Origin of the sequence: Duncaniella dubosii (assembly GCF_004803915.1) — a bacterium.
In the GTDB taxonomy this organism is placed as follows: domain Bacteria; phylum Bacteroidota; class Bacteroidia; order Bacteroidales; family Muribaculaceae; genus Duncaniella; species Duncaniella dubosii.
The window spans coordinates 1,844,269-1,901,939 of the sequence record NZ_CP039396.1; the positions used below are offsets into that span (position 1 = coordinate 1,844,269).

Sequence of the window (57,671 nt, forward strand, 5' to 3'; positions counted from 1 at the left end):
CTGTCGTGATGTTTGGCCGCAGACTTAGCTTGCCGGTGTAAACAGCCGAGGAAAATCTCCTTGAAATTGAGAATAAATGTGTAACTTTGCACTCAGATTCAATCATTATCACCTTAATATCCCTCTTCCCACATTATGCAGGAAAAGATTATTATTCTCGATTTCGGGTCGCAGACCACTCAGCTTATAGGGCGTAGAGTCCGCGAGCTCGGAGAGTATTGCGAGATTCTTCCTTACAACAAGTTCCCTTATGATGATCCGTCGGTTATCGGCGTGATTTTGTCGGGTTCGCCTTTCTCTGTCTATGACGACAAGGCGTTCAGAACCGAGCTTGACCGTCTGCGCGGTCATCTCCCTGTGCTCGGCATCTGCTATGGCGCTCAGTTCATCGCCTACACTTCGGGTGGCAGCGTCGAGCCTGCACCATCGCGTGAATACGGACGTGCGCATCTGACAAAGATTGACACGACAAGTCCGCTGTTCAAAAACATTCCGGTCGGGAGTCAGGTGTGGATGAGCCACGGCGACACCATCACTTCGATTCCTGAGGGATTCAAGACCATAGCTTCAACCGACAAGGTTGCTATCGCAGCCTATCAGGTGGAAGGCGAACAGACTTGGGGCGTGCAGTTCCATCCAGAGGTCTATCATTCGGAACATGGCACTCAGCTGCTCCGCAATTTTGTCGTGGACATCTGTGGCGGCAAGCAGGACTGGACAGCCGAATCGTTTATCGAAAGCACCGTTGCCCAGCTTAAAGAGCAGCTTGGCGACGATAAAGTTGTGCTTGGCCTTAGCGGCGGTGTCGACTCATCGGTGGCTGCCGTGCTTCTCAACCGTGCTATCGGCAAGAATCTCACCTGTATTTTCGTTGACCACGGAATGCTGCGTAAGAATGAATTCCGCAACGTGCTCCATGACTATGAGTGCCTTGGGCTGAACGTGGTCGGTGTTGATGCCTCAGAGAAGTTCTTCAGCGAGCTTGAAGGAGTGACAGAGCCTGAACGCAAGCGCAAGATTATCGGAAAGGGATTCATAGATGTGTTTGATGCCGAAGCTCATAAAATCAAGGATGTGAAATGGCTGGCGCAGGGAACAATCTATCCTGACTGTATCGAAAGCCTTTCGATCACCGGCACTACCATCAAGAGCCATCACAATGTGGGCGGACTTCCGGAAAAGATGAATCTGAAGCTTTGCGAGCCTTTGCGTCTGCTTTTCAAAGACGAGGTACGTGCAGTGGGTCGTCAGCTTGGAATGCCTGAGCATCTGATTAAGCGCCATCCATTCCCCGGGCCGGGACTTGCAGTGCGTATTCTCGGTGACATCACGCCGGAAAAGGTACGTATACTTCAGGATGCCGACGATATTTTTATTCAGGGTCTCCGCGACTGGGATCTTTACGATAAAGTATGGCAGGCGGGCGCAATCCTGCTTCCTGTTCAGAGTGTCGGTGTGATGGGCGACGAACGTACCTACGAGCGTGCAATCGCTCTGCGTGCGGTTACATCAACTGACGCGATGACAGCCGACTGGGCTCATCTCCCTTACGATTTCATGGCAAAGGTGAGCAACGATATCATCAATAAGGTGAAGGGAGTAAACCGTGTGTGCTACGACATCTCCTCAAAACCACCGGCCACAATCGAATGGGAGTGATAATTAGTTAATTTTCCAATATAATAGTTTTATGGCCATGATTTTGCTAAAGGAATCATGGCCATTGTTTTGTAAGGATGTCGGGATAGTCGCAAACAGGGCATGTTTGTAATGCAAAGTCGTATATCGGAAGTCAGAGAAAAAAGGTGCGATTATATGGATGAAGATTGTAAAATGTTGCAATAATTATAATTTGTAACATTTTTGTAATTATTGTTATGGTGTTTAACGTATTGATTAATAGAGGTGTATCTATTTTGTAACAGAAATGACATTGAATTAATATATTTTTACATAAAGAATCTTGACAGCGTCGATTTTCGTTGTAATTTTGAAGTGTCAAACAAAAACAGACATCACAAAAGACCTATTAAATATATTCTTCTTCAAGAAATACAAGCAAGTTTAACACATTTAAACACAACGATTATGGGAACTCAGGAATTTCAGAACAAGCTGATGAGCCTTCAAGGCAATCTTCTTAATTTTGCCTATATGCTCACCTCTAACCGAGACAATGCTTATGATCTGCTACAGGACACCACCCTGAAAGCCCTTGACAATGAAAGCAAATATGTTGATAACACCAACTTCAAAGGCTGGGTTTTCACCATCATGCGCAACATTTTCATCAACAACTACCGTCGCGTGGCCCGTTCGGCTACCGTGATTGACCAGACTGAAGATCTCTATCATCTGAATCTTTCTCAGGATTCCGGTCTTGAGACTCCCGAAGGTGCTTTCGGGGCAAACGAGATTTCAGATGCTATCAACGAATTTCCCGACGAATACCGTATTCCGTTCTCAATGCACATAGCCGGCTATAAGTACAATGAAATCGCTGAGAAAATGAATCTCCCCCTCGGCACTGTCAAGAGCCGCATTTTCTTCGCGCGCAAAAAACTTCAGACGCGTTTCGCCGACTATCGTTGAGCTTATACAAAGAATATATGGGTTTCCCGTAGAGATACGGTTTCAAATAAGATGTAAAAAAGACTGTTTTAGACTTGAATGTATTAAGGTATTGATTCTAAATAATTTGAATGATAAATAAGATAATAATAAATAAGATTGTTTCATGTTAAGGTATTGGTAATCTATACACTATTAAAACCACACGACTTATACATTGCAGCCTCGGAGATGTGACTTCTCCGAGGCTGTATGCTTTTTTAGCCCCGGGTTTTATTCGGGGCTTGTGTTAAGTGTCTATGCGTTTTTTATGAAGTCGACAATCCATTGGCCGACAGTGTCTGTGCCGTATGTCGCGCCGCCTTCAACCTGTATTTCAGGAGTGCGGACGTTGGCGTCGAGCGATGCGTTGACAGCTTTGCGGATCAGTTCGCCTTCTTCTTTAAGATTAAAATATTCAAAGAGCATTGCGACCGAAAGAATCTGGGCAAGGGGGTTGGCGATGTTCTTGCCTTTTGCCTGTGGCCAAGAACCGTGGATCGGCTCGAATACAGGTGTCTTTTCGCCGGTCGAAGCAGATGGGAGAAGACCCATCGAACCTGAGATTACAGAGCCTTCGTCAGTGAGGATATCGCCGAAGGTGTTTTCAGTCACCATAACGTCAAAGAATCGCGGTTCCTGAATCATGCGCATGGCGGCATTGTCGACATACATGAAATCGGTCGTTACGTCGGGGTATTGCAGAGCGATTTCCTGTGCGATTTTACGCCATAGGCGCGAAGATGCGAGGACGTTCGCCTTGTCGACTACAGTCAGATGCTTACGGCGGCGGCGTGCATAATTGTAGGCCACATGAAGAATGCGTTCGATTTCCGGGCGGCTGTAGGCATTGGTGTCATATGCACGGTCGTTGTCCTCGTATTTCTCCCCGAAATACATACCGCCTGTCAGTTCGCGGATGCAGATGAAATCAGCTCCTTCAACGAGTTTCGGACGCAGAGGCGATTTGTGGATGAGGCACTTGAAAGTCTCTACCGGACGGATATTGGCGAAAAGACCGAGCTTCTTGCGCATGGCGAGCAGACCTTGCTCGGGACGGACCTTTGCGTTGGGATTGTTGTCAAATTTCGGGTCGCCGATAGCCGAGAAAAGCACTGCGTCAGCCCAGAGACAGGTCTCGAATGTGTCTTCTGGAAATGGATTGCCTACCTTGTCAATGGCATCTGCGCCACAGACTGCATAGCGATATTCGACATTGTGGCCGAATTTTTCGCATACGGCTGTCATTACATCAACTCCCTGACGGGATATTTCCGGACCTATACCGTCGCCCGGAAGGACTGCTATTTTCAGATTCATAATATCGTTGGATTATTTTATTTCATGATTGTTTTACAGATGCCTGTTCCTGTGGGTTCAGGGTCTCGATCAGGTTGAGCATCTTGACTGTTGCCTGAATCGCGGCTTCGGTCTGGTCGGGATCAAGGCCTCTCGTCTTGAACACGTTTCCATCGAAATCCCATGTGATGGTTGTATGGACAAGGGCATCGGTCTTTCCACCGGGCGGGATATTGACGGAGTAGTTGACCAATGTCGGGAATGAACGTTGCAGTTTGCCGGTGTAGATGCTGCGTACCGCGCGCATGAACGCGTCAAACTGACCGTCGCCGACGGCCGATTCCTGAAACTCGGCTTCTCCGACCACGAGTTTGACAGTAGCGGTCGGGCGCAGCCCTTGTGAAAGAGTCAGTGCATAGTTGTCAACACGGACATTCGACGGGAGGGTTTCATGTTTCAGAACGTCGGCAATGATGAAAGGCAGATCGCCTTGTGTGACAATCTCTTTCTTGTCGCCGAGGCTTATGATGCGGTCGGTCACCTTGCGGATGTCGTCGTCAGACAGCTCTATGCCGAGCGCTTCGAGATTCTTTTTTATGTTGGCCTTTCCAGACGTCTTTCCGAGGGCATATTCGCGCTCGCGCCCGAAACGTTCGGGGAGGAGTTCGTTGAAATAGAGCTGGCTTTTGTTGTCGCCGTCGGCGTGGACTCCTGCGCATTGCGTGAACACGCTGTCACCGATAATCGGTTTGTTTGGGGGCACGAGTATTCCTGAGAAGGATTCGACGATGTGGCTCACCTTATTGATTTTACTTTCGTCGATATCGGTCGTGTCGCCAAGCTGATCGTGGATGACTGCTACTGTGCTTGACAGCGTTGCGTTACCCGCACGTTCACCAAGCCCGTTGATGGTGCAGTGAACACCTTTTGCACCTCCTTTTATGGCCGCGAACACGTTGGCTGTCGCCAGATCGTAGTCGTTATGGGCATGGAAGTCGAAGTGGAGGCGGGGATAATATTTTACGATAGTATGTATGTACGACAGTGTGTCATACGGATTAAGTATGCCTAAAGTGTCGGGCAGCATGAAGCGTTTTATCGGTAGGTCTTTGATGGCTTCCATCAGAGCGAAAACATAGTCGCGCGAGTGTTTCATGCCGTTTGACCAGTCTTCAAGATATATGTTTACGTCAAGTCCGGCTTCACGGACTCTTGCGACCTCTGCCGCGATGGTGGTGAAATGCTCTTCAGGGTTTTGCTTGAGTTGAAGGCGGCAATGCTTTTCAGAGCCTTTTGCGAGAAGGTTGATCACACGTCCGCCGACCTCCTGAATCCAGCTGACTGATTTTCCACCGTCAAGGAAGCCAAGCACTTCGATGCGGTCGAGATAGCCCGTGCGTGCGGCCCATGCACAGACCTTGCGCACCGTATCGCGCTCGCCGTCCGAAACACGTGCGGAGGCAATCTCGATACGGGGCACATGAAGTTCCTGTAGCAGCAGGCGGGTGATGGCAAGTTTTTCGGAGGTCGAGAACGACACTCCTGATGTTTGTTCTCCGTCACGGAGAGTTGTATCCATTATTTCAACATACATGCCGGTTTCGTGTGGTGCTTATATATAATGAGGACTATGTGTGGTTTAAAGGTGTTGAGGGGATGAGGGTGTTCAGCGTGCTGCTTCCCATGCTTCGATGTCTGCTTTTTTTGAAAGGAGATATTCGATATCGTCAAGACCTTCTGAAAGGCATTGTTTCTTGTAGGCGTTGATATCGAATTTTTCGCTTTTACCTGTCGCAAGGTTCGTGATTGTCTGTGAAGGGAGGTCGACTTTGACTTCTGTGCGCGGATCAGAAGCGATTGATTCGAAGAGCTCAGCAAGGAACGGTTCGCTGACGACGACAGGAAGCACAAAGTTGTTCAGTTCGTTGTTTTTGTGAATGTCGGCAAAGAAGCTTGAGACAACTACGCGGAAGCCGTAGTCGTGGATGGCCCAAGCGGCGTGTTCGCGGCTCGAACCTGATCCGAAATTCTTGCCTGCGACGAGTATGCAACCAGAATATGTGGGGTCGTTGAGCACGAAATCCTTTATGGGATTGCCTTCCTTGTCATAGCGCCAGTCGCGGAAGAGATTGTCGCCGAAACCTTCGCGCGAGGTGGCTTTAAGGAAGCGTGCAGGTATGATCTGGTCGGTGTCCACGTTTTCCATCGGGAGTGGGACACATGTTGAAACTATGGTGGTGAATTTTTCTTTCATGATTCGTTGGCTTGATGGACGTGGTTTAGACAGTGCGGGGATCGGTGAGCACTCCTGTGACGGCTGAGGCTGCGGCTACGAGCGGACCGGCAAGTATTGTGCGTGCTCCGGGGCCTTGACGGCCTTCGAAATTGCGGTTTGATGTCGATACGGCCAGTTTGCCGGCAGGAACCTTGTCTTCATTCATGGCGAGGCATGCCGAGCATCCGGGCTGACGGATTTCAAATCCGGCTTCTTCAAGAATTTTGTCCAAGCCTTCTTCGCGTATTTGTGCGTCGACTTTCCAAGAGCCGGGTACGAGCCACGCTGTAATTCCGGGGGCTTTCTTTTTACCTTTGACAAAGTTGGCGAATGCGCGGAAATCCTCGATTCGTCCGTTGGTGCAGCTTCCGAGGAAAACATAGTCTACGGGAGTGCCTGCAAGAACCTGTCCGACCTTGAATCCCATGTAGTCAAGTGACTTTTCATACGAAATCTTTCCAGCCTCGTCTTCCGGGTCGGGAGCCGGGATCGGGTCATTGATGCCGATACCCATGCCGGGGTTTGTTCCGAAAGTTATGCGTGGCTCGATATCGGCCGCGTCAAAGTTGATTTCGCGGTCAAATTCAGCATCGGGATCTGAAGGCAACGTGCGCCAATAGGCTACGGCTTTTTCCCAATCCTCGCCTTTGGGGGCGAATTCGCGGCCCTTGACGTAGGCAAATGTCGTTTCGTCGGGGGCTATCATGCCTCCGCGCGCTCCCATTTCGATAGAGAGATTGCAGACGGTCATGCGTTCTTCCATAGAGAGATTGCGGATTGTATCGCCGGCATATTCTACGAAGTAGCCGGTAGCACCGCCGGTAGTCATTTTCGCGATGATGTAGAGCGCGATGTCTTTGGCTGTTACTCCTGGACGGAGTGTGCCATTGACATTTATACGCATTGTCTTAGGTTTGGGCTGGAGTATGCACTGGGATGCGAGCACCATTTCAACTTCGCTTGTGCCGATGCCGAATGCCACTGCTCCGAATGCTCCGTGGGTCGAGGTGTGGCTGTCGCCGCATACGATTGTGTAGCCCGGAAGGGTCAGACCGTTTTCAGGTCCGATTACATGTATGATACCGTTTTTCGGATGACCGAGACCAAAGAGGGTGACACCGAACTCATTCGCATTGCGGGTCAGAGTCTCGACCTGATTGCGCGACACAGGGTCGGCTATCGGTTTGTCCTGATTGAGTGTGGGGATATTATGGTCGGGAGAGCAGAATGTCTTTTCCGGGCGGAACACCTTGAGGCCGCGTGTGCGCAGTCCTTCAAAAGCCTGAGGACTGGTGACCTCGTGGCAATAGTGGCGGTCGATATAGAGTTGAGAGGGGCCGCCTTCGATGTTGTTGACAACGTGTGCGTCCCAGATTTTGTCAAAAAGAGTTTTACCCATGATGAGCGTATGGTAGTCGTGTGTAAATGATTGTTGACTGATGGTTGTTTAGCGTACAAACTTGTTGATAGCGTCGATAAATGCCTCGGCACTGGCTGCGACGATGTCGGTATTGGCCGAGAACCCGTAGTAGGGCGTTCCTTCGTGCTCGACGGTCATGTGGACCTTGCCCACATCATTGCTTCCCTTGTTGATGGCTTGGATGAGGAATTCCTTGACGAGCATCTTGCGGTGGATGATGAGCTTGATGGCGCTGATTGCGGCATCGACAGGGCCGTTGCCTGAAGCGCATGCTTCGAATTTCTCGCCTGCGATGTCAAGCCCCACGCTTGCAACCGAATGTACGCCAATGCCGCTTGTCACCTGCAGGAAGTCAAGTTTGATGCGGTTGAGAGCCTTGCGGTGTGCGCCGGCAATCATGAGCACGTCGTCATCGTTGATTTCTTTCTTGCGGTCGGCGAGTTTCAGGAACGCTTCGTATGCTTTGTCGAGATCGGCGGGTGAAAGTTCGATGCCAAGTACATGGAGACGGTGTTTTAGAGCCGCACGTCCGCTGCGGGCTGTGAGAACGATAGAGTTTTCATCGATGCCGACATCCTTAGGATCGATGATTTCATAGCTTTCACGGTTCTTGAGCACGCCGTCCTGATGTATGCCCGACGAGTGGGCGAATGCATTCCGGCCGACAATCGCCTTGTTGGGCTGTACCGGCATGTTCATGAGGCTCGACACCATGCGGCTGATACCTGTGATTTTGGTCGCGTTGATGTTGGTGTCGATTCCGAGGTCTTTGTGAGAGCGGAATGTCATTACCACTTCTTCGAGCGACGTGTTGCCTGCGCGTTCGCCGATGCCGTTGATGGTTACTTCTGCCTGACGCGCACCGTTGACGATTCCTGTGACGGTGTTGGCCGTGGCCATTCCGAGGTCGTTGTGGCAGTGTGTGGCTATGACAACCTTATCAATTCCCTCCACATTATCGATGAGATATTTGATTTTTGCACCGAATTCTGATGGCAGGCAATAGCCGGTGGTGTCGGGAATATTGATGACAGTCGCTCCTGCACGGATTACCGCTTCGACAACCCGGGCGAGATATTCGTTTTCGGTTCGTCCGGCATCCTCTGCATAGAACTGCACGTCTTCGACAAATTTCTTTGCGAATGACACCGCTCCCACCGCGCGTTCGAGAATGTCGTCGCGAGTTGAGTTGAATTTATACTTTATATGGTAGTCCGATGTGCCGATACCGGTGTGGATTCGCGGATGTTTTGCATATTTTAGTGCCTCCGCAGCTACTCGAATGTCGTTTTCGACGGCGCGTGTGAGCGCGCAGATGGTCGGCCATGTAACTGCCTTGGAAATTTCGACGACTGAATTGAAGTCACCGGGGCTCGACACTGGGAATCCGGCTTCAATGACGTCGACTCCGAGAGCCTCAAGCGCCTTGGCAACTTCAATTTTTTCTACTGTATTGAGCTGACAACCGGGCACTTGCTCTCCATCGCGAAGTGTCGTGTCAAAGATAAAAAGCCTGTCACTCATATATTCGGATATATATTATTGTATTTTTGTGTGGATGTTTTATTGGAAACTTGACCTAAAACGAAGTTCTTGCATGAGGAGAATGGAGGCGATTGGCTACAAAGTTACAAATTATTTATAAACCATGCAATAAAATTATAATTTTAACTGATTTGGGCTTTAAATAGTGGCGAATCGAAAGGCGGGGCTTGCGTGCGAAGGTAAGATGCGGTCGGCCTGTGGCGTTTTGAGCTATGTCGTTTTAATAATTGTTAATTATAGAATGTAATTTTGTATTTATAGGATTTAGTCGTACTTTCGTCGAAATTAGTCAGCTTTAGCAATGGATTTTCTACGAAATATTCTATTTGTGTTATCGCTTCTGTTCCTGTCAGTTCCGGCTGTGGCCGGAAGTATAGGGTCGAGCTTCCATTCATTGACAGGCAAGATACAGGATGCAGTGTCTGACAGTGTGGCCGTTGATGAGAATGTTTTGATTGATGCTGCCATTGCTTATGCCGATTCGATTGCCGATGCCATATCGCTTGACGAAGTGGTGGTAACGGCGCGAGTGAAGCCCATAGTGTTCAAAGGCGACACTACAATTGTCAACACCAATGCTTTCAAGACTCGTGACGGTGCTTATCTTGAGGAACTTGTTAGATTAGTCCCCGGTATGGCATACGATAAGGAATCAGGAGTGTTGAGCTATAACGGTACTCCAATTTCTGAAATCAATATTAACGGAAAGGCGTTTCTGAAAGGCGACAAGTCAATGGCGCTTGAAAATCTGCGAGCCGAAATATTCAAGCAGATTAAAATTTATGATAAGTCAAGCGATGAGGATATGTTTCTTGGTATAAAACGTAAGTCCGGCAATAATTTCGTGCTTGACCTTCAGACGGAAGATGAGTTTAATGGTTCGCTGATGACGGCTGCCGGGGTTGGCGTGGGTAATCGCGACAGGAAGAACGCCGAGCTTAGGTCGCACTATTTCAGACCCGGTGGCGACTCATTCTCCTTGTCGCTCAGGAGCGGCAACCGCGATATGACGACCCTCTATAAAAAGAACCGTCGCGATGCCCTGTCGCTGCATCTTTCGAAGGATATTTCCGATAAATTTTTCGTTGGTGCAGATCTGATGTATGGCCACGACCGGTCGGGTTCGGTCTTTTCGTCGGCCGACGAGAGTTATCTCCCGACCGGTGATACTTTCAGCCATTCGACCGGTATGAACAGCAATAAGAATCGGCGGCTCTCAGCTAATCTCAACATGCGGTGGACCATCGGCCGTCATACTCGCATAAGTCTTACCGGCGACATACAGAACGCGCGCAGCACAATTATCAGCGAAGGCCGCCGGGCATCATTTGATGCTGACCCTCAACTCCCGACGGTCGACCCTTTTGCCGGGAATGCCTATGGCCAGATTCCCGATTCCATAAAGGTCAACGATATCTCTCAAAGCAGCACCGGAGTGAACGATAACAAGAACTATTCGCTCAATGCCACCCTTACCCGTAAGCTTAACAAACATGGAACGGCAATCGTGATTTCTGGCGGACTGAACAACGGAGACCGTACCGGGCGGTCATTTTCGGAATCTGATACACGCTATTTCAGGCTGCGCGGCCATTCGGGTCTTGACTCTGTGCTCTATCGTCACCAGTATAATATCACACCTTCCGAAAGCCGTTCACGCACGGTCGGGCTGCGTTTTACCCAACCGCTTTCGGCGGAGATGCGCTTTGAGTTGAGCTACAGGTTTAAAAGGACGCGTGAGGACTACACGCGCAACACTTATGATCTCTCTCCCTTCTTTGACCCTGAGGCCGCTTTATCACCGGCGACACTTCCTCCGGGATATGAATCGGCCTATGTCGACAGTCTGAGCAACTATAGCTTCAGCCGTATCTATGCCCACGAGGTGCAGGCTGTGTTTATGTATAATTCCGAGCGCTGGAATGCCGATGCGACATTCACGGCAGAGCCTGAACGGCGGACACTTGACCAAAAGACCGGTATAATGCAGGCCGACACGGTGAGGTCGTCGGTCAGCCTCATACCTCGCCTGAGTGTCCAATACATGGACAAGGACTGGTCGTTCGGCATGACCTACGACGGCTCTACAAGTCAGCCCGACATATCTTCGCTCCTGTCATTGACCGACAACAGCAATCCGCTCTACATCACCCGTGGCAATCCCCGTCTCAAGGCTGCCTACCGCCAGTCGCTGAGTTTCGACGGAAGAAATTCGCCTCTCGGGCTTTCGGTCAACATAAGACTGTCGAACACCATCAACGAACAGACTCTGGCAGTTTACTACAATCCGCAGACCGGTGGACGCATCAGCTCGCCGGTCAACATCAATGGTAACCGCGACGCAAATCTCTATGTCAGCTATTTCAAATTCCTAAAGTCGAAGTTCCTGATTTCAGGAAGCTTCAGCGGAGCGCTACGGAGGAGTGTCGGGCTTATAAACGAGGATATGGACGAGCAGCCGAAACGCAGCGTCACGCGCTACAGGAATACGGGTGGTTCAGGGACGTTTCAATATATGTCCGGGATATTTAATATAAGAACCAATGTTTCGTGGTTATACTCGCATTCAGTTAATCAGTTGCAGGGGATATCCGAACATCAGTCGGAGTATGCGTTCGGTCTCGCCCCCGACATAAACCTGCCGTTCGGTCTTTGCGTCTCGACTGATGCTTCATATTCGCTGCGGACCGGCAAGAATATCAGCACCCGCGATTTCAACCAGCTGCAGTGGAATGCCGAAGTGTCGTGGCGTTTCCTTAAGAAGCGGACAGCTACTGTGTCGGTGAGATGGGTCGACATTCTTAACGACAGGAACAACCTTGTGCGCCATAGTTCGTCGACAGGAATCACTGAGTATTACGACATGCAGGTGGGCAGTTACTTCCTTGTTTCGTTTGAATATCGCTTCAATAAGGAGTTTATGGGAAAAAAAGAAGAAGCGCAAAGAGCGCAAGAACGACAGTTTTGACGATGCAGAAGGCAACAGAACCAGATATTTTATATTCTGACTGGAGAAAAGCCGTAAGGAATCAAAATAAAGGCGATATCAGTCTGACTATAGTGAATTCATTTGGTCAATAGAGTTTGCAATATCATAACTTAAAGCTTATAAAAGGCTAAATCCGTAATCCTTTTCCCGGATTACGGATTTGGTACTTTTACTTGTTTTCGAGCAGGCGGGTGGCAGTGTCCCAGTCGCGGTAGAAGATGAGCAGCCGTATGCCGGTGCGGATCTGTGGCGAGTAGACTTCGGCCTCGTTGGAGACCATCGCAGGAATGCCGTTGGCGGCGAGGAGTGACTTGGCGACGTAGGCTTCGCCGGCGGTGTCATAGGTTCTTATCTTCACGAGGTCGTCCGGTTCGGGCGGCCTCATGTCGGTAAGGAGTTTTTTGAGTCGTTGGATTATAGACATTTTCAGATTAATCGGAGAGTTGAGAGTGGAGAAAGATAACGAAGAGTGTAGGCCGGGTCACGAAAGAGCCTGCTCGATGTCGGCGATGATGTCGGCCACGTCTTCGATGCCAACGGAAAGACGGATGAGGTCAGGGGCTACACCGGCTTCCATTAGCTGCTTGTCGGAGAGCTGACGGTGGGTGTGGCTTGCGGGATGGAGCACACAGGTGCGCGCATCGGCCACGTGGGTGACGATGGCTATGAATTTCAACCGGTCCATGAATCTGATTGCGTCCTCCCGTGTGCCTTCAATGCCGAAGGCAATGACTCCGCATGAGCCTTTAGGGAGATATTTTTCGGCGAGGTGATGATATTTGTTTGATGGCAGACTGCAATAGTTGACCCATTTGACTTTTGGATTTGCCTCAAGCCATCTGGCTACAGTCATGGCGTTATCGCAATGGCGTGGCACTCGCAGATGGAGAGTTTCAAGGCCGAGATTGAGCAGGAAGGCATTCTGTGGCGACATCATTGAACCAAGGTCGCGCATGAGCTGTGCCACGGCTTTGGTGATGTAAGCGCCTTTGCCGAATGATTTAGTGTATGTCAGTCCGTGATATGATTCGTCGGGAGTGGTGAGTCCGGGGAATTTGTCGGCGTGAGCGTCCCAGTCGAAGTTTCCGCTGTCGACAATCGCTCCTCCGATGCTGACAGCATGCCCGTCCATATATTTTGTGGTGGAGTGGGTGACTATGTCTGCTCCCCATTCAAACGGACGGCAGTTGATGGGTGTTGGAAAAGTGTTGTCGACAATTAGGGGCACTCCGTTTGCGTGAGCCACGCGGGCGAATTTCTCTATGTCGAGCACCTCTCCTCCGGGATTGGATATTGTCTCTCCGAAAAGGACTTTTGTGTTAGGACGGAAAGCGGCGTTGATTTCTTCTTCCGATGAGTTCGGATCGATGAATGTACATTCGATTCCGAGCTTTTTGAGTGTCACACCGAAGAGATTGTAAGTGCCGCCGTAGATGTTTGATGACGATACGATGTGGTCGCCCGCTTCGCAGATGTTGAATACCGCATAGAAGTTTGCAGCCTGCCCCGATGAGGTGAGCATTGCCGCTACACCGCCTTCGAGTGCGGCGATTTTAGCCGCTACGGCATCGACTGTCGGGTTTTGGAGACGCGAATAGAAATAGCCTGAGTCTTCAAGATCGAACAGCCGGGCCATCTGTTCGCTTGTGTCATATTTGAAAGTAGTACTCTGGATTATTGGAAGCACACGTGGCTGTCCTTTGGTCGGAGTCCATCCGGCTTGTACGCAGAGAGTGGACAGGGAGTAGTTTTTGTCGTTGTTCATATCACTGACGGTTATTGGTCGGTATATATAATATAAGGTGGAAGTTGAGGCTGTGATAAAAGAACCAAGGGCTTCCACAGTGGTTGGTCTGACGGAAGCCCTTGGTTTTGGTATGGCTAAATTTTTTTGCGCGGGGGATACACGCGGGTGTTCTTCACACCTCTGATGAATCCTTATGCGTTCTTTACCTTGTCAACGATAGCCTTGAAAGCAGCGGGATTGTTGAGCGCGAGGTCGGCGAGGACTTTGCGGTTGATCTCGATGCCTGCTTTGTGGATAAGGCCCATGAGCTTTGAGTAAGAAAGGTCTTCAAGACGGGCTGCTGCGTTGATACGCTGAATCCAGAGGGCACGGAAGTTACGCTTTTTGTCCTTGCGGTCGCGGTAAGCGTAGGTGAGACCCTTTTCCCAAGTGTTCTTGGCTACAGTCCAAACGTTGCGACGGCATCCGAAGTAACCACGGGTAAGTTTGAGGATTTTCTTGCGGCGAGCTCTTGAAGCTACATGATTTACTGATCTTGGCATTTTGAAAAATGAGTTGTGAACGTCAGCGGCACGTCAATGCACTTAATTTCATTTTTTAGGTGGCTGACCGTTCGGTTTAAAGAATTGAATTAGAAATCACGATTTGTTTAAGATCGGAGGGGGAAAAGCCTAACCTTACTTAAGGGCGAGGAGTTCCTTAACGTTTGAAGCGTCGGCACGAGACACAACAGAGAAGTGTGTGAGGTTGCGTTTCTGCTTCTTGGTCTTTTTAGTCAAGATGTGGCTCTTGAAGGCATGTTTTCTCTTGATCTTTCCTGATCCGGTAAGGGCGAACCTCTTTTTGGCACCGGAGTTAGTCTTAATCTTTGGCATTGGTTGTGATTGTTAAATAATGATTTTAATTCTATAGAGTGCGCCGGCCCGGAGGCCGACGCGCTTTTTAGCGTATTGCTGGTTTATTTTTTCTTCGGGCTGAGCATGATGATCATGCGCTTGCCTTCGAGGACCGGCATCTGGTCTACTTTGCCATATTCCTCAAGGTCGTTGGCGAAACGGAGCAGAAGCACCTCGCCTTGTTCCTTAAAGAGAATCGAACGGCCTTTGAAGAAGACGTATGCTTTCACCTTCGCGCCTTCCTGAAGGAAGCCGATGGCATGTTTAAGCTTGAAGTTGTAGTCGTGGTCATCGGTCTGAGGTCCGAAACGGATTTCCTTGACCACTACCTTTGTAGCTTTTGCCTTCTGTTCCTTCTGGCGTTTTTTCTGCTGATAGAGGAACTTCTGGTAGTCGAGCACACGACAGACAGGCGGTTCGGCGGTCGGTGAGATCTCGATGAGGTCAAGACCGAGGCCGTCGGCGATTTTCAATGCCTCCTGAATGGAATAGATGCCGTTTTCAACATTATCGCCTACCAGTCGCACTTCGCGTGCGCGGATATGCTCGTTGATGGCGTATGGTTCCTCTTTTCGGTTATTGAGGGGACGGCGTGGACCGTTGTTTGGGCGCGGCGGGCGCGGAGTGAAAGGTTTTTTCTCCATTCAGGGGGTTATTGATTAATCATTTCGTTGACTTCGCGGGTCAAATCGTCTGCAAAGGTAGCAATTTTCATCGAACCTTTATCACCTTCACCCTGTTTTCTTACAGAAATTTCACCATTTTCAGCTTCTTTTTCACCGACAATGAGCATGTAGGGTATTCTCTTAAGTTCGTTGTCGCGAATTTTTTTGCCGATTTTTTCATTTCTGTCGTCAACTTGGGTACGGATGTCAAGGGCGTTGAGACGGGCTGCGACCTCATGGGCGTAGTCGTTGAACTTCTCCGAGATGGGGAGCACGACAGCCTGTTCAGGTGCGAGCCAGAGGGGGAAGCGTCCGGCTGTGTGTTCAAGAAGCACGGCGACGAAGCGTTCCATCGAGCCGAAGGGAGCGCGGTGGATCATTACAGGGCGGTGTTTCTGGTTGTCAGAGCCGGTGTATTCGAGCTGGAATCGTTCAGGCAGGTTGTAGTCTACCTGAATTGTACCGAGCTGCCATTTGCGGCCGAGTGCGTCCTTGACCATGAAGTCGAGTTTCGGTCCGTAGAAGGCGGCTTCTCCATATTCCTTGCGGGCTTTGAGTCCCTTTTCCTCACATGCGTCGATGATGGCCTGCTCGGCGAGATGCCAGTTTTCGTCAGAGCCGATATATTTCTCCTTGTTGTTGGGGTCGCGCAGTGAAATCTGAGCCTCGAAGTTTTCAAATTTGAGAGCCTTGAAGATGTAGAATATGATATCCATCACCTTTAGGAACTCTCCCTTTATCTGGTCGGGGGCGCAATAGATGTGTGCGTCGTCCTGTGTGAAACCTCTCACGCGGGTCAGTCCGTGGAGCTCGCCGCTCTGCTCGTAGCGGTAGACTGTGCCGAACTCAGCGAGACGCAGTGGCAGGTCTCGGTAGCTTCGGGGAGTGCGCGGAAGATTTCGCAGTGGTGGGGGCAGTTCATCGGTTTGAGCAGGTATTCCTCGCCCTCCTCGGGAGTGTGGATAGGCTGGAAAGAGTCCTTGCCATACTTGGCGTAGTGGCCTGAGGTCACATAGAGGTTCTTGTTGCCGATATGGGGTGTGATTACCTGCTGGTAGCCGTATTGCTTCTGGATTTTGCGGAGGAACTGTTCGAGACGGTCGCGGAGCGCTGTGCCTTTTGGGAGCCAGAGGGGCAGACCTGCGCCGACGTTCTGGGAGAATGCGAAAAGTTCCATTTCTTTGCCGAGCTTGCGGTGGTCGCGCTTCTTGGCTTCTTCGAGGAGCACGAGATATTCGTCGAGCATCTTTTTCTTGGGGAAAGTGATGCCATAGACTCTGACGAGCTGGTTGCGCTTTTCGTCGCCGCGCCAGTATGCGCCGGCGAGCGAGGTAACCTTCACAGCCTTGATGGGTGCTGTATTGGCAATGTGCGGACCACGACAGAGGTCTGTGAACGATCCTTGGGTGTAGGTGGTGATGTGTCCGTCCTCAAGTTCGCTGATAAGCTCGCACTTGTATTCTTCGCCACGGTCGCCGAAGAGCTTCAGTGCGTCGTCTTTCGAGATGTCGGCGCGGACTATAGGCTGCTTCTGCTGGGCGAGTTCGAGCATTTTTTTCTCGATGCGGGGGAAGTCGGCAGATGTGATGGTGTGTTCGCCCGGGTCGATGTCGTAGTAGAATCCGTTTTCAATGGCCGGGCCGATGCCGAACTTGACTCCGGGGAAAAGCTCCTGAAGCGCTTCGGCGAGAAGGTGGGCCGACGAGTGCCAGAAAGCGTGCTTGCCTTCGGGGTCATCCCATTTGAAAAGTTTGATTGTGGCATCTTCGGTGATGGGGCGGGTGATGTCCCACTCCTTGTCGTTGACTGATGCCGCGAGAATGTCGCGAGCGAGCTGCGACGACAGAGATTCGGCAATCTGCAGGGGGGTGATTCCGCTCTCAAACTGCTTCACGCTCTGGTCGGGGAAGGTGATATTGATTGTTGCCATTATTAATAATGTGTGGTTTAGGGAGTCATACGAGCGACTCCTGTTGTTTTCAGCGTGCAAAGATAGAAAATAATTCTTTAAATCCACCTTATAATATGGTGAAAATTCGACCGATATGCCAAAGCTTGCGCCTCCGGGGCGTAGCCGCCACCGATTTTGGCCAATCTGGCCCGTAAAGATGGCTGATGTGTGACGGATGAAAACAGCTATTAATCTTCAGTCCAAAGTATAAATGTTTTTTACATCAGAGCGATAATTGCATAATGCGTTCTTGTCTGGATTACTGACTATGGGAGGTCTTTATTGTCGGGCTTTGTGGTTTTGGGAAATTGGGCTAACTTTGTGGTCGCTATGAAAAAGATTGACAATGCCACAGTCCAGCGAATACTCGATGCCGCCGATATCGTAGAGGTGGTGAGTGACTTCGTGGCTCTGAAAAAGCGCGGGGCCAACTATGTCGGGCTGTGTCCGTTTCACAACGACCGCTCGCCGTCGTTTTATGTGTCGAAGTCGAAAGGCATGTGCAAGTGTTTCAGTTGCGGTGAGGGCGGCAGCCCTGTCAGCTTTATCATGAAACTCGAACAGCTGTCGTTTACGGAAGCGTTGCGTTATCTCGCCAAGAAATACAACATCGAAATCGAGGAGCGCGAGATGACCGACGACGAGCGCCGTGCCGAGAATGACCGCGAGAACATGTTTGCGCTCAACGACTTTGCCATGCGCTATTTTGAGAAGACTCTCAAGGAGACGGCCGACGGGCGTGACATCGGACTATCATATTTCCGCTACCGAGGCATAAGTGACGCGATGATCGAGAAGTTTCATCTCGGATATGCCCTCGAAGGACGCGACGCGCTCTACAAGACGGCAATCGAGCGTGGATACAGCGAGCAATATCTGATTTCCACAGGTGTCTGCAACCGGACTGACGACGGGCGTGTCTATGACCGCTTCCGTGGCCGAGTGATATATCCGATATTCACCTTGGCCGGAAAGGTGGTGGCATTCGGCGGACGCACGCTGAGTTCGGAAAAGAAGATTGCCAAATATGTCAATTCGCCTGAATCGGACATATATCTGAAACGACGCGAGCTTTACGGGCTGTTTCAGGCGAAACAGGCGATAGCAAAGGCGCAGAAGTGCATACTTGTGGAGGGCTACATGGATGTCATCTCGATGCATCAGGCCGGAGTGTGCAATGTCGTCGCCTCGTCGGGCACGGCTCTGACCGTGGAGCAGGTGAGGCTTATCAAGCGCTTCACGTCGAATGTCACCCTGATCTACGACAGTGACGCCGCCGGTATCAAGGCTTCCCTGCGAGGCATCGAACTGCTTTTGCAGGACGATATGGACATCAAAGTGCTGCTCCTACCCGAAGGTGAAGACCCTGACTCGTTTGCCCAGAGCCATTCGTCGAGTGAGGTTGAGGCATATATCAGCGAACATGAGACCGATTTCATAAGTTTCATGGCCTCGATTCTCATGGACGGGGCTGCGAGCAATCCGACCAAGCGCGCCGAGGTCATCACGCGAGTGGTGAAGACCATCGCGCTGATTCCCGACGAAATCAAGCGTAGCGTCTATGCGCAGGAGTGCTCGCGGATTCTGTTTATGGATGAGGATGTATTGCGCCGTGAAATCGGGAAGTATTATAATGAATTCCGGCTGAAATCGCGCGAGGAGCAGCAACGCGCTGAGGTGTTCACGGGAGGCAGTCCTGTCGCTCAGGCCGACGGTGTGGCGGCCGGTAGCGGTTCGGACGGAGAGTCCGGCCCGACGCAGCAGATGCAGCCGGCAGCGCAGCAACCGTCCGGAGTCTCGCGCCATGACCGTTTTCTCCGCACATACGAGATGAACATTGCGCGTCTCATAGCCAAATATGGCAACTATGCCTTTGCCGACGGTATTGATGACGATGGAAACGCCGTCCCGATGACTGTGCTCGAATATATAGAGGCTGATCTGGCGGCTGATGAAATCTCGTTTGTTAATCCCGATCTTGCCCATTTCTTTGCCGAGGCACGTCGCCTGAGCCGTTACAGCTGGGACGCAGACCTTGCCCGTCGGCGCGAGGAGCTTGAAGGACGACGTAATCAGGAATTCTCAGCCGGAGTCGAGGCCATCAGACAGAAGGCTACTGACGTCGGGAGTATTTCGGCGATGGAGCGGACGTTGCGGGAGACAGTGGACACTAATTTCAACCGGGGTCTTGAGGAGTTTTCAAGTTCATATCTCGCGCGCCAGATGTGTTCGTCGCCCGATGATATTGTCAGGAATCTCGCCTCGGATCTCGTTGTCGAGCGCCACATACTTAGCAAGGTTCACACTAAGTATGCAAAGGTCGACACCGAGCAGGATCTTCTTGGCGAGCTTGTGCCACGTGCTCTGCATGAACTGAAGGATGCCATTCTCTGGACCCGACTCGATGACACGCGTAAAGAACTGGCAGCATGTGCCTCGGACTACGAAAGTGCGCTTGCGCTAATGCGCAGGCTTCAGGAAATCGAAAACGCACGTTCGGAACTTGCAAAGCTCATCGGCGACCGTGTCATTGCCCCGCGTAAATAGGCGCGGGTAGATGTCGGGAAAACGTTTTTATATTTTTTTGACTGCCGTTGCCGCACAATCATGCGGTGGCGGCAATTGTTCTATTGACAGGGATTGAAAAAAGACAAGGAGGACGAACCTCACGGCCAGTCCCCCTCTTCTAATCTACAATCTTGTAAAAACACATATATTGAAAAAACGATTCCGTCTTTAGTGGTTGCATTATGGAATCAGGGGCTTTTTCAAATGTGGCTCCGATGATTGTAAATAGCTTGTATAAAGTTAGTATGTTAGATATCCTGTCAGGTTTGTAGTTCGGTTGATTGAAAATGGGTTGTTTTTATGCGGTTTTATTATCATCTGGCCTATGGACCTGTTGCGGCCGGAAAAGCCATTGTTGTTTTAAAGATAGGGGAATGGTTTGATAATGCAAATGTATGGATTAGGATTAATAAATCCAAAAAAACGGATCGATTTCTTGAAAATATATGCTTTGTAGCTGCTTGGTATACAGATTTGTAGCTTGTTTGGGGACAGGTTGGGGGCAAGGCTGTTCTGACTGTCTACAGTTAGGCAACAATCGGGTTGGTCGGCCGGGCAAATGACAAGGCGATTTAAAATATTTTTAGGAATCGATGGCCGGAGCATCCAACGTCATGTAAAATAAGTGGATGGTCGATTTAACGAATGTGTAGTGTTCTAATTAGCTTTTTTTTACGTACTCGGAATGGTAGTTAACAAAAATCTTGTTAACTTTGCATCTTGAAATATTGTTTAGATTACCTAAACGACCCTGATACAACGAATTGCAAATACTCCCGCCGCCCAAGGCGGATTTTTAATCGCATTATGACAAAAAGATACCCGCTATACACTTTGGTGGCTCTCTTCCTGACAGCTATGATCAGTAGCTGCAACAAGGACTCTGACTCATTTGTGGCAGAAGGCGATTTCGGCAACTGTTCGGTGACATCTTTCAGTCTCGGGAAGAACGACAGTGTGCTTAAGGGCCTTGATTCGGTCTATTTTTCGATAGACCTTGTCAATGCCGTTATCTTTAACGCTGACTCGCTGCCAAAAGGCACACGTATTGACAAGATGATTGTAAATATAGGAACATCGTCGGCCAGCGCGTGTGATCTCACATTCCGTCTACCCGAGACATCAAGTGACACGACTATCAGTTATATAGACAGCCCCAACGACAGCATAAATTTCGCCGATGGCCCTGTCAAGCTGCTCGTGAAGTCATATGACGGTCTTTCAAGCCGTGAATACAGCATCAAGCTCAACGTGCATGAGGTGGTTCCCGACACGCTATTCTGGGATAAGACCGCACGCCGCACGCTTCCCGGAACGCTTTCCGCTCCGCAGGCTCAGAAGACAGTTGAATTCAACGGCCGTATATACTGTCTTACGGTTGCCGGTGACAAGGCTTCGGTTGCCTCGGTTGAAAATCCGTATGACAACAACTGGACAGCCGGTGAGGCCCATCTGCCCGACGATGCTGTGGTTGGATCATTCGCAGCAAGTAACGATGCTTTCTATATCATCGATGGCCAAGGCCGTCTCTACACATCGCCTGACGCATTGACATGGAGCGCGACAGGCGCTCACATGGATCATGTGTATGGCGGTTATGTCAACCGCATACTTGGCGCAAGAAAGGATTCGGACGGCTGGAAGCATGTCACCTATCCGGCTACGACCGAACAGCCCATACCGGCAGGATGCCCTGTCGGCGGAACAGGCCAGATGGTCACTTATGTGACCTCATGGAGTGCCTCCCCCTTATCTATGTTTGTCGGAGGACATGATGCCTCGGGAAATGTGGTCGGTTCTACATGGGGTTATGACGGTGAAGTGTGGGCTAAGATCAGTTCACGCGATATTGATGAACGTGAGGACGTAGCATTGTTCCCTTACTTCACTCCACGCGAAGTGACCGGCTTCTGGCGAGTGACAGAGCGTTCGGCGCTCATTGCCCTCGGTGGCCGCTATGAGTCGACAGAAGGTCAGGTCGTGTCAAACAATGTATATATTTCATATGACCAAGGCATAACATGGGATGAGGCGTCAAGCTATCTTCAGCTTCCGGATTATATCCCTGACTTTGCAGCCGCGCAGGCTATGGTGGTCGACGCACGTCTCGACGACTCGATGTCACGTTCGGCATCAACTGCTGATGGCTGGACTGTTTTCACCGGCAACCGTATGCCTGTGTGGGCGACTCCGGTTCCCTTTGCACATGCGAGCCGTGTCAGCGCGCCGATTACAGAGTGGGAATGTCCTTACATCTATCTGTTCGGAGGCGAGAATGCTGCCGGTGACCTCTACAACACGCTGTGGAAAGGTGTGATTCGCCGCTTCACTTTCGCACCACTTTATTAAATATGGTGTCGCCATTATATAATTAAGGTTATAGGCGTATGAAATCTCTCTTTCTCTCTCTGATTGTTGCTTCATGCGGGTCGGTGATTCCGGCCACTGCATACGCTCAGACGCAAGAGAGCGTCGAGACTTACAAGTTTGATGCCGGGGTGGGGCTCGGGATGTCGGGCTATCTCGGCGATGCCAATGAAAGCTCGCTGTTCGCTCACCCAGGTGTCGCGCTTAACGGCTCGTTTCGTTATCTAATCAATACACGCTGGGCCATACGCGGACTGTTTACGGCTGCTTCATTGAGCGGCACTACGGCAGACATGGACAATGTGCTTCCCGAAGGAAAAGTCTACGACTTCAAGTCGTGGGTCTATGACCTCGGAGGCCGGGTTGAGTTCAACTTTTTCAACTATGGAATAGGTGAAAAGTATAAGAATCTCAGCCGTATCTCGCCCTATCTGTCGCTCGGGCTTGGTGTCACAATGTCGAGTACGTCAGGTGACAGTTATGTGGCGATGAGCCTTCCGATGGCTTTCGGTGTCAAATACAAGGTGAAGCCGCGTGTCAATCTCAGTCTTGAGTTCTGCATGACAAAAGTGTTCGGTGATAATGTCGACAGCGGAGAACTGTCGGACCTCTACCAGATCAAAAGCTCTTTTCTCAAGAACACCGACTGGTATTCGACTATCATGCTTGGCATCAGCTACGAGTTTGGAAAACGTTGCGTCACGTGTCACCGCATCGACTGAAAAAGTGACAGAAACATGAATTTCATTAATAAATAACATAATCAAATCAGCCGGAGAGCTTTCTCTCTTCCATAGACTGTATGAAGCCCGGCGACATAAAAGATATGACAGAAGAAATAGACAAAAGTAGCCTTCCACGCCACGTGGCCATCATTATGGATGGAAATGGCCGTTGGGCCAAGGCGCGCGGTCTTGACCGTAGCGAGGGACATGTCGAAGGAGTGAATACGGTGCGAAGAATCACTGAAATAGCTTCTGAACTCGGCATAGGCTATCTTACACTCTATACGTTCTCCACAGAAAACTGGAATCGTCCTCAGGCCGAGGTCGACGCTCTGATGCACCTGATTGTGATCGCAATCGAGCGTGAGACCCCCGATCTGATTAAAAACAATGTCCGTCTTGAAATGATAGGCGATACGTCGCGTATGCCGCGTGAGGCATATGAACGCCTGCAGCAATGTATAGCCGATACATCTCACGGGACTGGGCTGACTCTTATTCTTGCAATCAGCTACTCAGCCCGTTGGGAAATAGTCAGGGCCTCACGCCTTTTTGCCGAAGATGTCAAGGCCGGTAAGGCTGATCCTGAGGATATGAATTCGGATGAGGCGTTCAGCCGTTATCTGACGACTGCCTCCTATCCCGACCCGGATCTGCTCATACGCACTGGCGGTGACCACCGCGTCAGCAATTTCCTGCTCTGGCAGATCGCATATTCGGAAATTTATGTCACAGACACATTCTGGCCTGACTTCTCACGCGAAGATTTTGTCAGGGCGCTTAAAGATTTCCGAGGCCGTGAACGCCGTTTCGGCCTTACCTCCGAACAACTAAAATAAACCCTCCATCCCCAACCACAACGTTAGACCAATGCGTTTTAAATTTATCACTTTCCTGCTCCTGCTCTCGTCAATCTCCATATCATTCGGCGTTTCGGCGCAGGCCACGACGGATACTATTTACAATCCAACCATACATTTCACAGGTCTGCCGAAGACATATGAAATAGCCGATATTCAGGTCAAGGGTGCTGACAACTATGAAGATTATATAGTTGTCGGCTATACCGGGCTTAAAATCGGTGATCTCATCACTATTCCCGGACCGGATATCACTGATGCGACAAAGCGTCTGTGGCGTCAGGGGCTGTTTTCCAAAATCCAGATAACGGTTGACAAGGTCATCGGAAACAAGGCTTATCTTACGCTCAATCTGCGCCAGCAGCCGCGTATAGGTTCGATCACTTATCATGGAGTGAAAAAAGGAGAGCAGCAGGATCTGGATGAGGCCCTGCAGCTACGCAAGGGAAATCAGATTACCCAGAACATCGTCAACCGTGCCGAGCAGATTATCTCTAAGTATTACGGCAACAAGGGTTTCGGCAATGCTACTGTCAAAATCAACCTGACTGACGACCTCTCGCATCCCAACGAAGTTCTTGTCGACATCAATGTCAACAAGAATGACAAGGTGAAGGTTCACAAAATCTATATCGACGGAAATGAGGTGATGAGTGACAACCAGTTGCAGCGTGTCATGAAGAAGACAAATGAAAAGGGGAAGATTCTGAACCTTTTCCGCCAGAAAAAATTTGTCGAGAGCGATTATGAGGATGACCTTGAGCGCATCATTCAGAAATATAATGAAAAAGGCTATCGTGATGCCGCGATACTTTCCGATTCTGTAGTTCCGTTTGACGAAAAGACGGTTGATGTCTACATTACACTCGACGAAGGAAAGAAATATTATATCAACGATATCTTATGGGTCGGCAATACGATTTATTCGACCGATCTTCTCTCCAACGTGCTCGGAATGGAGAAGGGCGATGTATATAATCAGAAACTTCTGAAGAAACGCACATCAGAGGATGATGACGCGATTGCCAATTACTATATGAACAACGGCTATCTTTTCTTCGATCTCACACCGATTGAGAAGAATGTCAACGGCGACTCGATTGATCTTGAAATGAGAATAACCGAAGGTCCTCAGGCTCGAATCAACAATGTCATTATCAACGGTAACGACCGTCTGTATGAAAAGGTGATCCGTCGTGAGCTTTATGTCAAGCCCGGTGAGCTGTTCAATAAGGAAGACCTGATGCGTTCGGCGCGTGAAATCGCACAGACCGGTCACTTCGATCCCGAAAATATGGACATCCGTCCTGAGCCGAATCAGGAAGACGGTACGGTTGACATCCTTTTCAATCTCGAATCGAAGTCCAACGACCAGTTCGAATTTTCTATGGGCTGGGGGCAGACAGGTATCATCGGTAAGGTTGCAATCAAGTTTACCAACTTCTCGATCAAGAACCTGTTCTATCCCAACAGCTATAAGGGGCTCGTTCCGCAGGGCGACGGCCAGCAGCTCACGATTTCCGCACAGACGAATGCCCGCTATTATCAGGCATACAGCATCTCGTTCCTTGATCCGTGGTTTGGTGGCAAGCGTCCCAACTCGCTTTCGGTCTCGGCCTACTACAGCCGTCAGACAGGTGTCAATTCGTCGTACTACAACCGCAGCTACATGAACAGCTATATGTATCCCTATAGCGGTCTCTACAACTCCGGCTACGGATATAACGATTACTACCAGAATTCATATGAGAACGCATATGACCCGAATAAGTTCCTTCAGATGCTTGGCGTTTCTGTCGGTTTCGGAAAGCGTCTCAACTGGCCTGACAACTATTTCACCTTCCAGGCTGAACTCGGCTACAACTGGTATTTCCTTAAGAACTGGGAATATCTTTTCGATATGCAGAACGGTACGTCAAACTCACTCACGCTCGGTCTGACACTCGCGCGTAACTCTACCGACAACCCGCTCTATACCCGCCGAGGCTCTAACTTCTCGCTCAACCTACAGTTCACGCCTCCGGCTTCTCTCTTCGGGAAGAAGAACTGGAAGCAGCTGTCGGAAATTGCGAAGAGTACCAATACCGACACATATACAACCGCTCAGATCGAGAATGCCCGCAAAGAGCTCTATCGCTGGATTGAGTATTGGAAATTGCGTTTCAAATCGCGCACATACACTCCGCTTACCAACCCTGACGGAAAATATACTCTTGTGTTCATGACACGTGCGGATGTCGGTCTTCTCGGCAGCTACAACAAGAATCTTAAATCACCTTTCGAAACATTCTATGTCGGTGGTGACGGCATGTCGGGTTCCTATACTTATGCACAGGAGACAATTGCCCTTCGCGGATATGACAATGGACAGCTTACGCCCTACTATCGTGGAGGCGGTTACGCCTACACTCGTTTCGGCATGGAACTTCACTTCCCCTTCATGCTCCAGCCCACGACCACTATCTATGGTCTGACATTCATCGAAGGCGGTAACGCATGGAATTCGGTGAAGAACTTCTCTCCGTTCGATCTCAAGCGCAGCGCCGGTGCCGGTATCCGTATCTATCTCCCGATGATCGGAATGATGGGTATCGACTGGGCCTACGGTTTTGACCGCGTCTATGGCACCAAGGGAGGCTCGCACTTCCATTTCATCCTCGGTCAGGAATTCTAACCCCGGCAGAGCAAACTGAAACGACGATTTTACAGCAAATTAAACTTTTCACCCGCTGGTGCGTCTATATTATAGCAACATTCCTCAATTATTTAACACCGCTAAAGGTATGAAAAAGATTTTCCTGACATTAGCACTTGTGCTTGCATGCTTCGCAGGAGCATCGGCGCAGAAGTTCGCGCTGGTCGATATGGATTATATCCTTTCGAACGTCCCTGCCTATGAAATGGCCAACGAACAGCTCAACCAGATTTCCCAGCGATGGCAGAAAGAGGTCGAATCGGTGGCAAAGGAAGCCGAGACACTATATAAGAACTATCAGAACGAAATGGTGTTTCTGACCGACGAACAGAAGAAGAAAAAGGAAGAAGAGATTGTCGGCAAGGAAAAGCAGGCTGCGGAACTCCGCCAGAAATACTTCGGCCCTGACGGAGAGCTTTACAAAAAGCGTCAGACTCTGATGAAGCCGATTCAGGACGATGTTTACAATGCCGTCAAGAAAGTGTCGGAGGAGCGCGGCTATCAGTGTATTTTCGACCGTGCATCGTCGGCTGATATAATATTTGCCTCGCCACGTATCGACGTCTCCAACGAGGTGCTTGAAAAGTTAGGTTATTCCAAATAAAATCCCTATCTTTGCACCGCTTCGGAAGTCGGTTGTCTGATTCCCCGACTGCATAGCGGTAAACTATTCGGACAAAAGATATAATTAAAAAATAAAACTTCACAATACAACGATGATCAAAAGACTTTTGCTCGCAATCATGATTGCGTTTCCCATGAGCCTGTTCGCTCAGAAATTTGGTGTTATCAACACTAACGAGCTCATGACTTCTCTTCCGGAAATGAAATCTGTTCAGGAACAGATGGAAGCCGCTACCAAGAAATACGAAGACGAATTCGCAAAACTTCAGGAAGAGTTCAACAAGAAATTTCAGGAATTTCAGGCTCTTGAAGCGTCTACCCCCGAGACAATCAAGGAGCGCCGAACACAGGAACTTCAGGAAATCGACACCAAGATCCAGCGCTTCCGTGAGACTGCACAGCAGGATCTCCAGCGCCAGAACCAGCAGCTTCTCGCTCCCATACAGGAAAAGGTCATGAAGGCGATCCAGAGCGTAGGCGCTGAAGGCAAGTTCACCTTTATTTTCGAAAACGGCATGTCGCTCTACACAGGTGCTGATGTCACAGATGTCACTCCTCTCGTGAAGACCGCCCTCGGAATTAAATAAGCCATTCCGGCTTGCGATTACCTGATTGAAAAGAATCAATCACATACAACTGTCCGCCATGCCGTCCGCACCAAGCGGATTGCATGGCGGCGTTGTTGAATGCGTGTTTTTAACCATACTCTAATCATAACCTGCCAATACCGCCTCAGCTATGTTACGCATCAAACGCATGGACATCTTCATCCTTCAGAGCTTCGTTCCTCTGTTCATGATGACGTTCTGCATCTGTCTATTCATAGTGCTAATGCAATTCCTGTGGCGTTATATAGACGAACTTGTCGGCAAGGGTCTTGGTGTGGATGTCATAGGAGAGCTGTTCTTCTATGCCGCACTGACCATGATTCCGATGGCGCTTCCGCTCGCCATCCTTCTCGCGTCGCTGATGACTTTCGGCAATCTCGGCGAGCAGTTTGAACTTACAGCCATGAAGGCGTCGGGGATTTCGCTCCTGCGCACCATGGCTCCGCTTATCGTGCTGATGGTCTGCATTGCCACCGGCGCTTTCTTTTTTCAGAATGACGTGCTTCCTGTGGCGCAGACAAAGATGTGGACTCTGCTCTATTCAATGAGGCAGAAATCACCGGAGCTTGAGATTCCGGAGGGTGTGTTCTATGACCAGATTCCCGGATATAATCTTTTTGTGCAGGAAAAAAACAGGGAGACGGGTGTGCTCTACGAGGTGATGATCTACGACGTGTCGAAGGGTTTTGAAAATTCGTCAATCATTCTTGCCGACTCCGGAAAGATGTCGATTACTCCTGACAAGACTCATCTTTTCCTTCGTCTCTGGCATGGAGAGTCGTTTGAGAACCTTAAGGATGCCGGTGCGGGCAATATGAAAAATGTGCCCTATCGCCGTGAGTCGTTCTCGGAGAAAGAAATCATGCTGAAGTTCGATTCCAATTTCAACCGTATGGATGAACAGGGAATGCGTAACCAGTATGTCGGAAAGAATATGGCTGAACTTCAGGCGACGATTGACTCTGTAGGTGCACGTGTCGACTCGCTTGGCTCATCCTACGGCACGGCTCTCAGGGAATATCCCTATATGGGCATACATGCCTATCAGACGCGCATCGACAGTGGCAAGAGTGTAAAGACCCGCAGACCGGATGTCGAGATTGCAAAACCTGTCAACGTCGACTCTATTATGCGGGGTTCGTCATCGGGCATAAGGATCGGTTATCTGAACCAAGGTCTGGCGAAGGCTCAGCGAATGCGTCAGGAATATGAGTACAAGAGTATCGCCATGGCCGATGACCTCAAGACCATGAGGCGCCATGCCATAGAGCTGCAAAAGAAATTCACGCTTTCGTTTGCCTGTATAATATTCTTCTTTATCGGCGCTCCGCTTGGTGCTATTATCCGTAAAGGCGGCCTTGGAACTCCGCTTGTAATCTCTGTGTTCCTGTTCATTTTCTATTATATTATCGACAACATGGGCTACAAGCTTGCCCGTGACGGTAAATGGGAGGTATGGGAAGGCATGTGGCTCAGTGCGGCCGTCCTTCTTCCGATGGGTGTATTCTTCACATATAAGGCCGTCAATGACTCGGCTGTGTTTAACAAGGATGCCTATCTGAATTTCTTCCGCAAATTCTTTGGCGTGAGCGAGGTGCGTCATGTCGAGATGAAGGAACTTGTGATGGAGGAGATAGACCCGGTTATCGCAGTCCAGCGGATGGAAGCCCTGAAACTTGAGGTCGCGGCATATCTTTCGAGAAATCCTGCCCGGCAGAGTTATCGTGACTACTGGCTTCACGGTTATGACCGCGACGAGTTGCACAGGCTTCGCGATACGATTGAAAACGATGTCGAGTATCTGTCCAATTCGAGAGAAAAGATGGTTGTGCTCAAGCTGATGGATTTTCCTGTGCTTAGAAGCCTTTGGTTTCAGCAGCCATCGACCAGACCTTGGCTGTCATGGATAATGATTGCCTTGTTTCCGATCGGTTTGGCCGTGTGGTTCTACGGTCGGAAAACCCAGCTCCGTCTGCGTGACGAACTCTCTACTGTCACAAAAGTAGCCGACCAGCTCATAGAGCTGATAGCTCCTAAGATAGACGACTGACTGCTGTCGCAAAATAATTCTAAATCCGTTGAAAAATCTCCTAAACGATGGAAAATAAGATAAAATTAGATACGATTGAAGAGGCTCTCGCCGATTTCCGCGAAGGCAAATTCGTGATTGTGGTCGATGACGAGGACCGTGAAAACGAGGGTGACCTCATTATAGCTGCCGAGAAGGTCACTCCTGAAGCTGTGAACTTCATGATAACCAACGCGCGTGGCGAGCTCTGCGCTCCGGTGACCATTTCACGCTGCAAGGAACTGGGATTGCAGCATCAGGTCGAGGACAACACCTCGATGCTCGGCACGCCTTTCACCGTGACTGTCGACCTGCTTCCCGGCTGTACGACCGGTGTTTCAGCCCACGACCGTGCCGCGACCATCCGCGCTCTTGCCGACCCGTCGGTGACTCCCGGTATGTTCGGCCGCCCCGGACATGTGCATCCGCTCTATGCACAGGATGCAGGCGTGCTCCGCCGTGCCGGCCACACGGAGGCTGCGATTGACCTTGCAAGACTGTCTGGCATGTATCCGGCTGCCTCGCTTATCGAGATTCTTAACGAGGACGGCACGATGGCACGTCTCCCGCAGTTGCGCCGTAAAGCTGATGAGTGGGGACTGAAACTCATATCTATCCGTGACCTTATAGCATACCGTCTGCGCACCGAGTCGCTTGTCGAGGAAGGTGTGGAGGTCGACATGCCTACGGCTTACGGACATTTTCGTCTTATTCCTTTCCGCCAGAAAAGCAACGGGCTTGAACATATTGCTCTGATAAAGGGTGATGTCAGCGGTGACGATGCAGTGCTTGTGCGAGTCCATTCCTCGTGTGCCACCGGCGACATATTCGGTTCGATGCGTTGTGACTGCGGCGAGCAGCTCCACAAGGCTATGGAGCTTATCGAGAAAGAGGGTCGCGGTGCTATCGTCTATCTTAACCAAGAGGGTCGCGGGATAGGTCTGATGGAGAAAATTAAGGCTTATAAGCTTCAGGAAGAGGGGCTCGACACGGTGGATGCAAATATTCATCTCGGTCACAAGGCTGACGAGCGCGATTATGGCGTAGGCGCATCAATTCTCAATCTTCTCGGCATACGTAAGATGAAGCTTATCACCAACAATCCGGTAAAGCGTATCGGGCTTGAAGGCTATGGGCTTGAAGTGGTCGATAATGTCGGCATTGAAATTGCTCCTAACCGCTATAATCTCCGTTATATGCTCACAAAGCAACATCGCATGGGGCATACCCTGCACATGAACGATAATCCAGATCCGAATAAGGAGATATAATCATATAATATCAGGGGATAAATAAAAACATTGCGCTGCCACACATGACCCGAATAATTTCATCCGGTCTGCGTGGCAGCGAAATGTTTTTTGTTATTGATGGCTGTCAGATGCTCCGGGCTATCCAGTGGCCCGCATATGCAAGAAGGAGTCCGACGGTAAAGCTCGCACCGGCGTAAAGCGCAAGCGCGGGAAACTCCGACGAATCGAAAAGCATGTAGTTTTCGTGAATGAAGGTCGAAAATGTCGTGAATCCTCCGCAAAATCCCACTGTAAGAAATATCTTCACATCCTGCGGGATATTGGTGCCACGGTCTATCGCTCCATATATAAGTCCGATGATGAAGCATCCGGCTACGTTCACGGCAAACGTACCCCACGGGAACAATGCAGCTCCTGACAGCGATTGAACCCAACGCCCGACAAGGTAGCGGGCAACACCTCCGAGGCCGCTTCCGGCCGCTATACACAGTAGGGTTTTCAGCATATCGGCTTAGGTTGTTTTTCACCCTTCAGTCATCACAGTCATAGTGGACATGGTGATGGGCTGAATGGCATTCGGTCAGCGTATGGTCGATGATGAGGTGGCGGTTGGCCATGCCGGCGATGGTCGACATTTCGTGTGAAACAAGCAAAAGGGTAGTGGTCTTTGCGAGTTCGGCCACAAGGTCGTAGATGTAGTGTTCGAAACGCTTGTCGACGTAGCTCAGCGGCTCGTCGAGCACGAGCAGTTTCGGCCGTGAGATTATGGCGCGTCCAAGCAGGGCGCGTTGCAACTGACCTCCCGACAGGTTGCCGATGCTCGCCTTTGCATGGCTTTCAAGCCCCATGAGACCTATGGTTTCTTTGACGCGGCTCTTCACTTTATTGCTCGGCAAATTCTCTCCGATTAGCCCTGAGGCTATGACTTCCTCGACATCGATAGGAAAATGTGAGTCAATCAGATTTTTTTGCGGGAGATAGCCGATTGAAAGTTCGTCGGCCGGTTTGCCGTCACGATAATATGTCACGTTTCCTTCCGTCGGTTTCAATAACTTCAGGAGTATGCGGAGCAGCGTTGTCTTTCCTCCGCCGTTAGGACCTGTAATGGCAATGAAATCGCCTTGACGGACATCAAAATTGATGTCCGTCAAGGCTGTTTTTCCTGCCCAGCGTTTGGAGATGTTGCGCAGGGATATGATTATCTCGTTTTCGGTTGGTTTCATTTATGAGTCAGGAGGTGGATTTTCATGCTTATTCGGCAATTGTGTCGGTGGCAGCGATGGCATCGGCTATTGCTGTCATTTCCTTTTCCCATTCGTAGGAGAGAGGGTTGATATTGACTTTTGTGAGACCGAGTTGCGAGCTGAGGGCTTCGGCCTGACGGCTGTCGAGGTCTTTCTGGTAGAAGAATATTCGGGCCTTGTGCTCGGACGCATGGTCGATTGTCTCTTTCAGCGTGCCCATTGCCACTTCCTTGTTGTCGGCGTTGCCTGCGGTTATCTGTTCGAGTCCATAGTCACGCGCGAAATAGCTGAGCGACGGATGCCATACCATGAATGCCTCGCCTTTGTGTGGAGCAAGTCTGATTGTCAGCTCATTGTCGAGCGAATCGAGCCTTGCGGCGAAACGGTCGTAGTTGCTGCGGTAATAGTCAGCGTTTGATGGATCGATTTCGGTCATGGCTATAAGCATGTTCTTGCTTATTATCTTCACGTTTTTGACTGAGGTCCATGTATGCGGGTCAATCACGTCGTGCGTGATGCCGCCGTGGCTGTGAGTCCCGGTGACGGGCATTACTCCAAGGGAAGTGTTGAAGATAGGCAGGTCGGGGTTCTCGCTGTGTACCTTGTCGAGTATGGCTGCCTCGAAACCGATGTTGCCCATGCGGAGGAAGCCGATTGACTTCGTGAGGTTGATGATATGGTTGACCGAAGGGTCGAATGTCTCGGGATTAGCGCCGTTGGCAATCAGGGTACGTATCTCCACGCGGTTGCCCGTTATCTGTTCGAGTATATATTTCTGAGGCTCGATGCTGACGGTGACTATGGGCGTGTCGTGAGTAGTGGCCGTGCATGCGACCAACAGGCCGAGCCACGCGGCTAAACTGACTATGATGGGAGGGAAAAATATATTATTGGATTTCATCTATTACTTAAAAATTGCCCTTATGTGATTTATATAACGCTCTTATTGCATAAATATTTGCAAATATAAGCAATTTTTAGCAATTATGCCTTGGCTATTAAGAAAATTTTTCATTTTGTCGTTTAATTATTTCCTCTTCTATACGTGTTACAGATTGCTTTATAATGGCTTGAATCGGCTGATTTTGATGAATTTCTGAGGTGTGGGGGTGATAGGCGTGGTATAAGTGGCTATGATTCGGATTTTTTTATTAACTTTGCACATTCCAAGAGGATTAACTCTTTCATAAATCAGAATATAATTCATTTCCATTACATAAACCGAAATGGCAACACAAGAAGACGTTTTCAAGAAAATAGTAAGCCATGCCAAGGAGTATGGCTTCGTGTTTCAGTCAAGCGAGATTTACGATGGCCTTTCAGCCGTCTATGACTACGGTCAGAACGGCGTAGAGCTTAAAAACAACATCAAGCGCTATTGGTGGGATTCGATGACCCTCCTCCACGAGAACATCGTGGGTATCGACTCTGCCATCTTCATGCACCCGACCATCTGGAAGGCTTCGGGTCACGTCGACGCGTTCAATGACCCGCTGATTGACAACAAGGATTCGAAGAAGCGTTACCGTGCCGATGTACTCATTGAAGAGCAGATCGCCAAAATTGAAGAAAAAATCGAAAAGGAAGTGGCTAAGGCCGCCAAACGTTTCGGCGATAGCTTTGACGAAGCCATGTTCCGCCAGACAAATCCCCGCGTACTCGAACACACAGCCAAGCGCGATGCCCTCCATGAGCGTTTCGCTACTGCGATGAATGACGGAAATCTCGACGAGCTCCGTCAGATTATTATCGACGAGGAGATTGTATGCCCGATTTCAGGCACTAAGAACTGGACCGAGGTGCGTCAGTTCAACCTCATGTTCAAGACCGAGATGGGCTCGACCGCTGACGGAGCGATGACTGTTTATCTCCGTCCTGAAACAGCTCAGGGTATCTTTGTCAACTACCTCAACGTGCAGAAGACCGGCCGTATGCGCATCCCCTTTGGTATCGCCCAGATCGGCAAGGCGTTCCGCAACGAGATTGTGGCCCGTCAGTTCATCTTCCGCATGCGTGAGTTCGAACAGATGGAGATGCAGTTCTTCGTGCGCCCCGGCACAGAGATGGAATGGTTCAACAACTGGAAGCAGTTCCGTCTTCGCTGGCACAAGGCTCTCGGTCTCGGCGATGAGAAGTATCGCTACCATGACCACGAGAAGCTCGCTCACTATGCCAACGCTGCCACCGACATCGAGTTCCAGATGCCATTCGGTTTCAAGGAAGTGGAGGGTATACATTCGCGCACAAACTTCGACCTCTCGCAGCACGAGAAATTCTCAGGCAAGAAAATACAGTATTTCGATCCCGAGCTAAACGAAAGCTATACTCCCTACGTCATCGAGACATCAATCGGTGTCGACCGTATGTTCCTCAGTGTTCTTTGCTCGTCATACGAGGAGCAGGAGCTTGAAGGCGGCGACAAGCGCGTCGTTCTCCACCTTCCCGCCCCCCTCGCGCCTGTGAAGTGTGCCGTGATGCCTCTCGTCCGCAAGGACGGTCTGCCCGACAAGGCCCGCGAGATTGTCAACGAGCTTAAGTTTGATTTCGCCACCCACTATGAGGAAAAAGATTCTATCGGCAAGCGTTACCGCCGTCAGGATGCAATCGGAACTCCTTTCTGCATCACTGTCGACCATCAGACTCTCGAAGACAACACCGTCACTCTCCGCGAACGCGACTCAATGGAGCAGAAGCGCGTGAAGATCGAGGATCTCCACAAGCTCATCCACGATGAGGTGTCGCTCAACGCGCTTCTTCGCAAGCTCGCTTAATGCTGACGGATATTCTCCGAATACCATAAATGCAGGGATGCGCTAAGGCGTGTCCCTGCAATCTCAAAAAAACAAATCACTCCTTTAACTCCCCTAAAATGAAAACTTTCAAACTATTATTGCTCATCGTGTGCATGCTTCCGACGCTGTCGTCATGTAACTATAATTCTCTTGTAGAGAAAAAGCAGGGTGTAGAGCAGTCATGGGCTGAGGTGCAGAACCAATATCAGCGCCGTGCCGATCTTATTCCTAACCTTGTGGCGACAGTCAAGGGCTATGCCACACATGAGAGCGAAACGCTCGAAAAGGTTACACAGGCACGCGCTGCTGCTACATCGGTCAACATTAACGCCGAAGACCTCAATGAAGAGACGCTTGCAAAGTTTCAGGCTGCACAAAATCAGCTGACAGGCGCGCTCAAATCGCTTCTTGCTGTCTCTGAAGCGTATCCCGATCTGAAGGCAAACGAGAATTTCCGCGACCTTCAGGTGCAGCTTGAGGGTACTGAAAACCGCATTGCCACTGCACGCGGACGTTACACTCAGGTCGTTGCCGATTATAACACATCAATCAAGAAATTCCCCACAAACATTTACGCCGGATGGTTCGGCTTTGAGTCTCAGCCTCAGTTCAAGGCCGATGAGTCGGCTCAGCGTGCCCCCGAAGTGAAATTCTAAACTAAGCAGATGTCTAAATTCAGATCAATCTTTGCCATATTTCTCCTTGCAAGCCTTGGAGCAGTCATCACAACATCCTGCGACGATGATAATGTCTGGTCAGATTATAAGGAATGGCGAATAGCCAATGAGGAATTCTTCGACGAGCAGCGCTTCATGATGGAGGACGGTGAAAACGTCTATCAGACAGTTACTCCGTCGTGGAATCCTTCAGCCCAGATACTCATGCGTTATCTTAATGACCGCAGCAAGACTGAGGGAAATCTCACTCCGCTTCTGACATCGACAGTCGATGTGAAATATATCGGACGTCTGTATAACGGAGTTGCATTTGACTCGTCATATACCAACACCGACAGCATCTTTACGACTACTCCGGGTTCTGTCATTCAGGGCTGGACAATCGCGCTCATGAACATGCGTGTCGGCGACAGTGCCCGTATCGTTATCCCTTACAAGCTCGCCTACGGTTCGTCGGGTTCAGGTGCTATTCTGCCTTATTCGACACTTGTGTTCGACGTAAAGCTTGTCGACATACCTTATTACGAAGTGCGTCCCTGATATGGATTTTAAGTTAGAAGCGACCGCGCCGGACTCCGCAGCCCGCGCCGGTGTCATCACGACAGACCACGGAGAAATCCGGACTCCGATTTTCATGCCTGTCGGCACTCTCGGAAGTGTGAAGGCGGTTCATCAGCATGAACTCCGCGATGATATCAAGGCTCAGATTATCCTTGGAAACACCTATCATCTCTATCTCCGTCCCGGAATCGAGATTCTTGAAAAAGCCGGAGGTCTCCACAAGTTCAACGGCTGGGAACGCCCGATTCTTACCGACAGCGGAGGCTTTCAGGTATTTTCGCTGTCGGCAAACCGCAAGCTGACAGAAGAAGGGGCGTGGTTCAGGTCGCACATCGATGGTTCGAAACATCTCTTCACACCTGAAAGGGTGGTGGATATAGAGCGTTCGATAGGCGCTGACATAATGATGGCGCTTGATGAGTGTCCTCCCGGAACAGCCGACTACAGCTATGCCCGAAAGTCGCTTGACCTCACCCACCGCTGGCTTTCCCGTGGATGGAAACGCTATAAGGAGACAGAGGGAAAGTATGGCTACTCACAGGCATACTTCCCGATTGTGCAGGGTGTCACTTATCCCGACCTGCGTCGTGAATCAGCGAAATTCGTAGCCGATCTTGGGGCTGACGGCAATGCCATCGGCGGTCTTGCCGTAGGCGAACCTGCCGAAGTCATGTATGACATGATTGAGGTTGTCAACGAGATTCTCCCCAAGGACCGTCCGCGCTATCTGATGGGTGTCGGCACTCCGGCCAACATCCTTGAGGGAATCGACAGAGGTGTCGACATGTTTGACTGCGTGATGCCTACCCGCAACGGCCGCAACGGCATGCTTTTCACGCGCCACGGCATCATGAACATGCGCAACAAGAAGTGGGCCGACGATTTCTCGCCTATTCAGGAAGACGGCCCGAGCTATGTCGACGTGACCTATTCAAAGGCATATCTGCGTCACCTGTTCATCGCCGACGAGATTCTTGCCATGCAGATAGCTTCGATACATAACCTCGCGTTCTACCTGTGGCTCGTCGGAGAAGCCCGCAAGCATATACTTGCCAGTGATTTCAAGCCGTGGAAACGGGAGATGCTCGAATGTGTCACCCGTCGTCTCTGACCCCTCATGATAAATTAATAACTGTCATTTTAGAAGCTGTTAAAATCAACGCACCCACGTGAAGATTCTTGACTGGTATATAATCAAGAAGTTCCTTGGAACTTACGTTTTTGCGATTGCCCTCATTCTGGCAATCACAATCATGTTTGACATCAACGAAAAACTTGATGCCTTTCTTAAGGCACCGCTGAAGGCGACGGTGTTTGATTATTTTCTCAACTTTCTCCCTTACTTCGCCAACCAGTTCAGTCCGCTCTTCACCTTCATCGCTGTAATCTTTTTCACGTCGAAACTTGCCGATAATTCTGAAATCATCGCTATGCTCTCGACTGGAATGAGCTACCGGCGATTGCTGCGTCCCTACATGGTAAGCGCCACGGTTATAGCTATCGTGACCTATATACTCAGCGCCTATATAATCCCTCCCGCCAATGTTGAGCGAATAGAATACACCAACACTTATGTCAAGAACAAGAGAGTCGACTACGGTACGAATATTCAGCTTCAGGTGGCCAAGGGTGAGATTGCATATATGTCGCGTTATGACAACACGAGCAAGACCGGCTATAAGTTTTCTCTTGAGTCGTTTGAGGATAAGAAGCTTGTGTCACGTCTGACGGCTCAGACCATCCGCTGGGACACTCTTCACCGCTGGACGGTGCGCGACTATATGATACGTGATTTCGACGGGCAGCGAGAAAAAATACGTCGCGGTGCACGTCTGGACACTGTCATACCTATTGAGCCCCGTGATTTTCTGATTTCAAAAAATGACCATGAGACCATGACTTCTCCCGCTCTACGTGAATACATATCGCGTCAGAAAGAGCGTGGAGTGGCAAACATAAAGTCGTTTGAGATTGAAAACCACAAGCGCTATGCCATGACCGCCGCTGCATTCATCCTTACAGTCATAGGTATGTCTCTTTCATCGCGTAAGATAAAGGGTGGAATGGGTGTCAATATCGGTATAGGTCTTGTGCTCAGTTTCAGTTATATCCTTTTTATGACTGTGACTTCGACTTTTGCAGTTTCGGGCTATACGTCTCCGATGGTAGCGATGTGGATTCCGAATATTCTTTATTCAATAATCGCCATCTATCTTTACTATAAGGTGTCTCACCAGTAGGACTCCGGATATATTATAACAGAGCCCGGCCTCACTTCCTTGGTTTCAGCAAATGATTGCCGATGCCGTGAAGTGAGGCCGGGCTCTGTTATGCGGTAGGATAGTCTGGCTGTAAGTCTTGGTTTACATTCCGAATGTAAGTGTTGTCAGATATCGTATGCCCGGACCGATGTTGTTCTGTCCGAATGTCAGTGTGATGTACCCGTTGTTTCCGCCAAACCATGTTGCGCCGATTGAACCGACCGTATTGTTTACAGAAATCGGCATGCCATAAGTGGCGACGAGGGAGTTGTAGACTTTGTTGTAGCGGGCGAGGTCGTATACAGGGGTTGAGTAGTAGAACGATGAGACATCGAGACCTGAGTTCCCGTAGTAGAGAGCGGCATCAGTCCACACGTAGTTCAGGGCTGAGACATTACGCAGGTAGACCACATTGTCGGTATATCCGTCGACGGTATATCCGGCGTTGAACAGATAGTCGAGTGACAGATTTATAGCTGTACCGAATGTCAGGCCAAGGATTCCGCGTATGACCGGTATGCGTCCTGCCGGACGCCATCCTCTTGGGGGCATGGGACGGTGATGCGGGCGTATCATCGGCGGACGGTAGGGACGGTGAGGAGGTGCCATCATCGGTGGCCGGGCTGCCACATGGCCGTTTCCGGGTCTCACTCCGGGGCGGTGGCCGGGATTGATCACAGGTCGGTGGCCGTGTTGGTTTCCGGGTCTGTTTGGTTTGGTGTTGTGCTCGGGACGTTGCTCGTTAATCCCCGGACGGCCGGCGTTCGGACGGTTGTTGTGTCCGGGGCGTATTCCTTCAGGCCGGTGATTATTGTCATTCGGCCGGTTGCCAGGATTCAATCCATTATTTCCGTTTCCGGGACGGTGCTGGTCATTTATACCGGGTCTATTGTGGCTATTGCCATTGTCAGGACGGTTATTATTGCTGTTGTTTCCGTGGTTGGGGCGATTCGGATTGTTATTTATACCGGGACGAGTTCCGGTGTTATGTCCCGGACGGGAGTTTGAACCACCGTTGCCGATAGTGCCTTGCTCGGGATGTTTGTTGTTGCCCGGTGTGCCGGTAATTCCGGGACGTGTTCCGGTTGAGGCCGGACGGTTATTTGTCGAGCCGTTGTTTCCGGGACGGGTGTTCGGACGGTGTGAATTATTATTATGGCTGGAATTTCCTCGATTTGAATTTGTGTTGTGATTGCGGTCATTTCCACGGCTTGGACGCGAATTGTTGTTCGTGCGTTCGAGGTGGCCTCCCCGGCCTCCGTTCGTTACGCCTTCATGTCGGCCTTGAGCTGAAACCACGGGCATTGCAAGTGCGCCGCAAAGGAGTGCCAGCGATATGTTGCGTAGAATTCTTTTCATTGGTTTTTGTCAGTTAATGGTAGATAAAATCATATATTCTATAGATTGGAACGATTATTATCTAAAAGGTTTAACTGTCATAACCATAAAATAGTTTAAAATCCGTCGGTATAAAATTGACCCGGATGTTTCACCGGATGCTACCCCTCATTTTGGCGCTTTTGTAGCAGACGTGTCGTATTTTCGCCATGGAAGTTAGGACAACTTCGGTTATTTATTGTATTTTTGCCTGATAACGCAAAGTTTCGGTAGTGGATATGTCACGCTATGTCACGTTAGTCCTGATTTTTCTTTTCTCTCTCCTTGATGTAAAGGGGCAGGTGCGTCATGCCGTTGTGGCAGACTCTGCTAACGGAATGCCGCTGTCAGGAACTTCTGTATTTGACCGTGATGGCAATATTATAGGGATGTGTGGCAGGAGCGGGACAATTCCTTATGTATCTTCCGGCAGCTATCCATTGACATTACGATGTCTTGGCTATGAGGAAAAAGTCGTCAGATCGATAGATTCTGACACAATTTTCCTTCGTGAATGTATAACCGAACTTCCGGAAGTTGTAATTGAATCGCGTCAGCACAAGGTGTTGCATGTATTGGCCTATATGCGTGAATATTCGAAGCTGAGCACATATACCGATACCGTGTTTCTGTTCCGGGAAAAGATGGTTGACTATATGTTGCTGCCTGATGAAAAGATCCGGTTTAGAGGATGGTCTATGCCAAGGGTGATAAAGAGCAGGTCTTATTATCGGTTTACCAATGCCGAGGGGCTTGACAGTGTGAGCGACGAGTGTGTCCATCATTTTTCATGGTCTGACTGGTTGGGAGTGAAGACATGTGTTAAAATACCAACGGCATTGAACAGTCTGGAATGCGGGGCGGATACTCTCAGAGGCAGGTATGGCCCATCGGAAATCTGGATTAGAAACAACGACAGGATGACTGTAGATGTGGATGTGCTTGCTGATACAGTCGGGCGGAAGTGGATTCCGAACCTTTCGGCTTTTTTCAAGGATAATCTTGATTTTGAAAATTTCCGTGTGAGGTTTAACTATGATAATTTGGCCGGAGATGCTGTGTCAAACAAGGATCTGACAGGCTATTCATTTAATATCGAGTCAAGAGGCAGAGGCCATGATATGTTCAGGTTCAATAACATCGACGAGCCGTTTTTTGTGACCACTTACGGTGAAGTGTATATGATTGATAAGGAATACATCACTGTAAAAGAGGCAAAGGAATGGGAAAAACATAATTTCGGCGCTGATGAAATCGGAATGTACATCCTCAAGGAAGCTCCGGAGATTCAGCCTCCGATACAGGAGCTTGTCAGACGTGTCGGTATGATTGATAAAGGTGGTGTGAGGCTGAATGTCGCACCTGATGTCAGGCTTATCAGCCCTCATACAGGCAACAGAAATTATCATTTCGGGCGACGGGTGCTATTGTTACTGAAGGAGGTGACGGGGATTACATTGGTAAAGTCGCATAGAAACATGAATAATAACTGGCGGAAGTTCAGAAAAGAAACGATGTCAAAGAAGTCTAAGGGGAAGAAAGTCAGACGGACGGGAAAATGAGATTCCTGCCGATGAGTGAAGCGAACATGGTCGGACGATAAAACATAAGCACCGCTCTCACGTATATGTCTCACGTTGAAAGCAATGCTTACGTTTTAAGAATAATTCTGTTATTCGGCGGCGAGGGGATTCCAGCCTTGGGCGCGGAGTGGTATTTCAGTACCGTCACGGGTGATCATGGCACATCCGAGATCGGCTTTGGTTATGTGGCCGATCAGTTTTACGTCGGGCAGTTTCTCTATCTGTTCGTGATAATGTAGCGGGACAGTGAACAGGAGTTCGTAGTCTTCTCCTCCGTTCAAGGCGGCTGTCACGAGGTTCATACCGAGTTCCTCAGCCATGATGGCGGTCTGATAGTCGATAGGTATTCGATCTTCATACACACGGCATCCGACATTGCTCTGCTTGCATATATGCAACAGTTCTGAACTCAGGCCGTCGCTGACATCCATCATGGCGGTCGGGACGATTCCAGCCTTGGCAAGCTCTTCGATGATATCACGGCGAGCTTCGGGCTTCAGCTGGCGTTCGACAAGATATTCCTTGCCTTCGAACTTCGGAATGAAATCTTTTTGTCCGGCTGATGCAATTTTCTCGCGTTCGAGAAGCTGGAGTCCCATATAGGCGGCTCCGAGGTCGCCTGAAACGCAGATCAAGTCCGTATCTTTCGCTCCCGAACGGCTTACGACTTTGTCGGCAGGGGCTTCACCTATACATGTGATGGAAATTACCAGCCCTTGACGTGAAGATGTCGTGTCGCCTCCGACGAGATCCACACCGTAGATTTCGCAGGCAAGACGTATGCCGGCGAAAAGTTCCTCGATATGTTCGACTGTGAAACGTTTCGAGATGCCAAGAGAAACGGTAATCTGGCGAGGTGTGCCGTTCATTGCGTAGACATCTGAAAAGTTTACTATAGCTGATTTATAACCGAGATGCTTGAGTGGGACGTATGTTAGATCGAAGTGGACTCCTTCGAGCAGGAGGTCTGTCGTGACGAGAATGTCAGTCTCGCGGTTGCGTAAAATCGCGCAGTCATCGCCGACACCTTTTACGGTTGAGCTGTTGACCGGTTTGAGCCCGGCTGTGAGACGGTCGATAAGACCAAATTCGCCTAATTCGGAAATTTCCATATTGAGCAGATTCTATATAGGTGATGATTCGGAATAAGGCCACCGCATGCGGTGGCCTTATGGTTATTTTATCTTTTCAGACAGGTATCAGCAACGGTTGACAAGTTCCTTCATGATTTCGAGGCACTTGGGCTGTGCGATGAGAGCGGCTTGCTGTACTTCCTCGTGGGTCGGGACTTGGGTTACATCTTTGCCACCGAGGTCGGTGATGACCGATATGCCGTAGACACGCATTCCTGCATGGTTTGCGACAATGACTTCCGGGACTGTTGACATACCGACACAGTCACCGCCGATGATGCGGTAGAATTCATATTCGGCAGGGGTCTCGAAAGTAGGGCCTGTGACACCTACATATACGCCGTGCATCAGGCGTATGCCCTTTTCTTCGGCAATCTTGTCGGCAAGACTCATTAGCTCTTTGTCATAGGCGTTTGTCATAGCAGGGAAGCGAGTGCCCAGCTCGTTATAGTTCTTGCCACGGAGAGGTGATTCGGGGAAGAGGTTGATGTGGTCGGTGATAGTCATCACGTCGCCTACCTGAAATTCCTTGTTCATTCCGCCTGAAGCATTGCTGACAAAAAGAGTGTCGACACCGAGAGCCTTGAACACGCGAACAGGGAAAGTGACCTGTTTCATGTCATAGCCTTCGTAGTAATGGAAACGGCCCTGCATGGCGATGACAAGTTTGTTGCCGAGTTTGCCGAAGATGAGGTTGCCGCTATGGCCTTCGACAGTCGACACCGGGAAATTAGGAATTTCTGAATAAGGAATATAGATTTTATCGTCGATATGGTCCACGAGCGCACCGAGTCCGGTTCCGAGGATAATAGCTGTCTTAGGCATTTCATCCACTTTCGAGCGGAGGAAATCAGCTGTCTGTTTGATTTGTTCTAACATGGTTCTTATGATATTGATGATTATAGATTTCCGGCTGCTTAAGCACTATATGCACATGTGTCTGATGCGCATGAGGATGCAGTCAGGATACTAAGATTTAAACAAACGGGAGTCGCGGATGGTTTTTTCAAGTCCGGAAGTGAAATCAGGCTCTCCGCGGTCTATGAATTCAACCTTTATAGGAACGTAGAATATGGACTGTTTCAGACGATGGGGGAAGTAGGGATTGTTGAGTATGCGTACAGCGTCTTTCTCAGTCGTTACAATGAATTTTCGTTTGCCTTGTAGCTGGTCAAACAGGTTTGTGATTTCCTCCATATCGGAGGAGCTGAAGTTGTGATGGTCTCTGAAACGTCTGAGCTGGACTTTGGCTTTATGCCGGCGCAGATAGCGGACAAACGGTTTTGGGTTGGCCACTCCTGTGACAACAAGGATTGATGTGTCGGCATTCTGAGAGTCAAGAGCCGGGATATCGGCTACTTCCTCCGGGAAAATCGGGACGAGATGGCCGTAGTTATACCGTGAAAAATAGAGTTTCTGATAGGGGAACAGTTTCAGATTTTCTTCAAAGATGCGGTAGTCCATCGCTTTCATTCCGAGCGGACATTTTGTCACAACCACTATCTCTGCTCTGTTCAGAGCTCTGGAGGGTTCTCGCAGACGTCCGTAGGGTAGGAGTTTATCTTTGAATATAGGGCGGTTGTATTCGGTGAGGATGACAGAGGCCGATGGTTTTACATATCTGTGCTGGAACGCATCGTCGAGAATAATCATGTCGAGCTTTGGATTGATCTCACGCATCTTCCTGATGCCTTCTGAGCGTTTTTCGCATACGGCAAGAGTGATGTCAGGGCCGAATTTTCGATATATCTGATATGATTCGTCGCCTATATCCTCGGGGCGCGACTGGGGAGTGGCAAGGACAAATCCACTTGTCGCACGCTTATAGCCACGTGAAAGCACTCCGATGTTATATCGTCCCAGCATTGATCCGACAATATATTCGACGTGTGGAGTCTTGCCTGTGCCTCCCATGGCAAGATTGCCGACCACAACAATCGGGATGTCAAACTCCTGTTGCTTCAGCATGCCATACTCAAACATCTTGTTGCGTATGGCTATCCCCATCCCGTAGAGCTGCGAGATGGGATAGAGCAGAAGCATTGATAAGAATTTGCTGCGAGCCAATTAATTTTCAGAGTTTGAGGTTTGACTTTTGTATCAGAATGATTGTGTCGTTAAAGAGTGACATCCACAAAATCCATTCGGCACTGGAGGGTTGACATGCCTTTGACGCGCTCAAGCGTTTCGTAGAGCGATGACATCTCTCCCAGCTCATTGCGGACTATGGCGGCTTTGATGTCGCTGCCTGCAGCTTCGATTATGGAAGCATACCATTTCTGTTTGGGATTCGGATAGGTGCTGATGGTGTAGCTTTCGACATTAAGCTGCTTTGCCATTGCTGCGATGGCGGCATCGAGGCCACCGAGTTCATCGACAAGTCCGATGCGCAGTGCTTCGCGTCCGTCCCAGACACGGCCTTCGCCTATTTTCTTTATTGAGTCCTGAGAGATGTGACGGCCTTCGGCGCAGCGTTTTGTAAACAGGTCGTAGCCTCGTTCTACGTATGCCTGCATGGCTGAAGCCTCAGCGGGTGTCATGGGATCCATTATCGAGGGGAAGTTGCCGTTTGCGTTTGTCTTGACAGTCCCTGTGTTTATGCCGAGTTTATCGGAAAGCAGACGGTGGGCGTTGGGAATCATGCCGAAGATGCCGATTGAGCCTGTAAGAGTCACGGGCTGAGCGAAAATTTTGTCAGCTCCACAGCTGATGTAGTAACCGCCTGACGCTGCATAATCCGACATTGATACGTAGAATGGTTTGCCTGTCAGTTTCTTGAACTGTTGGAGGGCTTCCCATATCTGTTCTGACGCAAAGGCGCTGCCACCGGGAGAGTTGACATACATTATGAGAGCGTCGATGTCATCATTTTCAGCGAGATCAAGGATTTCAGGAACCATGTCGGCGGCTACTATGCCGTTGCCGCTTTCATCGGTGATATCGCCGCAGGCATAAAGGATTGCGATTTCAGCACCCTTGCCGTTGCCGACCGTGCTTATATCTGCTGTTTTCGCATAGTCTGCAACAGAAACATAGTCAATATCCTTGATCTTGTCGTGACCTGTCAGGTCGGCGAGTTTTTGGTCAAACTCGTGACGGTAGACGAGAGCATCGACAATACGGGCATCGATATATTCCTTCGGGTCTTTAGTGAAGATGAAATTGTCGGCCCATTCGTTGACCTTTGCGACATCGACACCTCTCGACTCGGCTATCGTCGAGTTGATTGTCTCCCAGATATTGTCGAGATAGAGTTGCTGCTGTTCGCGTGACGGTTCGCTCATATTGTCGAGAATGAACGGTTCGACGGCACTTTTGTATGTGCCGACTTTTACAACCTGCACGTCAACTCCGATTTTTTCAAGGAATTTGTGGAAGAAAAGTGTCGTGGCGGAGAGACCTCTGACATCGACAGAGCCTATGGGATTGATGAAAAGGCTGTCGGCGGCACTTGCTATGTAATAGTCGCCCTGAGTGTATGAATCGCCATAGGCGTAAATCCATTTGTCGGGAGCGGTTTGCTTGAACTTGTGGAGTGATTCGATGATTGCTGAACGCTGGGCGAGTCCTGCGGCTGATCCTGAGCAGTTGATGACGATTCCCTTGATGCGGTCATCGGTCGAAGCCGCTTCGATTGAGCCTGTGATATCGGAAAGAATTGTAATTCCTTTATCTTCTTCCTTGATAATGGACATGAAATCGATTTTGGGCTGTCGGTCAAGTATTGAGCCGGAGAGGTCGATCCGGAGTATGGAGTTGTCCTTTATGTCAACAGTAGACGAGCCTGCGGAATGGGCGATTGCCGCCGCGGCTACAATGAAAATACCGAAGATGGCCAGCAGCAGAGAGAACCAGATGCCGGCGAGCGTAGCGAGAAAAGAGATGAAAAATTTTTTCATTCCGAATAAGTTGATGTGAATGATTGATGACGCTAAAACTCTACAAAATTACGACATCGCTTTGTCAATAACAAATTTTTCGCCTAATAATAAATATGTAACGGAAATTAAAAGGCAAATCTTCAGCCATGAAGGACAATGGATGTATAACAGTCTGTTATGGTGCGGTAATGACATGAAATGTCCGAAACGGAGTGTTGTAAATGTGAAAACTGATACTTTTTTAACAAAGATATGTCAAATGTGCAAAAATCGCCGTTGAGGTGTGGCCTGTCTGTTTTGATAATTGGAATTAATATTTAACTTTGCAGAAAAGGTTTCAGCCTTTATTCTTTAATCTCTTACCTATATTTCTATGTTATCTTTAAAATCCCGCCATGAATAAGATTATAACCGAAATCACTCCATTGTCGGAAAAAGACTGCTTTTATCTGATTGACAGGTATAAGGACCGTTTTACTTATCCTGTACACCGCCATGCCGAATATGAACTGAATTTCGTTTCAAACTGCGACGGTGCGCGCCGGGTGGTCGGAGATTCCATCGAGACACTCGGACATTATGATCTTGTGCTTATCGGCAACGGGATTGAGCACGGCTGGGAGCAGCATGAGTGTACGAGTGACAAAATACGCGAGATAACGATACAATTTTCACCGGATCTCTTTGGCGAGAAATTACTTGCAAAGACTCAGCTGTCGAGCATCAGACGGATGCTTGAAAACAGTTCAAACGGCATCGCGTTCACCTGTGAGGGAATCATGAGAGTGTTCAGCAAACTTGATAACCTTACAAAAATAGAGTCGGGATTTTACCGTATGCTCGAACTTATGTCGATACTTCACGAACTCGCCGAAGACGGCCATTACCGCAGGCTGTCAAGTTCGTCGTTCGCATCGATGAAGCCTGTCGGCGACAGCCGTCGCGTACGCAAGGTGAAAGATTATATAAATGCCCATTATTAGGGTTCTTGATACTCTTTAGAGTTTTATCGGAAAGAAACAGGAACGTCTGAAAGGAGCTGCAATTTATAGGTGCAGATCTTTTCAGACGTTTCTGTTTCGATATCCGTATTCCTACGTTTTCCAACAATAATCCGTCCTATTCCGACGTTAATGTATAATCGGAAAAAGAAAAAGTGCCCTGCGCCACTCTTCCCGAGCCGACGCAGAGCATATAATCAAAAAGCTAATTCTATTACGTTGTATGTTTTTTTGACTCGACAAAACTCCGATGGTTTAATCATAACTTCATGATTTTAACTCTGTTTAACATTTAGGCGATATAACTATGAGCAAAATAACCGCTACCTCTCTTGAACTTCTTGCTCCGGCCCGGAATGCCGACATTGCCATTGCCGCTATAAGTGCCGGGGCCGATGCGGTCTATATCGGGGCATCGAGTCATGGCGCACGTCATGCTGCCGCAAATTCGGTCTCGGACATTGCACGTGCGGTCGATTTTGCCCATAAGTTTAATGCAAAGATTTTTGCCACGGTCAATACCGTCATCTATGACAGTGAGCTTTCTTCTGTCGAGCGTCTGATTCGTGATTTATACCGTGTAGGGGTCGATGCCCTTATAGTTCAGGATATGGCTGTCCTGCGCATGGACATACCGCCGATTGAGCTGCACGCAAGTACGCAATGCGACATCCGCGATGTGGCCAAGGCCCGTTTTCTTGCTGATGTCGGATTCTCCCGTCTTGTACTTGCCCGGGAACTCTCGCTTAAGGAAATCTCAGAAATCCATGCAGCCGTCCCCGGCACTCCTCTTGAGGCTTTCATACATGGCGCTCTTTGTGTCAGCTATAGCGGTGACTGCCGTGCAAGTTTCGCATCCACCGGACGGAGTGCCAACAGGGGTGAATGCGCGCAGATCTGTCGACTGCCTTTTGACCTTGTTGACGATACCGGCCGTGTGCTTGTCAAGGGTAAACATCTGCTGTCACTGCGCGATCTGAATCGTTCGACCGCTATTCCGGATATGGCTGATGCCGGTGTCAGTTCCTTTAAAATCGAGGGTCGTCTGAAGGATGAGGCATACGTTAAAAATACAGTGGGCGCTTATAGCCGTATTCTCGACCGTCTTGTCAGCGAGAGCGGTGGCCGCTATGTGCGCCAGTCGGTCGGGGCTGTGCGTCTCGGTTTCAATCCTTCGCTTGACAAAAGTTTCAACCGTGGATTTACACCTTATTTCCTAACCGGGAAAGCTCCTGCCAAGGGAATGGCATCGATGGCTTCGCCGAAAGCTATCGGACTCAAAGTAGGTGTGGTGACCGACTGCAAACCGAAGGTCATCACAGCGAGACTGAGTGAGAATCTTGTCAATGGCGACGGACTTGGATATTTCAATTCCGCCGGAATGTTCAACGGTTTCCGTCTGAACCGTGTTGACGGTAACAGGCTTTTTCCTGCCACTCCCCAGTCTATCCCTGTGGGGACGGTGCTTTATCGCAACAGAGACAAGAGCTTTGACGACAGTATAGAGGCAGCAAAGACTTCGCGTACGATATCTGTTGATATGGCGCTTCGTGTAGTCAGCCCTGAATTGATTTCGCTTGAGATGACTGACGAACGCGGATGCTCGGCTTCAGTTACTGCCGGTGTGCCTTCTTTGGACAATGCTGTAACACCACAGGAGACTCCTCGCCGTCGCATACTTGATAAACTCGGCGGGACGGCCTACCGGGCGGGTCGGATTGTCGATCTTGCCGGGGCGTTTTTTATTCCGGCATCAGTCCTGACGGCATTGCGACGGGACTGTCTCGACGCGCTTGACCGTGCTTCAAGGGCAACCTATCGTTATTCCTACCGTTTGCCGGAGAAATTTGATGTGGCTTTGCCCTACGGTGAATCTCTTACCGTACATGACAATGTTGCAAACCGTCTTGCGCGCGAGTTCTATATTTCACATGGAGCAAAAGATATGGTTCCGGCGATTGAGATAGTGAAAGGCTCATCTCGCGAGGGGGGAGAACCAGTCATGACGACACGCTATTGTCTGCGCCGTGAACTTGGGAAATGCCTTAAAGAATCATGCGGTAAGGATTGGATAGGACCGTTGACTCTCGTCAGCGGGCAGACGAGACTTCGGATTGAGTTTGATTGCAGGGCATGCCGGATGAATTTATATAACGTATAATCAAAACGGATTTATAATAGCAACAGTTCGGTAATTTTTGAGCAGGCATAGCTGTATCGCACTGATACACAATAGTTTGCATCGATATTGAATTGTTGTATCTTATTGATATTCAATTGAATATGCAAATTTTACCGAACTATTGTAATAGAGCAGCCCTCTGAAAGTCGATAAATGACTTTCGGAGGGCTGTCTGATTTATAAGGTTTTTGGATTATTCCATAAAAACAAGATAGACTGCCGCCACGAGGAGACCGAATGCGAGCAGATGATTCCAATGCAGTGATTCGCCTTTGAAAAGCACAATTGCAAACACCGAGAAAACGAGCAGTGATATTACCTCTTGCATTACCTTTAGCTGAATCAGTGAGAACTGACCGCCGTTCTGCGTGAATCCGTAACGGTTTGCAGGTACCATGAAGCAATATTCAAGTAGTGCGACTCCCCATGATGCCAATATAATCCAGATTATGGGAGTGTTGGGTGTAATGACTTTCATTTCCGAGAGTTTCAGCTGCCCGTACCATGCGAGAGTCATGAATATGTTGGATACTACAAGTAGTCCGACTGTTAGCCATCCGTTCATAATATGAATTTGTTAGAAGCTTCTCATTCGTTGTGTTTTGTCGGGGTGGGCAAGGAGGTTGTCGAGCTTTCCGACAGAGATGTAGTCGATAAGTATCTGATAGAGCACTTCAGGACTGCGCGAGAGTATGACTCCACGTTTCAGCGGCTCCATGTAATCATTGCCTGCCGCAAGATAGTCGATGGTTGCGAGGCGATATGTCTTGTCAGGGTTGATCGGTTTGCCGTCGATTGTGGCGCTGTTGATTTTCTTTGTGGCCGGATCGTAGAGGATGCTTACGTTGCTGCTGACCCCGTTGCCGTCTTGTGCGGCCATGATGCCGAAGTTTTCAAGAAGGTCGCTACCCTTGATGTCCATGACTACGATTGAATTGTCGAACGGTGCGATGTCTATGATTTCGCCTTGAGTGATAGTCCCGGCGGCGAGGCTGTTGCGTATACCGCCTTTATTCATGATGGAGAGGTCTGCGGGTTTTCCGCACAGTTCTGAGCCACGGGTTCTTACAAAGTCACTCAGTAGATTTAGCATCTCGCTTGACTTGCGCTCATATTCGAATGGCGATGAGCCGATTTCCTTTGAGCGCATTTCTTCCACCTGCTGGCGGTAGGGGGCGATGATTTCTTCGATAGAGGAACTTACGCGGTCATCAAGTCGTTTGTCGACAGGAATCAACCTGGCTTTGACCTGTTTGGTGTCGAGGTCAATGTCTATTTCTCCAAGATTCACACCGCTCGAGCCGGTCTGCAATACTGAGATTGTGTCACCGGCCGCGTTTGCTACCCTCCAAGTCGGGACACCGCTGCGTGTGTCGTTGGGATCGACGACCGTGTGGGAATGACCACCGATTATAACATCAATGTCGCGTGAATTACGCGCGATATCCATATCGCTATAACCGGGTTCGTTGTCATAGCCTATATGGGTTACGGCGATAACCATATCTGCTCCTTCGGCCTTCAGTCGGGCGGCTTCTTCATTGGCAGCCTTGATGCCGTCGATATATTTTACGCCTTTGTAGTTCGCTTCGCTGATAATTCCTGCGGGGTCAAGGTTGATTCCGATAAATCCGATTGTCTTGTCTCCGACCTTACGCATGACAGCAGGTACGAACATTCCTTCCAGCGCACTGCCTGTAAAATCATAGTTTGTGCTGAGACGGTTGGCATTTAACTGCTTCCATTCTTTGGCAAGCTGCTCCATACCCTTGTCGAACTCATGGTTTCCGAGAATCTGGATGTCATAGCCGAGGGCGTTCATCAGTTTGCGTTCGACTTCACCGCCGAACAGTGTGTAGTAGAGCGATCCTTGTACAGCATCGCCGGCATCAACGAGCATTACATTTTCATGTTCGCCGCGCACACTGTCAATCAAAACCTTGCGTCGGGCAACCCCGCCCAAGTCGTGGCGGTCCGGATCGATGGCTGAATGGGTGTCATTGGTATGGAGAATGACGAGATGGTCGTTATCCTTGTGGCTTGCGCAGCCGCAAGTAAGCCATAGTGAGGCAACTGCTCCTATGATAAACAGTTTGTTAAATTTCATAACTGGACGAAAAATTATTAGTCTCTACAAAATTAATAATTAATCTTCGAATAAAGTTCATTGAAAACAGACATATTTAATGCCTTGTAAGTGAGTGGAGGTCAATAATGAGAAACGGATATAAAAAGAGTAATGGCAATTAATCGGCCTATAAAATAAAAATTGGTTTAGAATTAAGTCCCATACTCTATTCTGCCTTTAGGTGAGTCAATTTACGACTGTAACTTTAGTAATATTAATGTAGAATCTAAAGTATAAGTTTGTTTTTTAGTCTGTTATACCATGCAATAACAATTTAAATGCGTATATTTGCATGGATTTAGGCGAGAGAGTCTTTTCTTTAAATTATTTTCTATTAGTGAAGCGTATTCATGCTTTGTCCTTCAACGGAAATTCGCCAAATTTTTAAATCAGAGGGAAAAGCAGTCTGTGAAGGCGCTCATGCTTGTCGTATGTCAACTCCATCGCAAGAATGGGGTTGTAGATATCCGGTTCAGGCGTGGGAGTGGACTGTTTATTTCTGATTGGGCGTTTGGCGATGCCTCCGTTGAGATAAACTGAACATCGTCCTGCGCTTTTTAATTTTTTTCTAATACCGGTTATAGGGACGTATTATCGGATAAGTGAATATTATTTATGAGAAAGCCAATCATTTTATTTTTGTTTCTTGCTTTATGTGGAATCAACGCTTATTCCAGTCATTGACCGCGACTTTGCAGCATGATAATGGAATTAAGGTTTTCTATGGGTATCAATCATTCATTGAGGCATACGAGGATGCACAGGACGGGGATGTAATCACGTTGTCTAAAGGAAACTTTAATACAGTGGAATGTATTGAAAAATCAGTATCAGTTATAGGAAATTATGCTTTTGATCCAAATGAAGAGTCTACATCTCTGATTTCGTTAGAGGTTTCAGCCGATGATGTCACTCTATGTGGTTTACGCATATTGGGAACATTAAGAATGTCTCTATCTAATGATTTGAAAGTAAAACGTTGTTTTATAGAATCACTCGCTGCGGATACTACCCACACGAGAACTTTGATTGAAGATTGTGCGGTACAAAATGATTTTTCATTGGCAAGAGGTATTGAGGAAAGTTATCGCCGATCAGAAATCTATAGGCAGCATAATGGCAATACGCCTGATAATATGGCGAACTTCGAATATTGTACGATTCATAATGTTGCATTAGAGGAAATAAACGTGCATTATGTCAGGGGGGTGAAGCATTATGATAATCAACTTGCCTCTTATGGAATCTATAGAAATTGTGCTATTCATTGGTCTCGTATGGTAACCGGACAAAGCACAGCACAGGCTGCTCTACATCTGAACAGACAGAGTGACTATAGGGATTTGATGCTTTTCGGTGGACTTTATGGAAATGTTTCCTATATCGTTCCTGATGGAACGTTAGCTATGTACATCGAAGGAAGATTTATTGATTCGGATAATTATTCTGTTATCAATGACTCTTTTCCGTCGTTTTTTGAAGAAGAGATAGTTATTCCACAAAGTGGAGGATGGGAATATAAAGCGCCTGTCGGATGTTTTGGTCATAAACCTTATCCCTCGATACCACGTGTTGTAGAATGTAATATAGACCGAGAAACAGATGCGGCCGGTAAGCTGAAAATAGATTTGAAGGTTGTTGTCGAAGATTAAAATAGAACTATCATGAACCACTTGTATTCATTGATTGTCGCTATCTTCATGCTATCACCGTTAAATATGTTTGGTGGTATTGTATTCGAATATTGGTTTGACAATTCTATGCAAGATATTAAGCGCATTGATTATGACTCGTCTGACGTGTCATTCGTAATCGATGCAAGTACATGTGATGAAGGTTATCATACGTTGCATTATAGATTGCAGTCCTCTGTAGGTTGCTATGGGCCGGTTTTAAGTAGTTTGTTTTATGTCCCTGCAAAAGCTACTATATCTGTTGCCGGAAATTCAGAATGGATATATTGGTTAGATGATGATTTCAATATTGATTCTCATATCCGTATGAATGGGGATAGTATTCAAACATCAATTGATTTATCCAATCTTAAAGAGGGGTATCATTTTTTGAATCATTACACTGTTGTAAATAATGCTATAGGAGCACTACATCAAAATTTGATTTTCAAGAATGATCCGGCTGTTACTGTTGATTGGTGTAAAATATGGTGGGATGATTTTATTGACCGTATGGAGAACTGTCATTTGGAGAGCGTAGGAGACTCGTCATTTATAAGTAAGGAAATAGTTGTCCCTGACTATGTTTTGGAGAAAAATTCCATTGATTCAAAAGCAAGATTAAATTTGCTTGTCGGTAACTCTAAAGGATGGGTGTCCGATCTGCTGACAGCGGAAATTGAATATTCTTCGGATGTTACATCCATAAAATTGGTCGATAATGACAATTCCGGATGGAAACTGGAAAGAGTTGGCTCTGAACTTATGGCTACAGATTTAATTCCGGGATCCGGGATTTTAAAGATATATGATATTACAGGAAAATGTATCTATATGGAAAGACCGGCAAATGATTCCATGACACTTCCATCTCTTTCGGTTGGAATATATATTATTTCCTATGAAAATATATCGCGAAAGGTCATGATTGACTGAAATCGGATGAAATGAAAATCTGCATGATAGCGTTGCGTTGTAAACGATGTCGTTATCATGCAGATTTTTTATATATCTTATTGTATGTCGATTAGTTTGTGGGTCTGGAGGAGAGTCTCCAGTGGGGATGGGCAAGGATATACTCGACGGTTTCTGATGTGTTCGAGCCTCCTTCGTAGTGCGGTGAGCTACATGGCTGGAGGAAATAGTGCATGGCCGGGAGTGAATTGGCGATAGATTCAACATCCTGCCCTTCGTAGACGACTTTCAGTTCATCTATGTGGCGCAACTTGACATCGCAGTTGCCTTTGGCGTCGCTTTTGGGCGAGCATGTCACCCAGTCGATGCCTTCGGGGAGGCGCTTGGTTCCGTTTGTTTCTATCTGGATGAAAAATCCCTCCTCGTGGAGCATGTCAATCAGGAGAGAGTCAAGTTGCAATGACGGTTCTCCACCTGTGACTACAATATGGCGTGAGGGAAATTTGCTGACATTTCCGATTATATCGGCCGGCGACATAAGAGTGAATTCCTCGTGGCGTGTGTCACAGAAGCCACATTTGAGATTGCAGCCGCTGAAACGCAGAAACACAGCCGGAGTCCCCGTGAAGTATCCTTCGCCTTGCAGTGAGTAGAATATCTCGTTGATGCGATAGCTCATGATTGTTTATCTTGAAATGTTCAGTCGTTCTCGTAGCTTGCGGTATTTCCTTCGCTCTCCTGCACGTCGACGCGGTAGCAGTTGGGAATCTGCTCGCATATCCATCGGGCTATGTTTTCGGCTGTCGGATTGAAGGGAAGCAGCTCGTTGAAGTTGCCGTGGTCGAGATAGGATGTGATACGTTCCTTTATATGGCTGAAATCTACAACCATCCCGTCGGCGTTAAGTTCGCGCGAACGGCAATGGACAGTCACAATCCAGTTGTGGCCGTGGAGACGCGAGCATTTGCTCTCGTATGAAAGTTGCAGGCGGTGGCAGCCGGCAAGTTCAAATCGTTTGGTTATATAGTACATTGATCAGTCGTGATTAGAGTTGTCATTTGTCTTGTCAGGCTCTGTTTTGGCCGGAGCGGTGCTTACCGGATAGAGTCCGTGTTCGGCTGCGACCTTCAGCATCAGGGCGTGAGCCTCGTCATAGTCATTGTGGATGATTCCGTCGAGGATGGCATTTTTTATGGCGCTCTTGATTGTCCCGATTACCGGACCGCCGGTTATACCGAACGTCTCCATAATCTCGTTGCCGTCGACCGGGGGTTTGAAATTGCGGATATGGTCACGCTCGTTAAGATCGATCATCTTTCGGCGGACAAGAGCGAAATTCTCAAGAATGCGACGGACTTTTTCCTGATTCTTCGATGTGATGTCGGCCTCACACAGTGTCATGAGATCCTCGATGTCGTCGCCGGCATCATGGATGAGGCGACGGACGGCTGAGTCGGTTACTTCGTCTTCGACCAGTGCTATGGGGCGCATGTGAAGTTCGACGAGTTTGGCCACGTATTTCATTTTTGTATCCTGAGGTAAGCGCATGCGCCGGAAAATCCTCGGCACCATTTTTGCCCCGATGAAATTGTGGTTGTGGAAAGTCCATCCGAGTTTGTCATCCCATCGTTTTGTGACAGGTTTTGCGATATCGTGCATCAGTGCGCCCCATCGCAGCCACACATTGTCGCTCTTTTCCGCCACATTGTCGAGGACGGCAAGGGTGTGATAGAAATTGTCCTTATGGCCACGGCCTTTGACTACATCCACACCTTTCATTGCTGAAAGTTCCGGGAAAATCAGGGCAAGCAGTCCCGATTTGAGCAAGAGGTCCCAGCCGGTCGACGGGCGTGGTGAGCGCATGATTTTCATCAGTTCGTCGACAATGCGCTCGTGTGAGATTATTTTTATGCGTTGAGCGTTGCGTCTGATTGCCTCGAATGTCTCGGGATATATGGTGAAGTTCAGCTGAGTGGCGAAACGGATTGCGCGCATCATGCGCAGCGGGTCATCGCTGAATGTGACGTCGGGGTCGAGCGGGGTGCGGAGTATGCGTTTCTCCATGTCGCCAATACCGTCAAACATGTCGATGAGTTCGCCGAATCCGTTACGGTTGATGCGGATAGCGAGCGCGTTTACCGTGAAGTCGCGTCGCGAGAGATCTTCTTCAAGAGTGCCGTCCTCGACCACAGGTTTGCGCGAGTTACGGTCGTATGATTCACGGCGTGCGCCGACGAACTCAAGTTCGATGTCGCGGCGTTTCACCTGTGCGGTTCCGAAATTGCGGAATACACTCAGGTGAGTCCCTTTGCCGAGTTTTTCAGCGACGATTTCGGCAAGTTCGATTCCACTGCCTACGGTGACAAAATCAATGTCTTTCGACGGACGTTCAAGAAAGAGGTCGCGCACGCATCCGCCAACTGCATAGCAAGGGCGGTCTATTGAATCGGCTGCGTCACCGATGGCATGGAAAAGCGGTATGTCAAGCTGTGTTACTACTTTGTCTAATGACTGCATCTCTTTTGTATGATATTGAATGGCCGGAATAATTTCCGGCAGATTTTAGCCGGAAGTCTTTCCTGTCTAAACGTCGAAATAAGAAATCTCATCGGGAGCGGGTGTCAGGCACTCCACGTGGTCATCATGGACCGCATAGGTGTTTTCAATACCGACCGCCCCGGTATGGGGGATGACAAATTTCGGTTCGAGCGCTATCACGTTGCCTTCGGCTATTATGTCGCGGCTGCGGGGCGCGATGACAGGGAGCTCATTGATCTCGATGCCTACACCGTGGCCTATGAAACCGGCGTGCTGTCTGTGGCCCATGTAATAAGCGGATAGACCACGTTCCTTGACCATTTCCTCTGCCTTGGCATAGAGGTCTTTGGCAAGAACGCCGGGACGCATCATGTCGCAGAATGTACGGTGGATGTCAATCGAGCATTTATGTGCTTCGATGGCAAGCGGTGAAATTTCGCCTAAAGCAAAAACTCGGGTCATGTCGGTCATGTAGCCGTTGAAATTACCGTTCATGTCGACCATGACTGTATTGCCGGGCTTTATTGGTGTGCCACATGCTCCGACTGGCAGCGACGGGT

At 49.1% G+C, this 57,671-nt stretch carries 45 protein-coding genes and 2 pseudogenes (1 of these 47 running past the window's edge); 22 read left to right on the forward strand and 25 right to left on the reverse strand.

Features of this window, described 5'->3' with window-relative positions; all coding sequences use genetic code 11:
• Nucleotides 1–135: 135 nt before the first annotated feature.
• Together guaA and E7747_RS08120 are read left to right on the forward strand one after the other, a co-directional pair.
• Nucleotides 136–1,659 carry a glutamine-hydrolyzing GMP synthase gene (guaA, locus tag E7747_RS08115; protein WP_123615170.1) on the forward strand — a complete coding sequence of 508 codons (1,524 nt, stop codon included), beginning with the start codon at nt 136–138 and terminating at the stop codon, nt 1,657–1,659.
• Between the two features lie 429 nt (nt 1,660–2,088).
• Nucleotides 2,089–2,592 carry an RNA polymerase sigma factor gene (locus E7747_RS08120; RefSeq protein WP_123615169.1) on the forward strand — a complete coding sequence of 168 codons (504 nt, stop codon included), beginning with the start codon at nt 2,089–2,091 and terminating at the stop codon, nt 2,590–2,592.
• Nucleotides 2,593–2,868: 276 nt separating this feature from the next.
• On the opposite strand, the gene leuB is transcribed toward E7747_RS08120, so the two are convergent.
• The 5 genes from leuB to E7747_RS08145 all read right to left on the reverse strand — a co-directional run bounded on the left by leuB (nt 2,869) and on the right by E7747_RS08145 (nt 9,128).
• Nucleotides 2,869–3,930 (reverse strand): 3-isopropylmalate dehydrogenase, encoded by a 1,062-nt coding sequence (leuB, locus tag E7747_RS08125; RefSeq protein WP_136415307.1) that lies wholly within the window; start codon nt 3,928–3,930, stop codon nt 2,869–2,871.
• 22 nt (nt 3,931–3,952) lie between these two features.
• Nucleotides 3,953–5,488, reverse strand: coding sequence for an alpha-isopropylmalate synthase regulatory domain-containing protein (locus tag E7747_RS08130; RefSeq protein ID WP_262710041.1), 1,536 nt, complete (start codon nt 5,486–5,488; stop codon nt 3,953–3,955).
• An 87-nt stretch (nt 5,489–5,575) separates the two neighbouring features.
• Nucleotides 5,576–6,163, reverse strand: coding sequence for a 3-isopropylmalate dehydratase small subunit (gene leuD / locus E7747_RS08135; protein ID WP_123615166.1), 588 nt, complete (start codon nt 6,161–6,163; stop codon nt 5,576–5,578).
• Between the two features lie 25 nt (nt 6,164–6,188).
• Nucleotides 6,189–7,583, reverse strand: a complete 1,395-nt coding sequence (gene leuC, locus E7747_RS08140; RefSeq protein WP_136415311.1) for a 3-isopropylmalate dehydratase large subunit — start codon at nt 7,581–7,583, stop codon at nt 6,189–6,191.
• A gap of 48 nt (nt 7,584–7,631) precedes the next feature.
• Nucleotides 7,632–9,128 (reverse strand): 2-isopropylmalate synthase, encoded by a 1,497-nt coding sequence (locus tag E7747_RS08145; RefSeq protein ID WP_136415313.1) that lies wholly within the window; start codon nt 9,126–9,128, stop codon nt 7,632–7,634.
• A 322-nt stretch (nt 9,129–9,450) separates the two neighbouring features.
• On the opposite strand from E7747_RS08145, the gene E7747_RS08150 reads away from it, so the two are divergent.
• Entirely contained in the window at nt 9,451–12,117 is a 2,667-nt protein-coding gene (locus tag E7747_RS08150) for an outer membrane beta-barrel protein (RefSeq protein ID WP_136415315.1), read from the forward strand.
• A 190-nt stretch (nt 12,118–12,307) separates the two neighbouring features.
• Here E7747_RS08150 and E7747_RS08155 read toward each other — a convergent pair whose 3' ends face one another.
• The 6 genes and pseudogenes from E7747_RS08155 to thrS form a co-directional block, all read right to left on the reverse strand.
• Complete coding sequence (locus E7747_RS08155; RefSeq protein WP_136415316.1) at nt 12,308–12,562, reverse strand: putative signal transducing protein; 255 nt, start codon at nt 12,560–12,562, stop codon at nt 12,308–12,310.
• A gap of 57 nt (nt 12,563–12,619) precedes the next feature.
• The gene (locus tag E7747_RS08160; protein ID WP_136415318.1) at nt 12,620–13,903 is read right to left on the reverse strand and encodes an O-acetylhomoserine aminocarboxypropyltransferase/cysteine synthase family protein; all 1,284 of its coding nucleotides are present in this window, start codon (nt 13,901–13,903) and stop codon (nt 12,620–12,622) included.
• A 173-nt stretch (nt 13,904–14,076) separates the two neighbouring features.
• Entirely contained in the window at nt 14,077–14,427 is a 351-nt protein-coding gene (gene rplT, locus E7747_RS08165; RefSeq protein ID WP_107032431.1) for a 50S ribosomal protein L20, read from the reverse strand.
• 135 nt (nt 14,428–14,562) lie between these two features.
• Nucleotides 14,563–14,760 (reverse strand): 50S ribosomal protein L35, encoded by a 198-nt coding sequence (gene rpmI, locus E7747_RS08170; RefSeq protein ID WP_123615160.1) that lies wholly within the window; start codon nt 14,758–14,760, stop codon nt 14,563–14,565.
• An 83-nt stretch (nt 14,761–14,843) separates the two neighbouring features.
• Entirely contained in the window at nt 14,844–15,425 is a 582-nt protein-coding gene (gene infC, locus E7747_RS08175) for a translation initiation factor IF-3 (protein WP_123615159.1), read from the reverse strand.
• Between the two features lie 8 nt (nt 15,426–15,433).
• A pseudogene (thrS, locus tag E7747_RS08180) lies at nt 15,434–17,376 on the reverse strand (threonine--tRNA ligase).
• Between the two features lie 351 nt (nt 17,377–17,727).
• Here thrS and dnaG point away from each other — a divergent pair.
• The 9 genes from dnaG to E7747_RS08225 all read left to right on the forward strand — a co-directional run bounded on the left by dnaG (nt 17,728) and on the right by E7747_RS08225 (nt 31,183).
• Complete coding sequence (gene dnaG, locus E7747_RS08185; RefSeq protein ID WP_136415320.1) at nt 17,728–19,944, forward strand: DNA primase; 2,217 nt, start codon at nt 17,728–17,730, stop codon at nt 19,942–19,944.
• An 828-nt stretch (nt 19,945–20,772) separates the two neighbouring features.
• A complete protein-coding gene (locus E7747_RS08190) occupies nt 20,773–22,314 on the forward strand; it encodes a DUF6242 domain-containing protein (protein WP_136415321.1) in 1,542 nt (513 codons plus the stop codon).
• A 38-nt stretch (nt 22,315–22,352) separates the two neighbouring features.
• Nucleotides 22,353–23,054, forward strand: a complete 702-nt coding sequence (porG, locus tag E7747_RS08195) for a type IX secretion system protein PorG (RefSeq protein ID WP_136415323.1) — start codon at nt 22,353–22,355, stop codon at nt 23,052–23,054.
• Between the two features lie 104 nt (nt 23,055–23,158).
• Nucleotides 23,159–23,896, forward strand: coding sequence for an isoprenyl transferase (locus tag E7747_RS08200; protein ID WP_123615200.1), 738 nt, complete (start codon nt 23,159–23,161; stop codon nt 23,894–23,896).
• Between the two features lie 31 nt (nt 23,897–23,927).
• Complete coding sequence (locus E7747_RS08205) at nt 23,928–26,591, forward strand: BamA/OMP85 family outer membrane protein (protein ID WP_136415325.1); 2,664 nt, start codon at nt 23,928–23,930, stop codon at nt 26,589–26,591.
• Between the two features lie 109 nt (nt 26,592–26,700).
• Nucleotides 26,701–27,216: an OmpH family outer membrane protein gene (locus E7747_RS08210; RefSeq protein ID WP_123615153.1), complete on the forward strand. Its 516-nt coding sequence runs from the start codon at nt 26,701–26,703 to the stop codon at nt 27,214–27,216.
• Nucleotides 27,217–27,328: 112 nt separating this feature from the next.
• The gene (locus E7747_RS08215) at nt 27,329–27,823 is read left to right on the forward strand and encodes an OmpH family outer membrane protein (RefSeq protein WP_123615152.1); all 495 of its coding nucleotides are present in this window, start codon (nt 27,329–27,331) and stop codon (nt 27,821–27,823) included.
• 151 nt (nt 27,824–27,974) lie between these two features.
• Nucleotides 27,975–29,894, forward strand: a complete 1,920-nt coding sequence (locus E7747_RS08220) for an LptF/LptG family permease (RefSeq protein ID WP_136415326.1) — start codon at nt 27,975–27,977, stop codon at nt 29,892–29,894.
• Between the two features lie 47 nt (nt 29,895–29,941).
• Nucleotides 29,942–31,183: a bifunctional 3,4-dihydroxy-2-butanone-4-phosphate synthase/GTP cyclohydrolase II gene (locus E7747_RS08225; RefSeq protein ID WP_123615150.1), complete on the forward strand. Its 1,242-nt coding sequence runs from the start codon at nt 29,942–29,944 to the stop codon at nt 31,181–31,183.
• A 106-nt stretch (nt 31,184–31,289) separates the two neighbouring features.
• On the opposite strand, the gene crcB is transcribed toward E7747_RS08225, so the two are convergent.
• The 3 genes from crcB to E7747_RS08240 are packed head-to-tail and all read right to left on the reverse strand — an operon-like array spanning nt 31,290 to nt 33,310.
• Nucleotides 31,290–31,670, reverse strand: coding sequence for a fluoride efflux transporter CrcB (gene crcB, locus E7747_RS08230; protein WP_123615149.1), 381 nt, complete (start codon nt 31,668–31,670; stop codon nt 31,290–31,292).
• Nucleotides 31,671–31,695: 25 nt separating this feature from the next.
• The gene (locus E7747_RS08235; RefSeq protein ID WP_136415328.1) at nt 31,696–32,388 is read right to left on the reverse strand and encodes a metal ABC transporter ATP-binding protein; all 693 of its coding nucleotides are present in this window, start codon (nt 32,386–32,388) and stop codon (nt 31,696–31,698) included.
• Nucleotides 32,389–32,416: 28 nt separating this feature from the next.
• On the reverse strand, nt 32,417–33,310 hold the full coding sequence (locus tag E7747_RS08240; RefSeq protein ID WP_123615147.1) for a metal ABC transporter solute-binding protein, Zn/Mn family: 894 nt from the start codon (nt 33,308–33,310) through the stop codon (nt 32,417–32,419).
• Nucleotides 33,311–33,635: 325 nt separating this feature from the next.
• Here E7747_RS08240 and E7747_RS08245 point away from each other — a divergent pair, with 325 nt between their 5' ends.
• The 5 genes from E7747_RS08245 to E7747_RS08265 all read left to right on the forward strand — a co-directional run bounded on the left by E7747_RS08245 (nt 33,636) and on the right by E7747_RS08265 (nt 38,679).
• Nucleotides 33,636–35,180: a glycine--tRNA ligase gene (locus E7747_RS08245; protein ID WP_123615146.1), complete on the forward strand. Its 1,545-nt coding sequence runs from the start codon at nt 33,636–33,638 to the stop codon at nt 35,178–35,180.
• 98 nt (nt 35,181–35,278) lie between these two features.
• A complete protein-coding gene (locus E7747_RS08250; RefSeq protein ID WP_123615199.1) occupies nt 35,279–35,857 on the forward strand; it encodes a LemA family protein in 579 nt (192 codons plus the stop codon).
• 9 nt (nt 35,858–35,866) lie between these two features.
• Nucleotides 35,867–36,418, forward strand: coding sequence for an FKBP-type peptidyl-prolyl cis-trans isomerase (locus E7747_RS08255; RefSeq protein WP_136415330.1), 552 nt, complete (start codon nt 35,867–35,869; stop codon nt 36,416–36,418).
• A 1-nt stretch (nt 36,419) separates the two neighbouring features.
• Nucleotides 36,420–37,550 (forward strand): tRNA guanosine(34) transglycosylase Tgt, encoded by a 1,131-nt coding sequence (gene tgt / locus E7747_RS08260; protein ID WP_136415332.1) that lies wholly within the window; start codon nt 36,420–36,422, stop codon nt 37,548–37,550.
• Nucleotides 37,551–37,608: 58 nt separating this feature from the next.
• The gene (locus E7747_RS08265; protein ID WP_123615143.1) at nt 37,609–38,679 is read left to right on the forward strand and encodes an LptF/LptG family permease; all 1,071 of its coding nucleotides are present in this window, start codon (nt 37,609–37,611) and stop codon (nt 38,677–38,679) included.
• A 123-nt stretch (nt 38,680–38,802) separates the two neighbouring features.
• Here the strand turns inward: E7747_RS08265 and E7747_RS08270 are convergent, their stop codons facing one another.
• Nucleotides 38,803–40,059 carry a hypothetical protein gene (locus tag E7747_RS08270; RefSeq protein ID WP_136415334.1) on the reverse strand — a complete coding sequence of 419 codons (1,257 nt, stop codon included), beginning with the start codon at nt 40,057–40,059 and terminating at the stop codon, nt 38,803–38,805.
• Between the two features lie 257 nt (nt 40,060–40,316).
• Between E7747_RS08270 and E7747_RS08275 the strand changes: the two genes are divergently transcribed.
• On the forward strand, nt 40,317–41,639 hold the full coding sequence (locus E7747_RS08275) for a carboxypeptidase-like regulatory domain-containing protein (RefSeq protein ID WP_136415336.1): 1,323 nt from the start codon (nt 40,317–40,319) through the stop codon (nt 41,637–41,639).
• 110 nt (nt 41,640–41,749) lie between these two features.
• Here the strand turns inward: E7747_RS08275 and thiL are convergent, their stop codons facing one another.
• From thiL to sppA, 4 genes are all read right to left on the reverse strand, one after another.
• Complete coding sequence (gene thiL, locus E7747_RS08280; RefSeq protein ID WP_136415338.1) at nt 41,750–42,772, reverse strand: thiamine-phosphate kinase; 1,023 nt, start codon at nt 42,770–42,772, stop codon at nt 41,750–41,752.
• An 87-nt stretch (nt 42,773–42,859) separates the two neighbouring features.
• Nucleotides 42,860–43,672, reverse strand: coding sequence for a purine-nucleoside phosphorylase (locus E7747_RS08285; RefSeq protein ID WP_123615139.1), 813 nt, complete (start codon nt 43,670–43,672; stop codon nt 42,860–42,862).
• A 90-nt stretch (nt 43,673–43,762) separates the two neighbouring features.
• Nucleotides 43,763–44,836 carry a tetraacyldisaccharide 4'-kinase gene (lpxK, locus tag E7747_RS08290; protein WP_123615138.1) on the reverse strand — a complete coding sequence of 358 codons (1,074 nt, stop codon included), beginning with the start codon at nt 44,834–44,836 and terminating at the stop codon, nt 43,763–43,765.
• Between the two features lie 74 nt (nt 44,837–44,910).
• Nucleotides 44,911–46,692, reverse strand: coding sequence for a signal peptide peptidase SppA (gene sppA, locus E7747_RS08295; protein WP_136415340.1), 1,782 nt, complete (start codon nt 46,690–46,692; stop codon nt 44,911–44,913).
• Nucleotides 46,693–47,069: 377 nt separating this feature from the next.
• Between sppA and E7747_RS08300 the strand changes: the two genes are divergently transcribed.
• Nucleotides 47,070–47,657, forward strand: a complete 588-nt coding sequence (locus E7747_RS08300; RefSeq protein ID WP_123615135.1) for a cupin domain-containing protein — start codon at nt 47,070–47,072, stop codon at nt 47,655–47,657.
• Nucleotides 47,658–47,982: 325 nt separating this feature from the next.
• A complete protein-coding gene (locus E7747_RS08305) occupies nt 47,983–49,836 on the forward strand; it encodes a peptidase U32 family protein (RefSeq protein ID WP_136415342.1) in 1,854 nt (617 codons plus the stop codon).
• Nucleotides 49,837–50,050: 214 nt separating this feature from the next.
• Here E7747_RS08305 and E7747_RS08310 read toward each other — a convergent pair whose 3' ends face one another.
• A complete protein-coding gene (locus E7747_RS08310) occupies nt 50,051–50,422 on the reverse strand; it encodes a DMT family protein (protein WP_123615133.1) in 372 nt (123 codons plus the stop codon).
• A 12-nt stretch (nt 50,423–50,434) separates the two neighbouring features.
• Entirely contained in the window at nt 50,435–51,964 is a 1,530-nt protein-coding gene (locus tag E7747_RS08315) for a bifunctional metallophosphatase/5'-nucleotidase (protein WP_136415344.1), read from the reverse strand.
• 623 nt (nt 51,965–52,587) lie between these two features.
• Here E7747_RS08315 and E7747_RS08320 point away from each other — a divergent pair.
• Together E7747_RS08320 and E7747_RS08325 are read left to right on the forward strand one after the other, a co-directional pair.
• A complete protein-coding gene (locus E7747_RS08320; RefSeq protein WP_136415346.1) occupies nt 52,588–53,637 on the forward strand; it encodes a hypothetical protein in 1,050 nt (349 codons plus the stop codon).
• Nucleotides 53,638–53,649: 12 nt separating this feature from the next.
• On the forward strand, nt 53,650–54,594 hold the full coding sequence (locus tag E7747_RS08325; RefSeq protein WP_136415348.1) for a hypothetical protein: 945 nt from the start codon (nt 53,650–53,652) through the stop codon (nt 54,592–54,594).
• Between the two features lie 77 nt (nt 54,595–54,671).
• Here E7747_RS08325 and E7747_RS08330 read toward each other — a convergent pair.
• The 4 genes and pseudogenes from E7747_RS08330 to E7747_RS08345 all read right to left on the reverse strand — a co-directional run.
• Nucleotides 54,672–55,252, reverse strand: a pseudogene (locus E7747_RS08330) (7-carboxy-7-deazaguanine synthase QueE).
• A gap of 20 nt (nt 55,253–55,272) precedes the next feature.
• Nucleotides 55,273–55,605 carry a 6-pyruvoyl trahydropterin synthase family protein gene (locus tag E7747_RS08335; RefSeq protein ID WP_123615130.1) on the reverse strand — a complete coding sequence of 111 codons (333 nt, stop codon included), beginning with the start codon at nt 55,603–55,605 and terminating at the stop codon, nt 55,273–55,275.
• A 3-nt stretch (nt 55,606–55,608) separates the two neighbouring features.
• The gene (locus E7747_RS08340) at nt 55,609–57,090 is read right to left on the reverse strand and encodes a CCA tRNA nucleotidyltransferase (RefSeq protein WP_136415350.1); all 1,482 of its coding nucleotides are present in this window, start codon (nt 57,088–57,090) and stop codon (nt 55,609–55,611) included.
• 66 nt (nt 57,091–57,156) lie between these two features.
• Nucleotides 57,157–57,671, reverse strand: the 3' portion of a protein-coding gene (locus tag E7747_RS08345) for a M24 family metallopeptidase (RefSeq protein WP_228449111.1). The gene runs 736 nt beyond the window's last position; the window shows 515 of its 1,251 coding nt (coding positions 737–1,251); the start codon falls outside the window, past its right edge — the gene reads right to left on this strand; it ends in the stop codon at nt 57,157–57,159.

What these genes read in the sequence shown, in the direction of transcription:
- E7747_RS08235 (WP_136415328.1), bottom strand. Translation starts at nt 32,388, where the DNA reads ATGAAACCAACCGAAAACGAGATAATCATATCCCTGCGCAACATCTCC.
- dnaG (WP_136415320.1), top strand. Translation starts at nt 17,728, where the DNA reads ATGAAAAAGATTGACAATGCCACAGTCCAGCGAATACTCGATGCCGCC.
- E7747_RS08150 (WP_136415315.1), top strand. Translation starts at nt 9,451, where the DNA reads ATGGATTTTCTACGAAATATTCTATTTGTGTTATCGCTTCTGTTCCTG.
- E7747_RS08155 (WP_136415316.1), bottom strand. Translation starts at nt 12,562, where the DNA reads ATGTCTATAATCCAACGACTCAAAAAACTCCTTACCGACATGAGGCCG.
- E7747_RS08120 (WP_123615169.1), top strand. Translation starts at nt 2,089, where the DNA reads ATGGGAACTCAGGAATTTCAGAACAAGCTGATGAGCCTTCAAGGCAAT.
- E7747_RS08340 (WP_136415350.1), bottom strand. Translation starts at nt 57,090, where the DNA reads ATGCAGTCATTAGACAAAGTAGTAACACAGCTTGACATACCGCTTTTC.
- E7747_RS08240 (WP_123615147.1), bottom strand. Translation starts at nt 33,310, where the DNA reads ATGAAATCCAATAATATATTTTTCCCTCCCATCATAGTCAGTTTAGCC.
- leuC (WP_136415311.1), bottom strand. Translation starts at nt 7,583, where the DNA reads ATGGGTAAAACTCTTTTTGACAAAATCTGGGACGCACACGTTGTCAAC.
- E7747_RS08200 (WP_123615200.1), top strand. Translation starts at nt 23,159, where the DNA reads ATGACAGAAGAAATAGACAAAAGTAGCCTTCCACGCCACGTGGCCATC.
- E7747_RS08275 (WP_136415336.1), top strand. Translation starts at nt 40,317, where the DNA reads ATGTCACGCTATGTCACGTTAGTCCTGATTTTTCTTTTCTCTCTCCTT.
- sppA (WP_136415340.1), bottom strand. Translation starts at nt 46,692, where the DNA reads ATGAAAAAATTTTTCATCTCTTTTCTCGCTACGCTCGCCGGCATCTGG.
- leuD (WP_123615166.1), bottom strand. Translation starts at nt 6,163, where the DNA reads ATGAAAGAAAAATTCACCACCATAGTTTCAACATGTGTCCCACTCCCG.
- rplT (WP_107032431.1), bottom strand. Translation starts at nt 14,427, where the DNA reads ATGCCAAGATCAGTAAATCATGTAGCTTCAAGAGCTCGCCGCAAGAAA.
- E7747_RS08160 (WP_136415318.1), bottom strand. Translation starts at nt 13,903, where the DNA reads ATGAACAACGACAAAAACTACTCCCTGTCCACTCTCTGCGTACAAGCC.
- E7747_RS08315 (WP_136415344.1), bottom strand. Translation starts at nt 51,964, where the DNA reads ATGAAATTTAACAAACTGTTTATCATAGGAGCAGTTGCCTCACTATGG.
- E7747_RS08245 (WP_123615146.1), top strand. Translation starts at nt 33,636, where the DNA reads ATGGCAACACAAGAAGACGTTTTCAAGAAAATAGTAAGCCATGCCAAG.
- E7747_RS08325 (WP_136415348.1), top strand. Translation starts at nt 53,650, where the DNA reads ATGAACCACTTGTATTCATTGATTGTCGCTATCTTCATGCTATCACCG.
- crcB (WP_123615149.1), bottom strand. Translation starts at nt 31,670, where the DNA reads ATGCTGAAAACCCTACTGTGTATAGCGGCCGGAAGCGGCCTCGGAGGT.
- E7747_RS08220 (WP_136415326.1), top strand. Translation starts at nt 27,975, where the DNA reads ATGTTACGCATCAAACGCATGGACATCTTCATCCTTCAGAGCTTCGTT.
- thiL (WP_136415338.1), bottom strand. Translation starts at nt 42,772, where the DNA reads ATGGAAATTTCCGAATTAGGCGAATTTGGTCTTATCGACCGTCTCACA.
- E7747_RS08310 (WP_123615133.1), bottom strand. Translation starts at nt 50,422, where the DNA reads ATGAACGGATGGCTAACAGTCGGACTACTTGTAGTATCCAACATATTC.
- leuB (WP_136415307.1), bottom strand. Translation starts at nt 3,930, where the DNA reads ATGAATCTGAAAATAGCAGTCCTTCCGGGCGACGGTATAGGTCCGGAA.
- E7747_RS08210 (WP_123615153.1), top strand. Translation starts at nt 26,701, where the DNA reads ATGAAAAAGATTTTCCTGACATTAGCACTTGTGCTTGCATGCTTCGCA.
- rpmI (WP_123615160.1), bottom strand. Translation starts at nt 14,760, where the DNA reads ATGCCAAAGATTAAGACTAACTCCGGTGCCAAAAAGAGGTTCGCCCTT.
- E7747_RS08250 (WP_123615199.1), top strand. Translation starts at nt 35,279, where the DNA reads ATGAAAACTTTCAAACTATTATTGCTCATCGTGTGCATGCTTCCGACG.
- guaA (WP_123615170.1), top strand. Translation starts at nt 136, where the DNA reads ATGCAGGAAAAGATTATTATTCTCGATTTCGGGTCGCAGACCACTCAG.
- E7747_RS08130 (WP_262710041.1), bottom strand. Translation starts at nt 5,488, where the DNA reads ATGGATACAACTCTCCGTGACGGAGAACAAACATCAGGAGTGTCGTTC.
- E7747_RS08215 (WP_123615152.1), top strand. Translation starts at nt 27,329, where the DNA reads ATGATCAAAAGACTTTTGCTCGCAATCATGATTGCGTTTCCCATGAGC.
- E7747_RS08305 (WP_136415342.1), top strand. Translation starts at nt 47,983, where the DNA reads ATGAGCAAAATAACCGCTACCTCTCTTGAACTTCTTGCTCCGGCCCGG.
- E7747_RS08225 (WP_123615150.1), top strand. Translation starts at nt 29,942, where the DNA reads ATGGAAAATAAGATAAAATTAGATACGATTGAAGAGGCTCTCGCCGAT.
- lpxK (WP_123615138.1), bottom strand. Translation starts at nt 44,836, where the DNA reads ATGCTTCTGCTCTATCCCATCTCGCAGCTCTACGGGATGGGGATAGCC.
- porG (WP_136415323.1), top strand. Translation starts at nt 22,353, where the DNA reads ATGAAATCTCTCTTTCTCTCTCTGATTGTTGCTTCATGCGGGTCGGTG.
- E7747_RS08285 (WP_123615139.1), bottom strand. Translation starts at nt 43,672, where the DNA reads ATGTTAGAACAAATCAAACAGACAGCTGATTTCCTCCGCTCGAAAGTG.
- E7747_RS08270 (WP_136415334.1), bottom strand. Translation starts at nt 40,059, where the DNA reads ATGAAAAGAATTCTACGCAACATATCGCTGGCACTCCTTTGCGGCGCA.
- E7747_RS08300 (WP_123615135.1), top strand. Translation starts at nt 47,070, where the DNA reads ATGAATAAGATTATAACCGAAATCACTCCATTGTCGGAAAAAGACTGC.
- infC (WP_123615159.1), bottom strand. Translation starts at nt 15,425, where the DNA reads ATGGAGAAAAAACCTTTCACTCCGCGCCCGCCGCGCCCAAACAACGGT.
- E7747_RS08205 (WP_136415325.1), top strand. Translation starts at nt 23,928, where the DNA reads ATGCGTTTTAAATTTATCACTTTCCTGCTCCTGCTCTCGTCAATCTCC.
- E7747_RS08255 (WP_136415330.1), top strand. Translation starts at nt 35,867, where the DNA reads ATGTCTAAATTCAGATCAATCTTTGCCATATTTCTCCTTGCAAGCCTT.
- E7747_RS08335 (WP_123615130.1), bottom strand. Translation starts at nt 55,605, where the DNA reads ATGTACTATATAACCAAACGATTTGAACTTGCCGGCTGCCACCGCCTG.
- E7747_RS08190 (WP_136415321.1), top strand. Translation starts at nt 20,773, where the DNA reads ATGACAAAAAGATACCCGCTATACACTTTGGTGGCTCTCTTCCTGACA.
- tgt (WP_136415332.1), top strand. Translation starts at nt 36,420, where the DNA reads ATGGATTTTAAGTTAGAAGCGACCGCGCCGGACTCCGCAGCCCGCGCC.
- E7747_RS08145 (WP_136415313.1), bottom strand. Translation starts at nt 9,128, where the DNA reads ATGAGTGACAGGCTTTTTATCTTTGACACGACACTTCGCGATGGAGAG.